Consider the following 57,671-nt stretch of genomic DNA (forward strand, 5'->3'; position numbering starts at 1 on the left):
CTTAGATAATTGGACTCCCCAACCCTAAGTCCTACAATAGTAGGGTTCAAAATAATTTGGAGATTCAAATGAACAAGACGATTGTTGGCGTTGATTTAGCTAAAAAAGTGATCCAAGTTTGTATTTATACAAACAGAAAAGTGCACTCAAATACAGAGATGACACCGAAGGCGTTTACTTATTGGTTAGTAAATTCAAGGCCTGCCACAATCGTGTTTGAAGCTTGTGGTACTTCGAATTATTGGAAGCAACTCGCCTCTTCTCATGGGCATGATGCTCGTTTAATCTCATCGAGATTAGTTGCTGTGGTCAGACAAAATCAGAAAACTGACAAAAATGATGCTTTGGCGATAGTACAAGCATCACTGTTACCTGATGTGAACTTTATTCAAGGTAAAACAGCCGAACAGCAGCAACTACAATCGATTGTCCGCTTACGAGAACTAAGCATAAGACAAAAAACCGCTTCTAAAAACCAATTGATTGCTTTGTTATCTGAATTAAATATTCAAGTCTCCAACAGAAATGGGGGGTTAAGAGCAACAATTGATGAAACCCTAGAAGACGCAGATAATGGTTTTTCACCTTCGTTTCGTCAGGCAATATCTACTGCCTGGGATCAATATTTATCGCTGGTTGAATCGATTGATATTTACGACAACTGCCTTGAAGAATCTTTGAATTATCATCCTGAATGTAAGAAGTTACTTAAAATTGAGGGCATCGGTATCCTTAATGCTGTTAACTTATATATCGCGCTCGGGTGTGCTGACATTGGAGCTTTTAGTAAAGGGAAAGCAGCCGCAGCCTGCATAGGGCTCACACCAATACAACATTCAAGTGGGGGGAGAGCTAAAATCGGTTCGATAGGAAGAGGTTTTAAAAATACTCTGTTTCGAAGCCAATTGATTACTGGTGCGATGTCGATCGTAAGCAAGGTTGCCAATCGCCCACCGAAAACAAAAAAAGAAGAGTGGCTAAAAAATTTAATTGAACGTAGAGGTAAGAAGTGTGCTGCGGTAGCGTTGGCAAATAAAAATGTCAGAACAGCATTTGCTATTTTAACTCAAGGTACAGAATATAAAGCTGAACCGTTAGTATCTTAGTAAATTGTCTTAACAGTAAAATGCATAAATTGGATGAAAATCAGTTAGTCAAAGCAGCGGGCATCTGAGAGTCTTGAACTCGTAGCTTAGATTTGCTACTAACTCGCGTAAATATCGTAGAGCCTGAGTTAGCTACTCTTGTTGAGCTCGTACATAAGTGCGCATTTATTTCTGATTTACTGACGATTACTGTTGACAATGGGGAGTCCACATAAGATACCCACTATAGTGCGGAGAGTACGGCGACCACGAAAAAGTACTGTCCAACCTCTTTCCAACTCTCATTGCCTTTTGGCCACAGCGTATTAACCACTTCCGCTGCTTCATCATATAACGCACCTTGAATGGATTCACATACGTTCATCATACTGACTACCTAGCACTTACCCGAATTGTGGTTTTCAGGAGGAACGTCCTCTCACGATTCTTTCCCCACTCAGCCCAACGGCCAAGTTTCGTTACATTGTCCGAGCCGCTGCTTTATTCAGGCTCGTAGGTTCATCTGGTGATACAGATGGTTCACTCGTTAAGCGGTGAACAACGCTTCATACGACCTCAGGTCGCACAGACAAGTCTAAGTTGTAATCGTTGGAGCCGACTTTACTTGCATAACCTTGGATCTCAATTGATGCGCTTTTGTAAGTTTCTAAAAATTCCGCCATGGTGCTGATTTGATCCGAGAATATTGGGTTAACTTCGTACGAGTCGTTTGCAAAAAGGATTTTCAACTGTCTGACTTCTTGCGAACGAATAGTTTCCCCGCAGCCAGCGTTATCCACTTGAGAACCTTCGGGTGTACCAGGGCAGGTATCTCGTGCGTTTACCACACCATCTTTGTCATCGTCTTGCAGGTCAGAAATTTGCTCCGCTTCAGGTGTCTCGATGTAGTCTTCTTCCTGCTGACTCGAACAGGCAAATAAAGTCATCGATAATACGGGAAGTAGTAAGTAAGTTATTTTCATCATTAATACTCCACGGCCGTTGTCCACTCTTCTGGAATGTCGACCAGTAGAGCATTCAATAAAGAACCTGTTGCGTTCATTACACGGTATTTAGCGTACTGCTCAGAGTAATGTGCATCGAGATAATCTTTACGGGCTTCAAATAGTTCGTTCTCGGTGTTGAGTAGATCAAGCAGAGTACGTTTACCTATTCGATATTGTTTTTCATAAGCGATAACGGTCTCCGAAGCTGAATCAACGTGATCAGATAAGAAGTTCTTTTGTTGCAGTGTTAGATCTAAGGCACTCCATGAAAGACGAAGGCCTTCCTCAACTTGGCGATAAGCACGATCTCTCAGGTCTTTCGCTTTGTTCAGTTGGTAAGCGGCGGCTTCAGAATTAGCGCTGTCTGTTCCACCGTTGTACAAGTTGTATCGCATTCTCAGCATTGCCAGTGTTTCTTGGCTCGAACCTTCATCGCCCCCCGCATCATCACGCCATGATTGAGATGCTTCAATAGAGAATGTCGGGTAGTTAACACCTTTTGATTGTTTGTATTGGAAATGCGCTGAATCGACATCTGCAGCAGCGACTTTGATGACTGGGTGTTTGTCTAGAGCATCAACAAGGGCATCGGTTAATGATAAAGGAATCATAGAAATATCGGCTCTTGGGTAAACCAAGCCTAGTGGTTCTTGACCGACTACTCTTCGAAATTGAGTATGGGTATCAATTAGGTTGTTCTGTGCGGCTAATAAATTGCCGTGAGCTTTTGCAATCCTAGCTTCTACCTGAGATACATCTGCGGTTGAGCCTATGCCTGACACAGCGCGCTTTTTGATGTCTTTATAAATTTTCTTGTGGATAGCAAGGTTACTTTCCGAAAGGGCTAAAACTTCAGTGGCTTTTACTGCGTCTAAATAGATCTGGGTGACCTCTAGCGCTTTGTCTTCGGCATCCGCTAACAGTTGTAAGAGAACCGATTCTGCTTCTGCGGCGGTACGATCAATGTCGTTTAGAGTTGATGAACCATCCTATAACAGTTGAGTCAGGGAGATTGTAGCTTCCTTTCTTGTAAGGTCTGTATCTGGGCCGTTGTTCGGTGCAGGGTTTATGCCTTCGTAACCAATACCCGCATCAAGGTCGATACTCGGTCTATAAGCTCCACCAGCGGCGTCATTTCGTTTTTGTACACTCACAAAATCATTAAAGATACTTTTTATCTCAGGGTTGGTAGCCAAGGTGATGGCAACAGCCTGTTCTAAAGTTTGAGCTGAGAGTGGAGTTGCAGCGACTAAGCAACACATGATGGATAATTTAAACAGTCTCAAAGTAGGTCTCCTTCTACTTTTAATGTCCCCGCCGTTTCCCAACTTGCGTTTAACTGCTTAATTGAAAAAGGGTATTAAACGAAGCTTAGGACATATGTGCAGAAAAGCTAAGTTTGTTGGGCTTATTTTGAATGTAAGTCGCTATCGTTATTGATTAATTTATCAGTAGTGGGAGTTTGAAAGTTTTGCCTCAGTTAATTGTGGGTTGGAACGAGGTGACTACTCAAATAGGTGAAGATATGGTGTGGACTTGTTTTAATTGTCGATGTGACGACAAGAACGTGCCAAAGGTGTTAGCTCGACTTTTAGACGTTTAAATGCACTCAATCAGGTGAAGCTTGGTGAGATCCCGCGAAGCTACAGGTGTGATATTGAGGGAGTCCAGGGGGGGAGATATGCTGTTTATATAAGCTTGGGGTTATTGAGTGTGAAGTTTGCCAGATAACCAGTGTCGGCTTATGGGTAGATGACACTGTTTAGGTCAACTAACGTTAGTGTACTTGCAGCATCTATTGTGGTTATTTTCGAACGTTAAAAGCAAAGCAAAAAAAAGCCCAAACCAACACGGTTTGGGCGGATACAAGTATAGGAGTTAATAAGGAAAATGCAGTAATTAAGAAAGCAGGGGAGAGACAAGTTTGACGGCCTGTTAAACTTCTAAATACTCTGTTTTCTACTTAATTTATGACCCGCCATTTCTATTTCAGTTCCCAGAAAATTCATTAATTTTTCCTTTTTTGTAAACATGCATCGATTCAATCGGTTAGTGAATAAAGTAATTAACTGGTACGACCAATTTGTGAAAATGTGATGTTGCTTGCTTGTTAAATAAATGTACTAAGCGTATATTTCAAACAGTTGTTTAATACGAGTGATTGAAATGGCACCAAGAAGTACAACCAAAGACAAAATCTTAGATGTGGCTGAAGGCTTATTTGCTGAGCACGGTTTTAATGACACCTCTTTACGCACCATTACGGGTAAAGCCAATGTCAATCTTGCTTCAGTGAACTACCACTTTGGCGATAAGAAGACTCTGGTTCGTGCCGTATTAAATCGATACTTAGAAGCATTTATGCCTGCACTGCAAGACGCTTTAGTGAACTTAAACTTGAACGAAACGTATTCTATGAGTGACGTGTTTGAGTCTTTAAGACAGCCGCTAAGAGCACTGAATGATGTAAGGCCAAATGGTACGAGTCGATTTATGTTACTCATCGGTCGAGGTTATACGGATGTGCAAGGTCACTTGCGTTGGTTCATTACAACTCGCTACAGCGAAGTACTGACTCTGTTTACCAGCTCAGTAATGAAAGCCAACCCGAACCTCACTCAAGAACAGTTATTTTGGCGATTACACTTCACCCTAGGGACTTGTGTATTCACCATGGCATCTAGCCAAGCTCTAATAGAAATTGCAGAGAATGACTATGACAGAAAGATAGATGCGAAGGCAGTGGTCGATATTCTCATTCCATTTTTGGCCGCTGGCATGTCAGCAAAAGAATAAAACAATAAAAAGCAAAATATTCACAAACAATATAGTGAACAAAAGGATCTGAACTATGAGCTCTCTAAGACAAAAATGGGTAAGTGACCCAGCTTTTAAACTCTTTAAAAAAGTACTACCACCACTATCTAGCACCGAGAAAGAAGCGATGGAAGCGGGTAGCGTGTGGTGGGACGGAGAGCTGTTTTCTGGTAAACCAGATTTCACGAAGCTTCACCAGTACCCAAAACCTCAGCTGACAGCAGAAGAGCAATCGTTCATGGATAATGAACTTGAAACTTTGCTCGCTATGCTTGATGACCACAAAATTGTAAAAGAAGATCGAGACCTTCCTGAAGAGGTGTGGAACTTCTTACGCAAAGAGCGTTTCTTCTCGCTAATTATCGCGAAAGGGTACGGTGGTCGTGAATTTTCGGCGCACGCCAACTCTACAATCGTAACTAAGATAGCAACGCGTAGTATCAGTACTGCGGTTTCGGTAATGGTTCCAAACTCTCTTGGCCCTGGTGAGCTACTGTCTCACTACGGTACTCAAGATCAAAAAGACTACTGGCTACCACGTCTTGCTGACGGTACAGATATCCCATGTTTCGCATTAACAGGCCCTGAAGCGGGTTCTGATGCGGGTGGTATCCCTGATGTCGGGACTGTGTGTATGGGCATGCACGAAGGTAAAGAGACACTAGGCATCAAGCTTAATTGGAACAAGCGTTACATTACGCTAGCACCAGTGGCGACAGTACTTGGTCTGGCTTTCAAACTTCACGATCCAGAAAAGCTATTGGGTGACAAAGAAGACATCGGTATCACCTGTGCGCTTATCCCGGCAGACCACGAAGGTGTTGTGATTGGTGAGCGCCATGATCCACTTGGTCTTGCGTTTATGAATGGTCCAACACGCGGTCACGATGTATTTATTCCTATGGAATGGTTAATCGGTGGCGCAGATTACGCAGGTAAAGGCTGGCGTATGCTGGTGGAATGTCTGTCTGCAGGTCGTGGTATCTCATTACCAGCACTTGGCACGGCGATGGGCCACCTAACGGCGAAAACGACCGGTGCATACGCTTATGTTCGTAAGCAGTTCGGTATGTCGATTGGTAAGTTTGAAGGTGTTGCGGAGAGCTTAGGTCGTATTGGTGGTTTAACGTATCTATTAGAAGCGACTCGCACACTGACAACCACTTCACTTGATATGAAAGAGAAGCCGGGTATCGTAACGGCTATCGCCAAATACCACATGACAGAAATGGCACGTACTATTCTGAATGACTCAATGGATATCCATTCAGGTCGTGCAATTCAAGATGGCCCAATGAACTACTTGGCTGCGCCTTACCTAGGTATTCCAGTTGCTATCACAGTAGAAGGTGCGAACATCCTAACTCGTAACCTGATGATCTTCGGTCAAGGTGCGACACGTTGTCACCCATACGTATTGAGCGAAATGGAAGCGGCAGCGAACCCAGACGAGAAGCAAGGTGCAAAAGACTTTGATAGCTTGTTGTTCAAGCACATCTCACACGCAACTAAAAACACGTTTGGCGCATTTGGTGCAGCACTGACAGGCTCTAAGTTCATTAAAGCCGACATGAGCGGTCCAACTAAGCCTTACTACCAAGACCTGACTCGTTTGAGCCGTGCGCTTGCAGTCAGTGCGGATTTCGCAATGCTGACGCTAGGTGGTGAACTGAAACGTAAAGAGCTTATCTCTGCGCGTTTGGGTGATGGTCTAAGTTACCTATACATGGCTTCTGCTGCACTTAAGAAGTATGAAGACGAAGGTCGCCAACAAGCTGACCTAGACTACGTACACTACGCGGTTCAACATTGTTTCCACAATGCGGCTAAATCACTACAAGAAGCGTACCGTAACTTTCCGAACAAGATGGTGGGTAAAGTACTTAAAGGTCTAGTATTCCCTGTAGGTAACCACTTCGAAAAACCGAGTGATAACCTAACAGTTCAACTAGCAGAAAGCTTGATGACTCCGGGTGCACACCGTGAACGTCTGACTCACCTTTGCTACATCGGCAAGGAAGAGGATGATAGTGTTGGCCTTATGGAGAACGCTTTCAATGCGATGTACAGCATCAAGCCTCTGGAGCGTAAGATCTTCCAAGCAGTGAAAGAAGGCAAAGTGGCTCGTAAAGGCTTGCTGGCAGATAAACTGGCTCAAGCACTTGCTGCTGATGTTCTGACGCAAGAAGAAGTCGACCAAATTGTTGCTGCTGATAAACTTCGTTACACAGCGATTCAAGTTGACCACTTCAGTCATGACTTTAGTGAAACTTTGACGCGAAAAGAGTTAAAACCTAAGCTAAATAGCGTTGCTTAGATAACGAAATGATAAAAGGTACCTAATAAGGTGCCTTTTTTGTTTTTGTCGTATAAGTCTCAATAGAAGCGTTAACAAATGGCGACTTAGTCAGCAAATATTAGTTGAGTGCTCCAACCACTGGTATTTTCACCACATTTTTACAGAAATTAGATGCCATTTGCGCACGAAACTCTTATCCTTAACCTGATTTTTTAAGGAAGTTGAATATGATCATCAAACCTCGAATTCGCGGATTCATCTGTACTACAACACATCCAGTCGGTTGTGAAGCTAATGTAAAAGAACAAATTGCTTACACAAAAGCTCAAGGCCCAATCGCAAACGCACCTAAACGTGTACTAGTTGTTGGCTCTTCAAGTGGCTACGGCTTGTCTTCACGTATTGCGGCAGCATTTGGTGGCGGCGCTTCTACTATCGGTGTTTTCTTCGAGAAAGCCGGTACTGAGAAAAAAACTGGCACAGCTGGTTTCTACAACTCAGCAGCGTTCGACAAGCTAGCTAAAGAAGAAGGCCTGTATTCAAAAAGCCTTAACGGCGATGCTTTCTCTAACGAAGCAAAACAGAAAACAATTGACCTGATCAAAGAAGACCTAGGTCAGATCGATATGGTTGTGTACTCACTGGCGTCTCCAGTGCGTAAAATGCCAGAGACTGGCGAAGTAATTCGTTCAGCTCTTAAGCCTATCGGCGAAACGTACACATCTACAGCGGTAGATACAAACAAAGATGCGATCATCGAAGCAAGTGTTGAGCCTGCTACTGAAGAAGAGATCAAAGACACTGTTACTGTAATGGGCGGTGAAGATTGGGAACTTTGGATCAACGCACTTTCTGAAGCGGGTGTTCTAGCTGACGGTTGTAAGACTGTTGCTTACAGCTACATCGGTACTGAACTAACGTGGCCAATCTACTGGGATGGCGCACTAGGTAAAGCTAAGATGGATCTAGATCGTGCAGCATCAGCGCTAAACGAAAAACTAGGCCAAACTGGCGGTACTGCAAACGTTGCTGTTCTTAAATCTGTTGTGACTCAAGCAAGTTCTGCGATTCCTGTTATGCCTCTTTACATCGCTATGGTGTTCAAGAAGATGCGTGAAGAAGGTATTCACGAAGGTTGTATGGAACAGATCTTCCGTATGTTCAGCCAACGTCTATACAAAGAAGATGGCAGCGCAGCAGAAGTTGATGAAGTGAACCGTCTACGTCTAGACGACCTAGAGCTTCGTGACGACATTCAAGAGCATTGTCGTAACCTATGGCCTCAAATCACAACTGAAAACCTGAAAGAACTGACTGACTACGTAGAGTACAAAGAAGAGTTCTTGAAGCTGTTCGGTTTCGGTGTTGAAGGCGTTGATTACGAAGCTGACGTTAACCCAGCTGTTGAATTTGATGTAGCTGACATCTAATTCAAACAATCGAATAAAACGAAATAGGCGCTCACTGAGCGCCTATTTTTTTGTTTTAAAAGTAGATATGGAAAAGTAAAAGCAGATACGGGATTCGAGTGGCGAGATTCGAAGAGGTTTAAGAGCAGATACGAGTATCGGGATGCGAAGAGATTTAAGAGCAAGCGGAAGAGAAGAACTAACAAAAAATGCACTAATCCAAAGATGAATTAGTGCATTCGAAATATCTAAGCTTGGTTGCTTTAAAGCCGCAGCTACTAGCTAATTATGATGATGAAGGTGCCTGCTAAGGTCATCAATATATTGGCAATCGCGTACGTACCCGCGTAACCAAGAGCAGGGATAGTTGAGCGAGCGTGGTCATTTACGATGTCCATCGCCGGAGCACAGGTTCGCGCGCCAATGATGGCACCAAATAGTAGAGCTCGGTTCATCTTCAATATGTAAGCACCGACTAAGTAAGCGAAGAATACCGGCAGAACACTCACTACTAGAGCAATACCGATGACCTGAGGGCCTACTTGCGTTAAGTGTTCAAACATCTTACCACCGGCGCTCAAGCCGATACCGACCATGAAGAACATCAAACCTAAGTCTTTGACCATGTTCAACGCCCCCTGAGGCACATAACCGAAAGTAGGGTGGTTCGCCCTTAAGAAGCCAAGCATGATGCCTGATAGAAGCAGCCCGACCGCATTACCTAAGCCAAATGAAACCTGACCGAATGTCATGGTGATCAAACCAAACAAAATGCCCAGAATGAAGAAGCTACAGAAGGCCATCAAGTCGGCCATTTGACTGTGGATTGAGATGAAACCAATTTTCTCAGCTAGACCGTGAACGCGACTCTTTTCACCGCTGACCTGCAGTACATCACCTTTAGAAAGCACGATGTTTAAGTCCATCGGCATTTCAATTTGAGCACGTACTACGCGGTTAAGGAAACAACCGTATTCAGACAGGTTTAAGTCTGACAGGCGTTTACCTGCGATGCTGTCACTTTTAACGACGATCTCTTCTTCCACGATACGTAGGTCGAGAAGGTTACGGTCGAAAACCTCTTTACCATTACGGAAGCTTGGGTCGAGACGCGCGTGGCTATCAGGGAAACCAACCAATGCAATTTCATCACCTTCTTGCAGGATTGCATCACCATCAGGGTGGGCAAGAATACCGTTACGACGAATACGCTCGATGTAACAGCCCGTTTGGCGATAAATACCCAGTTCACGCAGGTTCTTACCGTCAGTCCAAGATATAAGCTCTTGTCCTACACGGTAAGCTCGTATGATTGGAAGGTAAACCTTACGTTGCCCTGAAGCACCTAAGCCACGCTCTTGGGCGATTTGCTCAGCTGAATCGTGTAGGTTAACTTTCTGAAGCTTTGGAATAAGGCGAGCAAACATAATCATGCTGATTAAGCCAACTAAGTAAGCCATCGCATAACCAACTGATAGGTTTTCGATGATCAGGCCTATATCCATGTTTCTTGGTAATTCTGCAAGCCCAGAATTCAGAGCATCTTGAGCACCTACTAATATCGGCGTTGCTGTTAAGGCCCCCGCCATCATGCCTGCGGATAAACCAAAGCCCAGCCCGAGGTAATGGCTGCTGAAATACGTTAAAGCAATTGCGGTAGAGAGCACCACAAGGCTCAGAATGAGATAGTGCTTACCGTCTCTAAAGAAGATACCAAAGAAGTTTGGTCCTGCTTCAATACCCACACAGTAGATGAAAAGCATGAAGCCAATCGTGAGCGCATCAGCGTTAAACGAAAAACCAAGATGTCCCATGATAAGGGAAGTAATCAGAACACCGATTGAATTGCCAAGTTGGAGGCTACCGAAACGAATTTTACCAATGGCTAATCCAATCGATAAAACAACAAAGATGAGGAGAATGGGGTTTTGTTCTAACAGAAAAACAACGTCGATATTCACAGTGGTCGCTCAATAATTGGCGTGAAACACAGGGTAAGTTTGAGAGGTGAATTGTATCTAAATATAAATAAAATATAAGCGATATTTTGCTATTTTACTTGATTTTGACTTTATTATTATTCCGTACGAAAACTGGTCATAAAAAAGCCCGCTACAGTGAGCGGGCTTGATATAAATCGTACAGTCTAACGTTTAAATTGGTTAGCTGTTTTAGGCTTTAGCCTTGGATCTCGTAAGAGAAGTCTTAGCTTAGTCGAAAAGACCTAGGTTTTCTTTTGCGTATGCTTCAAATTCTGTGCAGCCGCCGATGTGGTCTTGATCGATGAAAATTTGTGGCACTGTATCTACTGGTTTACCAACAGTCTTCTCTAGGTCAGCTTTGCTGATGCCTTCAGCGTGGATGTCAACGTAACGGTAGTTGAAGTCATCGCGTTTAGCTTTAAGAGTTTCAGCATGCTCTTTTGCACGAACACAGAATGGGCAAGCAGGGCGACCAAAAATAACTACAAACATTTAATTTCTCCTAAATACGGGATGAGGCTCGTTAACTCTATTATGTTAACTATTCTTTAGTGAATGCCACTCAAAATTTCTTAAAACCAACTATGCCTCAATGCTATGGGGAAATAAAGATGGAATTGCCTCTTAATACGATAGCTTTTACCTATCAGCGCAAATATTCACCATAAATAGAAAGGGGCTCGCAAACTGCCTGTCACCATCGTTGAGTACCCACAAATTGAGAGTGTGAATTACCCCTAAAAATACGACTTTAATCCATCTTTAACGCCACAAGTTGCACCTCGTCAAAAAAAGCGCCTACAGAACGAGGCATCTTAATAGTGATGCACGATACAAAGGCTAAATTCCAATAACCAAGAGTTCGCAGTTTTGTTTGGTCATAGGCGCAGGAGGCACCATGTTTCAATTTATGACACCTACAAAGATCATCTTTGGTGATGGAGCACTTCAGGCTTCATTGTCCCTCTTTAATCAATACGGCTACAGCGTGTTATTGGTTACTGGCAACACTTTAGAACGCACTTCACTGGTCACCGATTACCTCGATGCGCAAAACATGCGTTATCAACACATTGCCGTTTCCGGTGAACCCAATATCAAAATGGTCGAAGAGGCTGCCACGTCTGCTCGGCGATTTAAACCCGATATGGTGATGGCAATGGGTGGCGGCAGTGCAATTGATATGGGAAAAGCGTTAGCTGCTGTTTTACCTAACCAAGGTAATTTATACGACTATGTGGAAGTCGTCGGTCGGAATGTACCACTCAAGGCTAAACCACTGCCGTTCATTGCGATTCCTACAACGGCGAGTACGGGCGCTGAGGTCACAAGAAATGCGGTGCTTAAGTCTGGACAAGATCAAGTCAAGATAAGCCTTAGAAGTCCAGACATGCTAGCTGACGTCGCGATTGTCGACCCGACCTTAACGTACGGCACCAACTTGTATTTATCAGGACGTGGAGCCATGGATGCCTTTACGCATCTAATGGAAGCATATGTGTGTGGTGAGCCTAATTCGCTCACCGATATGATCTGTGAGGAAGGGCTAAGCAAACTAAGTGGTTCTGTGGTTAAAGCGTGCGTTTATGATGAACCTCAAGCTCGTTCTGATCTTGCCTTCGCTTCTATGTTGGGTGGAATAGCGATAACCAATGCCAAGCTTGGAGCTGCGCATGGATTAGCCTCTGCGTTAGGTGGCAAGATATCCGCACCACACAGTGTTATAACAGCGCGCTTAGCGCCATTTGTGATGATGGAGAACATCGCTGTTGCGAGAGAACAGCAGAGAGGTGACATATTAGCTCGCTATCAACGAATTGCTCAAATTGTTACAGGGAGCTCTGAGGCGAAAGAGGAAGACGCGATTTCTTGGTTATCTGAAGTGTTGGACACGCTAAAGCTTCCAAGCTTACTGGAGTTTGGTGTCTGCGAAGCTCAGTTTGATGAGGTGTCTAGTGACGCGCTTAAGTCTGTTGCTATAAAGGGAAATCCTTTACCGTTGAATCAACAGAGGCTTGTGCATATCCTTCAGCAGGTTTGTGAGGAGTGTGACTGTGGAGGTGAATACCATGAGACAGCTTCGATGAGTCAAGATGCTCAACGTGCCCCAGAACAGGTTACGGAGTCGAGTTTTACCATTATCAACTCTTATGCGTCTGAAAATAATGTAGTAGAGAAAGGTAATAGCTGGACGATCTAATAACAGAAAGTAGAAAGCACACATAACGAGAAAGCTAAGCTAACTCGGGACAAATAAAAACGGAGCACTAGGCTCCGTTTTTTAATTCAACTTGTTCTCAGGTCATGTATTAGCAGACTAGAACTGAGAGTATTTCTCGTAACGTGAATCACGAAGTGACTCTTTCACACGCTTTAGGTTCTCTCTGAAACCAGAACCACGACGAAGCGTGAAGCCTGTCGCTAAGACGTCGATCACCGTCATCTGAACAACGCGGCTTGCCATTGGCATGTAAACGTCAGTGTCTTCTGGAACATCCAGCGAAATAGACAGCGAGCTTGCTTTGTCTAGCGGTGAATCTTTTGCTGTGATAGCAATGACGGTCGCGCCGTTTTCACGAGCAAGGTTCGCAATCTCAACTTGGCTTTTAGTACGGCCAGTGTGAGAGATAAGAACAATAACATCGTTATCACTGCAGTTAATGCAGCTCATTCGTTGCATCACAATGTCTTCAAAACACGTGATAGGGATATTAAAACGAATAAACTTGTTTTGAGCGTCTTTCGCTACGGCAGAAGAAGCTCCCAATCCAAAAAACGAAATGCGTTTTGCTTGAGTCAGCAAGTCAACCGCACGGTTTACTTGCATCGCGTCTAGGCTGTTTTTAGCAACATCCAGACAAGCCATAGTCGATTCGAAAATCTTATGTGTGTAAGCATCTGGGCCATCGTCTTCTTCAACATTACGGTTCACGTAAGGTGTACCGTTCGCCAAGCTTTGAGCTAGGTGAAGTTTAAAGTCAGGAAAGCCCTTAGTGTCTAAACGACGACAGAAACGGTTAACTGTAGGCTCACTTACGTCAGCCATTTTAGCTAAGGTAGCAATGCTAGAATGAATTGCAGTTTGAGGGGAAGCCATGATTACTTCGGCTACCTTACGCTCAGACTTGCTGAAATTTTCCAGGTTTTTTTGTATTTTTTCTAATGTATTCATAGTGTTCACAAGGGTATAGAGAACAACTTGCTAGTTAATATCTTTTACCAGGGGGTATGGCTGAAACAAACATAAGAAAATACAAAACCAAACTTATATTCGGTATTGTAAATTCTACTGCATCAAAGAGATATCAAGCTAACTAGCACCATAGAGTCAGTATAAACCCAACATACTATTCACTAATACAAAAACACGGCATCAATGCTTAAGAATATGACAAACCTCAACAAAATTTTAGAAAACTACAGAATTGGAAGAGGGTTTGAGCAAAAAGAATGCAAATTGAGTATGAACTGACAGCTAAGTTACATCAAAAAGAAAGAAATTTTCAATTTGATGCAACTAAAATTGAATGGCTAGGCGTTGATTAGCTTAACCAATTTGGTGATTTTACTCATCAAGTTGGGTGCTAGTTTAGAGATTTCACGCTGTTCTTCAAGCACTGAAGAGAGAATATCGTTGCCCGTCAGTGGGTTTGCTAATACTACACGGAAAACGATGATTGGCTGATGCGCCCATATTTCGGGGTTTAAGCGGGTTCGCGATACGAAAGACTTGCCCGTTTCACGTTGCTTCTTCTGAATAAACTTGGTCAGTTCATTCAGTAACTCATTCAGTTCAACACGCTCTGGTGCTTTAGCCTTGAGTAGTGCTGCTTTGACTGATTCAGGCACATAGCGATAGGTCAGTAGGCAAAGCTCAGGCTCTGAAACCAGTTCGAAGTCGTTTTGATCTTTAATCAGGTCAGCAAAGTAGCGCGCTTTGTTGATGCTTTGGTCGATCAGTAGCTCATAGCCAGGACGGCTGATGATATGCATCGAAGCATAAACGAGCATCGCCATACCAGAACGAGAGCCTTCTAGAGTGTGGCTACCTAGGTCTTTCGAACCCTTACGCAATATGTATTGAGCGTGATGTTCAATCGCTGTCATCGCGTCTGGCTTCTTAAACAAAACCATACCCGCACCCATAGGGATGTAGAGCTGTTTATGTGCATCTATCGTGACAGAATCCGCTAACTCAATACCATCAAGTAAATGACGATGATTATTCGACATCAACGTTGCGCCGCCCCAAGCGGCATCAACATGGAAATGACAATCGGATTCGGCACAGACTTCTGCAATGTCTCTTAGAGGGTCGATATTACCAGTTTCGGTTGTACCAGCCACACCAATGACAGCGAAAGGCTTTATCTTATTCTGCTTGAGCTGTTCAATCTTGAGTCTTAGATCGTCTGTACAAATGCGGTTGTCGTTATCCGTTTTAACAGACACTAGACCTTCTTGACCAATACCAAGGACATCCGCTGCTTTTTTCAGAGAGTAGTGACCACGTTCAGAAACCAAGATAGCAAGGCCTTCGTAGCCGTAGTGCTTCATGGCTTTAAATAAGCCTTCTTTTTCCACACCTTTGAACGAACCTTGTGCTTTTAGTGCATTGTTACGAGCAACCCAAAGCGCAGTAATATTCGCGATGGTACCGCCAGAACAAAACGCTCCTAAAGAGTGGTTGGCACTGTGCATCCAGCGAGAATAAAACTGGTCGCTATCCTGATAAATCAGGCGATGTAACATACCCAGAACTTGACGTTCTAGGGGAGTGAAAGCTTTTGAGGTCTCGATTTTTACTAGATTCTGATTGAGCGCAATCATGATTTTTGACAGCGGCATCAGGAAATAGGGTAGCGCAGACGTCATGTGACCAATAAAACTTGGCGACGACGTATGTACAGAATGAGATACAAGAGAATCGAGGAGATGCTCAGTATGTTCAGAAACAAACTCAGGCTGCTCTGGGATATGAGCATTTGAAAAATCTTTCTCAATTTCACGCAGCGGCTTTTCTTCAGCCACAATATGTTCACGTAAGAATTGATTCAGGTTTCGTGAAAGTTTGTCTTCGATTTGAGTGAGTGTTGAGTCCGGGCCTTCTGGTACTGTAAAGATACGTAGAAGACTGTCGAAGCTAACATCTGCTGTTTTTTGTTCCGTAACCATAGCAAGCGAGTTATTTTTCTTATATTGACGCGAGCGGGACAATTTAAACGAAAACGGGAACAATGTCCCGTCTTAATTATGAAATCCAACTTCCCACAAAAGCATAGTAAATCAAGGGTTATTTACACTTGATCGCTTCAAGTTTAGCTATCGACTGGTTGTAACGCTGTAGTGCAGTGTCGATTTGCTTAGGGTGGCTAAGCAGCTCAGCAAACGCTGAACGTAGCTCGTAGTTTTGAGCGTGAGGTGTTGATTGACGGTCGTCGAACGTCTGTTTCGCAATTTTTCCAAGCTCATCATCGCGTGTTGATAGCGTCTTAATATCGTGCTGTTCTAGTTGTAACCAACCTTCAACAGACTGAGCTGTCGCAACTTTGCTTGGATCATTCACTAAGTAGTAGTTTACCGCCGCGCGGTTGAGTTCAAAATGGTGTTTACGGCCTTCTAGGAACCACTCACTGACTTCTTCGAGCTCTGGATATTGCTCAGAGGTTAACGCAGCAAGATCAGCATACCAATTCAAAGAAGCGTCGATGTACGCATCGTATTTTGTTGCTTGGCACTGGTTTGTTTCAGACATTGAATCTGCTGCAAAAGAGAAAGTAGAAGTTGAAGCTAGCAGTAATGCGACGCAAAGGCGTTTCATAGTGGTTCCTTTTGTAAGTTTATTCTTTTTATTTCGGTAACTGTATCGGTATCTTGGGCTTTGGTATTCAGAGATGCATTCTAATCTAAAACAATCGCTATTCCTGCGATCTAGTTAGCAAGAGATACAAAGAACAACATCATAATAGGGACGAGAAGACTCAATATAAACCCGCTGACGATGGCGATAGGGACACATCGAACTCCCCCTGTTGTTTGAATCACAGGCAAAGTGAAGTCCATCGCGGTGGCACCTGCATAACCAATAGAAGTACACGGATAACTGCGAATCAGCACCGGGATCAGTACTAGGGCTACCAACTCTCTCAGTAGTTCGAGCATGAACGAAGCACCACCATAAACAGGGCCAAAAGCGTCACCGATTAGAATGCCTGCGAGGGAATACCAACCGAAGCCGGATGACATCGCCAAGGCTTTGAAGAGGGGAATATCAAGTAAGTAAGCGGCAATTACACCACCGATCATTGAGGTCACAATAATCGTAAGAGCGATCACCATACCGTGTTTGTTCAGTAAGATTTGTCTAAGGGTCAATCCGCTATTACGCAGTTGAATGCCAATAAAGAACAGAAGAACGAATAGGATCCATTCACTTGCCGTATCGACCCAATCGAGCCCGATTGGGAGAACCAAGCCTGCAACGAGGCCAGAACCGACCACCAGAATCAACTTTGCCGATTCCATCGCCATTGAAGACAGGGGGAGCTTTTTCTGGCTGCTGTCAGTTTTAAGCGGCAGTAATTTATCGATTGCTGGCAGCGTCATTAGGTTGCATACGCTTAAACAGACAAAGAAAGTGACAGTATAAAGAAGGATTGTCTGTAGATTACTGCCTAAATTATCGAGCGCGGCTAGGCTCAGCCCCATAAGCGAGAGGATTACGTAGATCAGCCTAGACGTCGAGCGGTTAATGAACTCTAACGTCTGGGTGTTTGATATAGAAAAAAGATACCCCACGACGAGTGGCGCAAATATAAAGATCATCCCTGTAAACATGCTTTCCCTTTTACATTCACTTACTATTACAACTACTTAGCAATTTTACGGTGACTTAGAAGCCGCTAGCGTTGATAACGTCGCTTAGCTTTGCATTAAAATCATTTTTACTCAAGTTGCTTAATTTATAAAGAACTTCGGCACCCGTGACATTAAGCTCCACTTCATGCTCATCGATGTTTTCATCCTTGTTTCTAAACATCAAAAGGTGATTGGCAATTCGTGCAATATCAAGGTAAGACACTTCGCGCTCTTCTTGCTGATTGATGGTGTTACTACACACATCAATGAAGTCACTGTCGAATCCCCAACGTCTAAGAACCAGCTTACTGGTTGCAGAGCATTGGCCTTGGAATATTTGCAGAGCGATGTCGTGGTCTAGGTAGTTGCCATTTTCAAGGTAGAGGTGGTACTCACTCACTAAGCAGAACAAACCAATATCGGCTAATAGTCCGACGAGTAGAGATTTCTCATGCTCTAGGTAGCGATATTCGATAGGGGACAGTTCTTTGAAGCTATTAGTGACCAGTACCATCGTTGCGCCAAGTTCTTTTGAGATAGAAGCGCTTTGAACCAAAACTTGGTTACATTCGTGGTTTAGATTCACAGAATGCTTAAGTTGTTCGATAGCTTGGGCAGTAACGATGTCTCTTACTCTCAATATCCCTAAGCGAGATACCGCCGTCATAATGTCGACACAGGTGATATTTCGTCTGTTGAATACCACAGAGTTAGCGACGCGAATCACGATAGCGGTTAGGCCCGGGTCTTCGAGTAAGCACTCAGCAACTTCGGCAATGCCGGTCGTTTCTTGGGTACATAATTTTTGAATTTTTAAGACGACTTCAGGGATAGGAGGAAGGGTTATTTTTCCCGCTGAGATAGAATGGCCAACAAGTTGGGCAAACTCTGATTCTAGACCCTTTAAGAGAAGAGCCTTATTTTGTGGTAGCCAGAAAAACGATAAATGATTCATATAAAAAGTAAAAAATGTATGTGGAGCTATTTTACAAGCCGTGATGCTGTGAGGCAATACTCATCGGGCCTCATAACCCTAGAAAACTTGAACCGATGTATCAGCGATCGTCAAAAATCATTCATATTTTGATGTTTTACTGTGATGTCAATCATGAAAAACCAGAATACTCAATTGATTGATGTGAACTAAGTCCAGACTTATTTTTCTTTTCGAAGTATCATTTATTTAAAGGTGAAAAACGAAATCATAATATTCACCTAAACAATAAAAAATAGATTTAACATTTTTCGCATAAAAAAGCTGCTTGTCTGGTGATCAACCTAATCGGGGTAATTTGATTAAGGATCAACGGATATGACCGAGACAGCATTTATTAATTACGTGAATCAATTTGGTGAGCATCAAAAACGTTCTATGTTTGGAGGTATTGGCCTCTTTCAAAATGACGCTATGTTCGCTTTGTTGAGTGAAGGTTGTTTATTCATTAGAGGTGGAAAGTCATTAGATAAGAAACTGACGGATCTTGATTGTGAAAAGTATCGTCATGTAAAAAAACAGACAACAGCAACCGTAAATTACTACGATATTACTGATCTGTTTACATGCGAACACCCTGAATTGGATAGCATTATTCGTACTTCAATCGATAATTCAATTCAACAACGTAGCTTCAAAAAATCATCAGCTAGCCGTAGATTGAGAGATCTTCCAAACATGCAACTTACATTAGAGCGCATGGTGAAAAAAGCGGGTGTTGATGATGTTTCAATGTTTATGCAGTTAGGCGCACCTGAAGTATTTAACAAGGTTCGCGAAGCGTACGGCAATGATGTTGACCTAAAATTACTTTGGAAATTTGCGGGCGCAATTGATGGTATCCACTGGAAACTATTGCAAGAACCACGCAAGCAGCAATTATTGAAGAGCTGCCACTAAAGAAGTCATCCCTCTATGCTTAAGATTACTATTAATAAATAAAAACCGAGGAATGTCCTCGGTTTTTTTGTTTGTCTTAGTCGCATTTCTTAAAAGATTAAGTATTAAAAGACTAAGTGCTCATTGGGAGCTGTCTCGCTAAGTATTAGTACTTGAAACGAGCAGTGAACATAAGTTGGTCACCGTAGAAGTCGTTGATACGAGCTTCAGCACCTAGAGAGAATAGCTCTGTAGAGTGGAAACGAGCGTAAACAGAACCTGTCCAATCATCGTTGTCATCGATTGAAACGTAACCACCTTTACCACCCACTTCTAGTTGTGGACCAAGCCATTGGCGAACACCAACGTTGATTTCCATACCGATATCAGTAGAGCTTGAGTTTTCAGGCTGAACGATACGCGCTAGCATTTCACCAGTTAGGTCAGCCCAGTTGTTTAATGGAGCGTGGAAACCAAGACCTACAGCTGAGTCGTAATCGCCTTCAAATTCTGAATCGATACGTGCTATAGCGTGAGCATTCGGGTGAATTGACTTACTGAACGCGCCACCAAATGTTACTGGGCTAGCACCGATACGTGCTTCAAAGTAATCGTAGTTAAAGTTACTCATTACTTGTGGTTGTTCATCAACAGCTAGTGCTGGGCTAGAAGCCAATAGCATAGCGGTAGTAAGTAGAATTTTGCGCATAACGACCGTAAACCTTTAATTAGTGTTAATTCCTTTGGTTTGAGAAAAATCAGGCAAACCATAAACATTGAGACAGTTTAATCTAACTCACGGAAAAGTAATCCATAAAAATGCGAATCATTTGTCAATTAGCCAAAAAATGAACAAATTATGTATCACTCTGTAACTGAGATCTCATGTTTTCGGGCGATTCAGCTGAAATTAAGCGTTATTCGCCAAAACTAGTCCGTTTATTCGCCATCGCTGTAAGGATGCGTTCGGTATCTAGAATAGAAGTCCAGTTTAATAAATGCTTGTCATTGGCAATCACAAAGTCGGTGAGCTGTTTCGTAATCGTGTCTCTGAGTTGGTCGCCTCGCCAAGGCTTAGAGATATAGAAATCAAGCGCAGCATTATTGATAGCGGTTACGGTGTCTTCAAGTCCGGCTTGGCCGGTGAGCAGCAACTTGCGTGTTGGCTGCGTTGAATCGTGTTGGTTGAGATCGATGAGAAAATCGATACCCGTTTTGTCAGGCATGATGTGGTCACACAAGATTAAGGCGAGTTTAATACCATCTTGTCCCATTTCTTTAATCACTTGTTTAGCTTCATCGACCGATTCGGCTCCTTCAACAATAAAGTTTTCTTCAAATGGCGCTAAGTCTTGAAGGACACTGTTGAGAACTTCAGGTTCATCATCGACACATAAAATTAGGTACTTATTCATGAGGTGCTCCTTCTTGTTTGAACGGAAGCCACACTTGCATGTGAGTATGGCTGCCTACCTCAGACTCCACCAAAATAAACCCTTGATGAGCCGAAACGATTTGTTGAGAAATGGATAACCCAATCCCTAAACCAAAGTTGCCTTCTTTTTTGGTGGTGAAGTTTGGATTGAAAATGGTGTGGATGTCTTCTTTGGCGATGCCGTGGCCAGTGTCTGATATTTGCACCACTAAAAAAGTGTCGTCTCCCTCTATTTGTTGAGAGGTGGTGATAGAGACTGTTCCTCGCTCTGAAAGCGCATCCAGTGCATTAGAGATAAGGTTCGTCCACACTTGTTGTAACGCGAGCGACTGGCACAATAAAGGTGGCAAATCGGTGTCATAGTGTTTTTCGAGTTGGTGATGCTTCAATCTGTTTTCAAAGATCACTAAGGTGTCTTCAAGTCCTTCGTGAATATCAGCGTAGTGACGCACTTCATCATCTTCTCGGGCGTAGCTTTTTAGGCTTTTCACCATATCGGCAATGCGTTTACTGCACACTTGAATCGAGCGAATAGAGTTTCCTACATAGTGGTAATGCTCTAAGTCGTTGAGTAGTTCTTTGCCCGCAATAGGGGAGTCTTTTAAGGTATCTAAAACCTTAGAATCTTGACTCAGGTTTAGCCTCACCGCTTTTTTGGCTAGCGTACGATCGTCGATAGTCGATGTAAGGTGTTTAACGAGCTGTCTCTCTTGTGCCGTGGATAGAGGCTTAGCCAGCTTTGAGTGTGCCAATACTTCAGTTCCTTTATTCGATTCTGGGAGTGATGAGTTTTCGAGTATCTGGTCGAGATGTTCAGACAAGGTTTCAATACTTCGTAAGATCGCTGCAATAGGGTTGTTCAACTCATGAGCAACACCGGCTACAAGCTGCCCCAACATCGCCATCTTCTCTTTCTCAATCAATTGTTGATGTGCAGACTCTAACGATTCAAGTGTTTGTTGCAGCTTGATCTTATTGGTGATGCTGCGTTGCAAACGGCGATTGAAGTGGCGTAGCAGCAGGTTAGTAAATAGCGGCAGCAGGGTATCGTTGGAATGCATAACCTGAGCAAAGCTATCTTTATCAAGCTTAATCACTCGTGTCTGGGTTAGGGTGATCGCAGTAGAGAACGAAGGTTCACCCGTCACGAATGACATCCCTCCGACAATGTTGCCCTTAGAGTGACGCACAACTTCGCGTTGTTGCCCCAGTTCATCTTTTTTATAGAGAGCGGCTTCACCTTCAATAATTAACCAAAGAAAGCGATTATCTTCGCCCTCAACCGTCAGCAGATGCTCTGGTGAATAATCACGAATGGCCTTGGTTTTGTCGTCTTTTGAAAAGACATCCTGCAGAGCACTGACGACACGCTCAGCAAGGGCATTGTCAGAAAGCTGGTGGTAATCATGAATGAAGCCAGATTGGAACGAATGAATCTTTTGCTCGATGTGTGCTCTCAATAAACGCTGTTGATCCAACGCATCACTGTAAGACAGCAGGTTTTCTGGGTCGTACTCGATAACAAAAGAAGTCAGCTCTTTCTGTGCAGACTTGAAGAGAACCTGATCTTGAACCGGTTTGGTTAGGCAGTGGTTGAGTCTACCTTCGTTCACCGCGGTTAGGATGGATTGGATATCTGATGAGGCGCTCACCAATATCGTTCTTGCGGTATTACTGTGGGGCAGTTGTTCCAGTTCAATCAGAAATTGCACACCATTGAACTCAGAATGATGGTGAGAGATCACCAAGGCGACGGTTTGGTGATTGTCGTGGATATCTTCTAATGCGTGATGCGCGTCTTCTAAGTTCTCGGCAGTATAAATGTCGAATACATAAGACAGCGGAGCCAGTTCGGAGCGTATTCTTTCTATGCTAACCGGATTATTGTCCAAACAAATAACAGCGTATTGATTCACGGCTCAACCTTAGTAGTAGCGACGCTTCTAGCCTACCAAGAAGCGCTTGGTAAGGATGAGAGCTAGCCGTTAATTTGTTGAGGGAATTGAAGTATCGAGCAATAGACTGATTTAACTCAATGTTTCTTGTTTGCTACTGATGGGTTAGACTAAAAAAAACAGACTAGTGTAGAAAGAGAACTCATGGAACAGTTAAGAAAAATTGGCGCAATCGGCGGAGCAATCTCATTGGCACTTTGTTGGCCGCTAGCGGTTGGGCAAATTGGACAGAACGCGATTACTGATGGTGTTGCAAAGCTTAACAATTCAAGCATTCAAGCTGAGATCGTGGAATATGATAGAGGTTACCTTTCTTCTAATGTAACCACTCGTGTGACTGTGATGGATGAGAACTTGAAAGAGCAACTCGCGCTCGATGGCTTACCTAGTGAGTTTGTCATTAATAGTGCGGTTAGCCATGGTTTGGTTAGCTTAAACGCGATTTCGACGTTTGAGAATACTGACATTCTGCCTCTTACTCTGACTACCAGCACTGAGTTAAACGGCAACACTGATTTCAACTTCGAGTTAAGCCAGTTCAATCATCAAGGTTCGGATGAAAATGGTACCTCGGTATCTATCACGAAGTCGAATCTATCTGGCCATGCCACTGTATTAGGGCAGGTTGATTACGAGCTTTCTATCCCATCGGTTCAAATTGATTTTGAAACGGGTGAAGAGGTGACTCTATCTAACCTAAAAGGTGTTGGTTCAGGCCAGCAAGCGAAAGGCTACTGGTTAGGTACACAGAACTTTACTATTGATAGCTTTTTGATTTCAGATTCTGCTATGCAGCCATTCATGACCATCGAAAACTCTAAGTACGATTTTGAGTCGCATCTAGATGAAGCGACTAAACGCTTGAGCAGCAGTCTTAAGCTGGATGTCGCAAACATCGAGACCAATGAAGGCCAGTTGAACAATCTAAATGTCGACTTTGAAATGTCGAAACTGGACAGTCAGTCGTTTGAGAAAATCTTTGAAATTTACCAGGCGAATCCTGTTTTGACGCAAGAAGACGTGGCTGAGATCATTCCGTTCATCGACGTACTGTTTGCTAAAGGCTTCGACCTTTCAATGAACAATATGTCGCTAGAACTAGGTAAGGGTCAGTTTGAATCTAAATGGTTGGTGAGCGTACCGGAAGGCACAGAAAACATCAGCAGCAACCCTTCAATGATTGTTCCTGCATTAACCGGTAATGTTCAATCTAGCTTCTCAAATGAGCTCGTTGAAGAATACCCATTCATCCGTGAAGGTATCGACGAATTGATCGTGATGGAAATGATCAAGCAAACAGAAAGTGGTTATGAAATCACGGCTGACCTAAAGAATGGAAATCTAGTGTTTGAAAATGGACAAGAAATTCCATTAATTGCACTACTTATGCCGGCTTTTGTTCAATAAAAAGAGTCGGGCTTAATACTGATAGGGCGATCTAACGGGTTAAGTTAAACATTTTGTACGGTACGAAACAAAAGAGGTCTTAAGACCTCTTTTGTTGTTTTTATGTTGGGTAAAACATGGTATTACTTGCATAGTTATTATTTAGCAGGAGCAATCATCCCCATGGAACTTACATTAGATAACGTATTCAACTTTAGTGCTGGCCCAGCGGCACTGCCTAAACCGGTAATGAAACAAGCACAAGCGGACTTCATTGATTGGAATGGTTTAGGCACTTCCGTTATGGAAATCAGCCATCGCAGCAAAGAGTTTATTCAAGTTGCCGATGAGTCTGAGCAAGACCTACGTGATCTTCTGAACATCCCAGACAACTATAAAGTTCTTTTCTGTCAGGGGGGGGCTCGTGCTCAATTCGCTGCTGTTCCTCTAAACCTTCTTGGTGACGCGACGAAAGCGACTTACATTGATGCGGGTTACTGGGCTGAAAGTGCAGTGACTGAAGCAAGTAAGTACTGTGAAATCGATGTATTCAATGCCAAGACATCAATTGATGGTAAAGCGGCTGTTGTTCCAGCTAAAGATTGGAAAATCGACCCTGAAGCGGCATACGTGCACTTTTGTCCAAATGAAACCATCGATGGCATCGAAATCAGTGAGCTTCCTCAAACCGATAAGCCTATCGTTGCCGACATGTCATCTAACATCTTATCTCGCCAGATTGATGTCTCTCAGTACGGTGTTATCTACGCGGGCGCTCAAAAGAACATTGGTCCTGCTGGTATCTGCATTGCTATCGTACGTGATGATCTACTAGAACTTGCAAACGACGTGTTGCCGAGCATTCTTAACTACAAAGTACTTGCTGAAAAAGACTCAATGTTCAATACACCACCAACGTACGCTTGGTACCTATCAGGCCTTGTATTCAAGTGGCTGAAAGCTCAAGGTGGCGTTGAAGCGATGGAGCTTGTGAACAAAGAGAAAGCGGCGTTGCTATATAATGCGATTGATAGTTCTGCTTTCTACAAAAACGACGTTCATACAGCAAACCGTTCAAGAATGAATGTGCCATTCCAATTAGCGAAACCAGAGCTAGATGCTAAGTTTTTAGAGTTGGCTGATGCTGCTGGTCTGAAATCGTTAAAAGGTCACCGAGCGGTGGGTGGAATGAGAGCTTCACTTTACAATGCGATGTCTCTGGAAGGCGTTCAGGCGCTAGTTAGCTTCATGAAAGACTTCGAAGAGAAATACGCTTAATAAGCGAGTTCGATGTTTACCAATGAAAAGAGGAGCTAAGGCTCCTCTTTTTTTTTCCCATAGAAGGTGAAAATATAGAGACCTAATTACCTTCTTCGACCATTAAAACGAAACTGTTGTGGCGTTACATCAAAAGACGCCTTGAAGGCTTTAATGTAAGACGAGTCGTTTTGATAACCGACTTGGTAAGCAATACTTTGGATTGAGAACTCTTCATCCAACAAAGACAACGAGTAAATCAGGCGGATTTGTTGTCGCCATAACTGAAATGACGTGTTGAACTCTTTTGAGAATAAGCGCGATAAGGTTCGCTCTGATGCACCGACTTTCTCTCCCCATTCCTTCAACGAAAAGTCCAACGTTGGTGCCTCTGTCAGCGCTTCAAAGATAAGCTTCAATCGTCGGTCTTCGGGTAGCAACAATTGATAGGTCTGAACGTTGTCTTTCATGATCTGATCGTGTCGTGCAATACCGAGAGCAATCGCGATACCTCTTCATCACTCACTAATCCTTCGCACTGTCTGCGAATTTCCTGCAATAACTCATTCAAAAACGGCGTCAGGGTAATGGTTCGTACTTGAGGCTCATACTTAATACCAAAGGCTGGATTAAGGTAAATACCGACAAACGTCGTATGGCTCAATGCGATAGACTCATGTTGAACCCCTGCAGGCACAAACAAAGCAGAAGTATGGGGCACAAGATGTTGGTAGTGCTCGGTTTTCGTTTGCAATAGGCCTTTGAGTGGGAAGATCACTTGATGCCACGTATGTTTGTGCATTGCATCGACGTAGCCCTTGGGCATATCGATGGTCTTCACTAACGCAGGTGAATTAGGATTGGCGACCATCATCTCATTTGAGGTGATGATTCCGGAGTGAGAATCTATTTGGCGGGCTGGCATGGTTAAGTGTCTTTATGTCCCTATTCTGACGTGGTGGGACTAGGCTATCATGCCCGGCAGAGTGAATGAAGTAGAGAGGGCACGCGTATGCGATATCAAGTTGAAATATCGAAAGAAAACCAACTACTATTCAAAGTTGATATTGAAGGCATTAACCAAAGCAAGTGCGAAATATCGCTCGAAACCGTGTTAACTAAGTTTCCGAAAACTGAAGGTTATCAGCGTCATGTATTGGTTTCCGACAGCGAAACACGTTACTTAAAAAGCACAGAACACACCATGGAAGTACTGGCGGCGATTCCAGTATTTGAATCACTGGGCGAGCAATAAGTTGGCTTTAGCTTGTATAACAAAGCAAATAAGTTTCAGGTAAGAAGGAAGAGATATGAAGAAGTTAGGCGTAGTAAATAGTGTATTGGTTGGCAAAACCGTTACTTTTGCGCACGGTGCAAACAGTGCCATTGATAAGCAGGTTTTGTCGGAGCGCCAGCACGCCACAGAGCTGGGTTTTACCAATGATGAACAAGGTGATCCTCGCTTTCATGGCGGCATTCAAAAAGCTCTTCATATCTACCCGAGCGAGCACTACCCAGTTTGGCAGCAAGAACTGGGCGACAAAGACATCTTCCAATCTGCAGGCGCATTTGGCGAGAACCTAAGCTCAATCGGTATTACAGAACAATCCATTTGCTTGAAAGATAAGGTTCGTATTGGATCAACTCTATTGGAAGTCTCACAGGGGCGCATGCCTTGTTGGAAGCTCAATGTACGATTCGATCAAAACGATATGGCAAGAAGACTGCAAGACACACTTCGAACTGGCTGGTACTTCCGAGTCTTGGAAGAAGGCGAAATTGGCGCAGGTGACGAGATTATCCTATGTGAAAGACCTTACCCAGATTGGTCGCTCGCTCGCATCATGGGCTCGGTATTTACGGGCAGCCTTGATAGAGAAGAGTTAAGTCAGATTGCTGACCTTCCGTTAGTCGAATCTTGGGGGGCGCTCGTTGCACGACGTCTTGAAACGGACGAAGTTGAAGATTGGGAGATGCGTTTAGTTGGTCCTACAGCAGCATCATAAGCCTTGATGACAAAAAGCAATAAAGCCCACTAATGGAAGTTAGTGGGCTTTATGTTTATACGTTCAGTTTAACGTCAGTCTTAATTGGAAATTAGAGCCAGAAGTTCTTCAAAGGCATCTCAGAGTCAAAGTGATGAGAGATCTGCGCTTGGAGTAGCTCTGCGGTCGCTATGGCATCGGTTAGCGCGTGGTGTGGCGTGTAGTCGGGCAGGTGATATCGACGACGGCTCTGCCCCAATCTCACTGAAGCAGGCTTCTTACCTTTTAGCTTATTCCACAAGCCGCCAGCCAGTTTGTTCTGGATTTGAGATTCAATCTCGAGCGTATCGAGGACTGGAAACTCAATCCCTTCACCGAGTCGCACCTTCAATGCATTATCCAAGAAGTCACGTTCGATACGACGATAGTGAACCACTGGGATATGTCCTGCCATTGATTCTAAGATCTCGCCTAGCACTTCGCTAAGATCTGGCGCATCAATGATGTCATTGTGAGTGATGCCATGAATCACAACAGACTCTTCTTCCAACTTCTGTTTTGGTCTTAGCGTCCAGTGTTTGGCTTGTCGCAAGTAGATGCGATTGAGCGTAAAGGGCACTAAACCAATGGTAATGATGCCGTCTTTGTTTGGGTTTAACCCCGTGGTTTCAAAGTCGACAGCCAAGAAGGTCACTTCTGAAAGTGGCGTATCAGGCGCAGGAAGAGGTTGGCTATAAAAGTGCTTTAAGCGGTCGTCTCGCGCGCGTTCGAGTTTCTGAGCAAACTTAAATGGCCAATCGACCGCAGGTGATCTGAATAGTTTGTTCATAAGCCCTACTTAAACTTATTGCTAGCTTGATAACGGAACTTAAGGAAGTTTTGCGCATTACTTAAAATTTGGAATGCGTCCTTTAGATTGCGTCGTTCGAAGTCAGATAAGTTCTCTGGTTCAATGTTGTTATCAGGCTCGATATTGTTATCAACATCGTGCGCTTGGTGACGAATACGAACCAAAGAGATGAACTCCATGGCGTCTTTCAAATCCTGCGCTCTGCCTTTAGGCAAAATACCGGCATCGATAATATCGTCCAAACGTTCAAATGAGTTTTTCGAACGAGAAGCTACCGCTAAAGAGTGAACACGAATCAAGTCTGCGAGTGGTGCGGTGCCACGACGTTTCAGGTTGATTGAGTTGTTATGACGGCCATCTTTCTCCATTACGAAATCTTTGAAGAAGCCCAGAGGCGGTGTGCGGTTGAGCGCGTTACGAGCAAGACACGCCAAGAAGCGATTGTTCTTACGTGCACGTCGAACAATAAAGCTATTCAATTGCTCAGCCCATTTCAAGCGTCCATACACACCATCTAAATCAAAGAAGATAGAGGCGTTCAGCAGTGCTTTCGGGTTTGGATCATCAATCCAATCGGCAAAGCACTCTTCCCATTGTCGACGTGTCATGCGCCAAGTAGGGTTTGTCGCCATGATGTCACCAGTACAGTAAACATAACCACACTGGTCTAAGCCGTCACAAATGAACTTTGAAAGTTCTTCAAAGTACTTGCCGTGCTTTTTCTCGTCGTAGGTGTCATCAAGAATGATGGCGTTATCTTGGTCTGTGACCAGCAACTGTTCGTCACGTCCCATAGAACCAAGAGCAAGGAAACAATACGGAATTGGCGCTTTACCGAGTTTCTCTTCACCTAGTTCGATAATACGTTGTTTAAAGCTGCGTCCGATTACCGACATTGCAGTACCCACCATGTGGGCATTGGCATCTTCATTAACCAAACGTACAAAGCTGTCTTTCACTTGTTCGGAAAGCACTTTCAGGTCTTCGATACTTTGTTGCTGGAAGATGCTGCTTACCAATAACAGCGAGTTCTGAGACTCGTAACGTACGATATCGGTCGCTTCGATAATACCAATCGGCTTCTTATCTTTTAGTACTGGTAGGTGATGCACGTTGTAGCGAAGCATGGTCATCATAGCTTCGTATACATAGGCATTATGGTCGAGTGAGATAACCTCTGGTGTCATTACGCTAGAGACTTCATCCGATGGATCGAGACCTTCAGCAAGTACACGCGTACATAAATCACGATCGGTAATAATACCGATAACGGGTGTCGAATCGTCCTCTTCGTCTTCAACGATATCTGGGTCGATAATCAGTAGGGAAGAGACGTTATCTTCGGCCATCATGGTGGCAGCTTGCTGAATCGTACGCGTTTTCTCGATCATCGGAGCTTCACTGGTGAGCAGTGTTTTAACCTTGGATGTCGTTAGATCGTTGGCGTCGTTGCTGTCTAAGTTAGCCTGACGCAGTCGCGCGTTATCTTCTACTTCGACAAAGTCAGCGAATGAATCATAGTTGTCGTAGAGTTCTTGGAAAATAGGCTCAGGGATACAGTAGAGCAGGGTGTCTTCTGTTGCCTTAACAGGGAAGCGAACTTTGTTGTTGGTGAGTAGTCCCATTTGGCCGAATAAGTGGCCTTCATCTAAACGGTTATAGAGCTCACCTTTACGACGATAAACTTCCACTTCGCCGCTTCGAACAATGTAAAGATCATTAATCTGGTCACCAAAGTGAATGATAGGCGTATCTTGGCGGTAATAAGAAATTTCCACGCTACTGGTCACTTTCACCAACATCTCCTCAGGGAGTTCAGTGAAAGGGGGGTATTGTGCCAGAAAGTTTTGAATCTCTAATAACTCAGCATCCATAATGATCATCCATTAGTTTGTATGATTTCATGGTACAACATTTGATAATATTTTGCCGTCACAAATCAATCTGTGAGCTAAAACCTTTTTAAAGTCTTATGGATAGACTAACCTTTCAATTAATGGAGTGACAGTTGAAGGATGATAGGAATGTCGAAGTGGAAGCTTAGTTTGGTATCTGCAGTTTTTATGTTTTCTCCAAGTTTGTGGGCGGCCACTGACGTTGTGGATATTCTTGATTATGACCATATATACGCCACTGCTCATTCGGGCAGTTTGAATGAAGACGCTGGTGGTAATAATAACGCTTCGTCGTATGGATTAGGTGTCAGTTACGCCATGACGGATGATTGGTTGTTGCTAGGAGACTATAGCGCACGCTTCATCCACCCACATGACACCACAACTCGAATTGATACCCTAATGCCGGGTGTGGGTTACCGCTACAGCATTAAGAAAGATCTAGATGTGGTAGCTTACTATCTACTTGGTGTAACTAAGGGTGAAGTTGAAGATAACGATACTAACCGAACTGAATCTTCAGACACGGAGTTTATTCAAGGGATCAAAGCTGAACTCAACTATGGTTTTGCGAAACGTTGGATTGCTAACGGCAGTGTGCAAGTGAACCGAAGTGACCTGTTTGATGAAGAAATTTACCACGTGGGTTTACGTTATCTCGTGACCAACAAGTTTGCGATTGGTGGCTCTTATCAGCACAGAGATGGCGAAGGTAAGATTCGCAGTGAGCGCACTAACGAGCTAGGTGTAGAGTTCTTTCTAGAGTACTAACCAGTAACGCAGAGGCTAAGCGTTAGTACGCAGAGACTAAGCGTTAATAACGCAAAGACTAGTCTTAACCGCTCATATACAAAGAAGACAGACACAAAAAAGCCAGCTTAGTCGCTGGCTTTTGCATATCTATAGGCCTACAAATACAGGTTTCGTTTTACGATTAAAGAACCGCAGCAAGACCTTTACATAGAGGACCCATGTTTGACTTAGTCATGCCAGCAACACTGATACGGCCAGAACCAACAATGTAGATAGCGAATTCATCTTTCAGGCGAGTTACTTGCTCTTTGCTTAAACCAGAGAACGAGAACATGCCGTTTTGGCGCTCGATGAATGTGAAGTCTGCGTCTACACCTTCAGATTTCAGTGTCGTTACAAACAGTTCACGCATCTCTTGGATACGGTCGCGCATTTCAGCTACTTCTGCTTCCCATTCAGCACGTAGATCAGCATCACCAAGGATGTGAGTAACGACAGCACTGCCGTGCGCTGGTGGGTTAGAGTAGATAGAGCGGATGATGCTCTTAACTTGAGAGAATGCTGTTGTTGCTACGTCTGCAGATTCAGCAACCAGAGTGAATGCACCCACACGCTCGTTGTACAAGCCGAAGTTCTTAGAGAACGAGCTAGCAACAAGAATTTCTTTGTTGTATTGAGCAAAAATACGTAGGCCAGCTGCGTCTTCTTCAACACCTTTTGCAAAACCTTGGTAAGCAAAATCGAATAGAGGTAGCAGTTTCTTCTCAGCAACTAGCTTAGCCAGTACTTCCCACTCGTCAGTTGTTGGGTCGATACCTGTTGGGTTATGACAGCAGCCGTGAAGAAGAACGATATCGCCTTCAGAAGCTTTCTCTAGGTCAGCAACCATGCCTGCGAAGTCTTTGTCTTTTGTTTCAGCGTTGTAGTAGCTGTATTGAGCTGTTTCGATACCGGCAGCAGCGAAAACGCCGTTATGGTTAGCCCAAGTTGGGTTACTGATCCAGATTTTCACGTCACCCAGTTGGCGCTTGATGAATTCACCCGCTACGCGAAGTGCACCTGTACCACCTGGAGCTTGTGCTGTTTTAGCGCGTTGAGATGTTACGATCTCTGCATCTGAACCGAAAAGCAGTTTCTGAACCGCTAGACCGTATTCAGCGGTACCTTCAATCGTTAAGTAAGATTTGGTTTTTTCGTTTTCAAGAAGTGCAGCTTCTGCTTTCTTTACTGTTTTAAGTACTGGCGTTTGACCATCTTCATTTTTGTAGATGCCAACACCAAGGTTAATTTTCTCTTCACGAGAGTCTTTTTTAAATTCTTCAGTAAGGCCGAGAATAGGATCGGCGGGAGCTGCTAACACTTTTTCAAACATAATCTTCATCCATGTCAATTGAGAGGGGATAGTATCTATGGGTAGTTATACCTGTATGGAATTTTTAAGACAATACGAAGTGAACAGAAAGAACAAAAAAAATCCATTTCAATCAGATTAATTGACTAAAGAGGGTATTTGATAACAAAACACCCTACGGATTAACCTATAGGGTGTAAGAAGTTAGTGCTTTTTGAAAGGATTATGCAGGCTGTGTAATGAAGCTTTCTCGCTCAAGTTCACTCACTACATTTTTTCTATCTTTATAGGTGGCAGCGATCTTAACAAACTGATGCTCAACGGCTAAGAAAGCTTGTACGACTTGAGGATCAAAATGAGAACCATTGCCTTCCAAAATGATTTGCTTGGCTTGCTCATGAGTAAAGGCTGGCTTGTAGACACGTTTTGAAATCAATGCATCATAAACATCCGCTAAAGCCATTAAACGACCCGAGATTGGAATATCTTCACCGGCCAATTGGTTTGGATAACCGCTGCCGTTCCATTTCTCGTGGTGAGTCAGAGATATCTCTTTCGCAACCCTTAAGAAAGAGCTACTTCCTAATTGTTTTTCTGCAATAGACAAGGCTTCAGCACCGATAGCCGGGTGACCTTTCATTATCTCAAACTCTTCGTCGGTCAATTTGCCCGGTTTCAGTAGGACACTGTCAGGAACACCGACTTTACCTACATCATGCAGCGGAGCCGATTTGTAGAGAAGCTCGATGTAGTTTGGTGTTAATAACGTCGCGTGTGCTTCAGACTTGCTTAGCTCTTGTGCGAGCACCTTGACGTATTCTTGGGTTCTCAGAATGTGAGCACCGGTTTCATTGTCTCGAGATTCTGCCAACGCAGACAAGCTTACGATCGCAACATCACGGGTAGTTTTGACTTCGTTTTGTGCTGTTTCGAGGCTATCAAGCATGGTATTGGTCATTGATGCCATTGAGCCAAGCTCGTTATAGCCGAAAATAGGTAGACGCACGCCAGATTCACCTAGGGTTACTTTATTTAATGCGCACTCTTGGCTAAGGAGAATACGCTTAACGAGCCTGCTCCATAGCGCCATGATGGTTATCGCGTATCCGCCAAGTACTACAGCCAAATAGATGAACTCTTTGATCACGCTGATCTTGCCAGAGCCATCCAATAGTCGCTCTGGGTTGTTCTCTAACCAGAAGGTGTCTTTGACCGCAACCATCGTTAACATTGTGGTAAGGGTGATAAGAAGCACGATGACCAAACCAATCATCTGTTTAACTAAAGAGCTTCGCTCGCCAATCAGTTGAAAATCAAACTCTCCAGACGCTTCCATTTTATCCATTTGAGTCAACTTGGCGTTCAGTTGGAGAATGGTTCCAGTAAAGAAGCCAAACAGGGTCATACCGAATAGCACCTTCAAATTACTATCGATGGTGAAGTCGTAGCTTAGGTTGTAGTAAAGCGCGAAAGGGACACTCGCAGCAAAAAAGAGCAAAGTGTCGAGCTGTGCGAATCGACCTTGTTCAACTAATGCGTGTTTCGCTAATAGGAAATGGCGAGTTAGCCAAACCAAGACAAAAACGATACTGACTTGAGTGAAAATTTCCAAAGTTGTTAGGGTTTCAAGCATAGGGCATACCCGACTGCCGTAGGTGCCAAAAAGCACGCCAGCGACAACGTATAACTGGGTAGTTAGCGATTGATTATAGTTTGAAGTATCCATCGATAAGCCTTGGTTCAGTTCTTTTTAGGTTCACGTAATTAACACCGGTTTCTCAGGTTTTTTGCCCGATTTAAGAAACTCTTTTTGTTTTACGTAAGTCTGATATTGATTCACGAGCTTGGGGTTGCGAGTTGTATGTATAGCCAATGTGAATAAGACCGAGAATTCTATCGATAGCTTTCGTTGATTGATACAAGAAAGTGGATTGCGTGAGTGATTTGTTAACTGGATGGAGGTTATTGCAGCGTTACTATGAAGATACATGAATAGCCTCAATGAGGTTCGAGGCTATTCAGTCGATATATTTGAGCAAAGTCGCGAGTAATTGAGGTCGCTACTTACTTTAAATCAAATTACTTTTTCAGATTGATTTCAGCTTCAATAGAGCTGGTTTCAATGTCGGGGTGAGACGCAAGCTTGTCTGCTGCCCATTGGTTCAGGTGCTTCAAGATAGCAGATACCGCGTGTTTCTCGTTTGGTGCTTGGTCTTGATCTACATCGATTTTTTGCTTTGGATGTGAGCCCGTCGCATCTTCAGCAATATGTAGCCAGTCTGGGTGCCAGTAATATGGCTGGCCACTTGGTGTTGTCCAACTATGAACACCGTTTGACTCTCCTTTATAACTTAACTGGTCTGCTTCTATTTTTTTCATTGTTATCTCGCATGTTTTTTGGGTTACATCAAATTATAGAGGCGTAGAACGAACTTGGCTCCCGCCTTGGTTACAAACTTAGCAAAGCTTACAAAGTTATCTGTGAACTGATTCACACTATTATAGAAATTAGGCTCATTCATATGGATAGCAGCAATAGTTATTAACGTTAGTGATAAAATCTCCGGCTTATTAGAATTTCTCTAGGTAGTACAATTAGATGGCGCGTTATGAAGAGCTTGCAAAGGATATTCGAACTCAGATCGCTAACAACACGTGGCGATCCGGTGAGAAGATCCCTTCGGTACGCATGAGTTGTCGCAATTACAACGTCAGTAATAGTACTGTTCTACAGGCTTATCAATTGCTCGAAAGCGAAGGGTGGATCATCGCTAAGCCTCAATCGGGGTATTTTGTTGCGCCTAAAGTCGATGGGGTTGAGCATCAATTAGCACCAGTTCGCGAAAAGAAAGCCATCAATGATCGTTTGTTTGATTTCTTAAAATCCAGCTCGGCCGAAGGTGTGATCCCTTTTGGTTCTGCCTTTCCAGACCCAGACTTGTTCCCTTTACCGACTTTAACTCGAAATCTTGCGAGTGCCGGACGAAAAATGACCGGTGCCAGTGTCATCAATAATCTACCACCGGGCAGTGAGTCACTTAGAAGACAAATCGCTCAGCGCTATTTGCAGCAAGGTATTACGGTAAATCATCAAGACATCGTGATTACGTCTGGTGCAATGGAAGCACTTAACTTGAGCCTTCAAACTGTAACCAAGCCGGGTGACTACGTTGTGATAGAGTCTCCTGCATTCTATGGCGCGTTACAGGCGGTAGAAAGGTTAGGGCTTAACCCGATTGAAGTCGATGTTTGCCCAATCAATGGATTGAATATTGAACAGTTTGAAAATGCCCTAAAAAACCAAGACGTGAAAGCGTGCTGGTTGATGACGACTTTTCAAAATCCAACAGGAACGAGCCTATCTGAAGAGGTAAAGCGCCGCGTTGTAGAGATTACTGAACAATACAAAACTTATATTATCGAAGATGATGTTTACGGCGACCTTTATTTCGAAGGGTATAAACCTAAACCGTTAAAAGCCTTTGATAAGACAGACTCAGTGTTGCTATGCGGCTCTTACTCTAAGAGCTTATGTCCTGGCTATCGTGTTGGTTGGGTAGTGAGTTCTCGTTTTAATGATGCCATTCAAAAGCTTCAGCTTCTTTCTACCTTATCGAGCAGTGCTCCTGTTCAGCTTGGGGTCGCACACTTTCTCACTCATGAAAGCTACGATAATCACCTTCGTAAATTGCGTAAAAACCTCTTGGTCAGGAAAGAAAAGTTTATTAGCGCTATCAAGCAATACTTCCCCCAATCTATCGAGATTGAAGAGCCTGCTGGTGGTTACTTCGTGTGGGTACGTTTCTCTCCTCACTTCGATAGCCAACAATTCCATCAATTAGCGATTGCTCAAGGTATTAGTGTTGCATCTGGCGATTTATTTAGTGAGCAGGGCAGAGTAGACAACGCGATTCGATTGAACTTCTCTTATGAACTCACAGCAGAGAAAGAGCAAGCGCTGATCCTACTTGGCAAACTCGCGCATCAACTGATGCACTCTTAAAACAGATTCTCTAACGGCTTATCTCATTTAACTGTGAGAGAGTAAAAGTCGAAGTTGTTCATAAAACCTTAAGTCACTCATAAAAAAGACAATGATTGCAACTGTACGGATTGTTTCCGGCGTAACTGTACGCCTAATTGACCAGATAGTTGTGGTTCAATAACGATAGACCAAATATTGGAGATACCGTTATGTTGAAAATGACTATGGGTAACGAAGTTAAGTTGATTATCGTTGCTATTGTGTGTGCACTTCTGTTAATCCTCGGCCACGTATTACTGGCAAAAGCATTCGCTGATATGGCTTGGGCAGAATACACCACTGCCGCAATCCCATTCGTTATGATGGCAATCTGCGGTCTCGCGATAAAATACGCTATCGACCAAGATGTCGACTAGCCTTTGAATCATTAGTTTCAGCTGGTGGTACGTAGAAGTATCCGTCACCTCATCTTATTCCGAATATAAAAAAACCTCCGCAAATGCGGAGGTTTTTATTTGTTCTTAACTTTTAAATTCGACTAAGGTTCGAATTAGAAGTTCGCAGAGCGTGGTGTACGTGGGAACGGGATAACGTCACGAACGTTGCCCATACCTGTTACGTAAGATACTAGACGCTCAAAGCCAAGACCGAAGCCAGCGTGAGGCACTGTGCCGTATTTACGTAGGTCGCGGTACCAGCTCATGTGCTCAGGGTCGATACCCATACCAATCATGCGCTCGTCTAGAATGTCTAGTCGCTCTTCACGTTGTGCACCACCGATGATTTCACCGATGCCTGGTGCAAGTACGTCCATTGCTGCAACTGTTTTGCCGTCGTCGTTTAAGCGCATGTAGAAAGCTTTAATGTCTTTCGGGTAGTTCTTAACGATAACAGGCGCTTTAAAGTGCTCTTCAGCTAGGTAACGCTCATGCTCAGAAGACATGTCGATGCCCCACTCAACGTCGAATTCAAATTTCTTACCAGAATCTAGTAGGATTTGGATTGCGTCAGTGTAGTCAACTTGTGCGAAATCAGCGTCTACGAATTGCTCTAGACGAGTGATTGCTTGCTTGTCGATGCGAGAAGCGAAGAACTCAAGATCGTCGCGGCGCTCTTCAAGAACAGCCGCGAAAACGTACTTAAGCATGTCTTCAGCCAGTTTCGCTACATCGTCAAGGTCTGCAAACGCAACTTCAGGCTCAACCATCCAGAACTCAGCTAGGTGGCGGCTTGTGTTTGAGTTTTCAGCACGGAACGTAGGACCGAACGTGTAAACCTTGCTTAGTGCACAAGCGTAAGCTTCAGCATTAAGTTGGCCAGATACTGTAAGGAAAGTTTCTTTACCGAAGAAATCTTCGTTGAAGTCAACTTTGCCTTCGTCAGTGCGAGGTAGGTTTTCCATGTCTAGCGTAGATACACGGAACATTTCACCAGCGCCTTCTGCATCAGATGCAGTGATAAGCGGAGCTGAAGTCCAGAAGAAACCTTGCTCGTGGTAGAAACGGTGAATCGCTTGAGATAAACAGTTACGTACACGTGCTACTGCGCCGATCACGTTTGTACGTGGGCGTAGGTGAGCAACCTCACGAAGGTATTCGATAGAGTGACGTGTCTTAGCCATTGGGTAAGTGTCAGCGTCTTCAACCCAGCCTACAACTTTAACGTCAGTTGCTGCTAGTTCGAAGTCTTGACCTTTCGCAGGAGACTCAACAATCTTACCTGTTACTTCAACAGAGCAGCCAGTAGTTAGCTTTAATACTTCGTCTTCGTAATTATTAAGATTATTAGGAACCACGGCCTGAATCGGGTCGAAACAAGAGCCGTCATAAATGGCAAGGAAAGAGATTCCAGCTTTGGAATCACGACGTGAACGGATCCAGCCGCGAACAGTTACTTCACTGTCTACTGCTAGCTTGCCGCCAAGTACGTCTGTTACAGGCGCGTAAGTCATGTTGATTTCATTCTCCATTGAGGGACAAATTCAACTCAAAGTCTCTAGCATTGCAGCAAATAAACCGTTATTTGAACAATAATTAGCCGAAACATTGAGTTGTATAAACTTTTTAAATCGATTGAACATATTACCTGTCATACAGACAGCTTCAACCTTTATTCTTGCTCGGCGAAAGAAATATTTTGTCTATCGAGGATAAAAGCCAATAAGGGCTGATTTTTTGCTCTATTTTCTACTTTGTCACACCAAAAATTGTCTCTTTAGTCTCAATTGAATACTAATTTTTACGGTTTCCAGTGTTGGCGAGCGTGAATTGATTAATCAGTGACTCGAGATGATCAGACAGCTCTTCTAAATCGTTACTGATCCCGCGTGTTTCTCCTGCCGACTGCGAGGTATCATTGGCATGAGAAGTAATGGTTTCGACTTTGTGTTGAACATCTTTGGTCGCGAGTGTTGTGGATTGTGTTTGCTGTTGAATATTTTGAGCATGAGCGAGCACTTGTTTCATCTCTTCGACCACTCCGTTCATATCGTGAGACAGAGCATCAATATCTGTTGAGCTTTGATGAGCTTGCGCACAAACACGGTCAGCAGAAGTCAGAGACTCCTCGCTGCCTTGTTGGAATTGGCGAATGATCGATTCAATATTACCCGTAGCTTCAGCCGTTCGTGAGGCGAGGTTGCGAACTTCATCGGCAACGACAGCAAAACCTCGACCTTGCTCTCCTGCTCGTGCCGCTTCGATCGCAGCATTGAGCGCCAATAAATTGGTTTGTTCAGCAATGCCACGAATAACACTCAATATAGAGGACACTTCGCCCGTTTGTTCATTGAGCGTGAGTATTTTGTGTTTCACCTCTTCAATACTGGTCACCAAGTTTTTAATTTCGCTGCTCGCACCGTGTGCTTGATTGGCACTCTTACACGCGACATCGGCGGTGTGATTGATCAACTCGGATGCTGTTGACGTTGCTTGCTCTACGTTAACTTGTTGCGCTTGTATCCCTTCCACATTGTGTTGAACTTCAGCGGTTTCGTTCTGTTGATCGCTGGCGGCTTGTTCTGTGATTTGGGCAACACTGGTCAACTGATTGGCAGAAGCATTGAGCTTATGCGAGGTGTCTTGTACTTTGATTAAGCTGTCTGAAACCGTCCCCATAAAAGAGTTTATAGAACTCGCTAAAGTACCTATTTCATCGTTACTTTGTTCAGGTAGTCGAGTGGATAGATTTTTATCTTTGCTGACTTGTGTCATGAAGTTTGAAGTCTGCTGGAGAGGGCGAACAATAATTTTACGAATTAATCCCATCGTCAGTACAAAACCAACGAAGGAAATCACCGCCATAATGCCAATCGCGGCCATGGTTTGAGTGTTAATCAATGAATTGACATGGTTTAGGTTGTATTCAAGGCGTATTGCGCCAAGGACTTCACCTTCAGGTGCCATATGGCAAGCGACACAATTGGTTCCACGGTAGTTTTCACTCGACTTCATCGGTAGGGCGATAACCAAGCCTTTACCCCATTCGGCAGAGAAAGGCTCAATAATGGTTTCACCTGCCAGTGCCCGTTTATCAATATCATCAACCGGTTTCTGATTCTCGTTACCCGGCCCGTAGAGCTTACTGACTGCATCAGCACGTAGTACTCGTACGTTTTCAATCCCTTCTTGAGCTAATGCTTTTTGACGTAACGTTTCTTTTTGCGCCATCGTGCCGGTGAGCATCATCATATTGAGGCTATCGAAATAGTTGCTGGCTTTATCATGAAGTTGTTCACTCAATACTGAGTTAACCAGTTGTTTTTGTTGTGAGTATTGAAAATACGTCGATATTACGAGCAGGAATGTGAATACGATGGCAAGAGCCACTAGGATTTTGACGGTGATTGTTGAGCGCATAGGGTAGTCGGTTTTTATTATTTATAATGACGCGCATACTTTAACGGGAAGAACATCTACTCCCTATGGGGTATAACGAATTGTGTGACCACACTCCGGTTGTGGTTATGTTTCTGTGATGTAGCGAGTTTGTGACCGTGTTCTTTAGGGTTTGAACGGGAGTCTATCTTTCCAATTTAAAGTGCATGAAAGGCACAGAAAAGTAGATGATTTAAATAAACATGTTCAGCGGGCTATCTTTATACTGGCCAGCGTCAATATTAAAATCCACCAGCCAAAACAGGTGGATTTTTACTTTCAGTTGTCTATTGAGAGTTAGCTGACGGTTGAAAGGGGAATGGCGTCAGAGATTGATTTCTCTAATCTGATGGCGATAAATTTCGAGGTAGGGGTAAAGGTTCGTTCACCATAGCTGTCTAAAGGAACCAGAGGGTTGGTTTCAGGATAGTAAGCCGCCGCCTGACCCTGTGGAACGTCATAAGCCACCAAGGTAAACCCTTTCACTTTTCTCGTCACACCATCTTCCCAAAGCGACACCATATCGACCTTGTCACCCGGGTTAAAACCGAGCTTCAATATATCAGTTTCATTGATAAACAAAACTTCGCGCATACCAAAGACACCTCGGTAACGATCATTCAAGCCATATAACGTGGTGTTGTATTGGTCATGGGAACGCATGGTTTGCAAGATCAGGTCGGGTTTATTATCACCCTGCAACACCGCTTCATTAATCAGTTGTTTTGGCAGTTCGTTGGAACCAAATTGCGCTTTGCCGCTGAGGGTGTTCCACTGACGATTTGCGGCCGGATTGACTAAATGAAACCCACCCGGATTTTCCAGTTTCTGATTGAAGTCAGTAAAGCCCGGAATCGTATCTGCAATGAGATCTCGAATATGCCCATAATCTTGAATGACCCAATTCCAATCGATTGGATGGCTGCCCAGTGTGGCATTGGCTATACCCGCGACAATGGCTGGTTCAGAACGTAAATGCTCTGATCGAGGTTCGAGCTGTCCGTAAGAGATGTGAACCATGCTGAAGGTATCTTCGACGGTGATGCCTTGCGGCCCATTAGCTTGTGTATCGATTTCCGTACGTCCCAAACATGGCAGAATCAGGGCATCTTGACCGGTAACAAGGTGAGAGCGATTGAGTTTGGTTGAGATATGAACGGTTAGGTCACAATTTTTCATCGCCAGATGCGTGCGAGGAGTATCGGGTGTGGCTTGCGCAAAATTACCACCTAAACCAATAAAGACTTTAGAGCGTTTTTCTTCCATCGCTTTAATCGCTTGTATGGTGTTGTGGCCTACATCACGTGGGACATTGAAGTTAAAGCGGCGTTCTATGCTATCAAGCAATTGGTCTGAGGGTTTTTCATCGATACCCATCGTACGATCGCCTTGGACATTACTATGTCCCCGAACAGGTGATAGCCCAGCACCCGGCTTACCGACGTTGCCGCGCAACAATTGCACATTGGCTACTTCTTTGATGGTTTGTACTGAATGACGATGTTGTGTTAGCCCCATAGCCCAACACATGATCACTTTTTCTGAACGACGGTACATGTCAGCGACCATTTCTATTTCGCTTAAAGCTAACCCCGATTGTTCAGCGATATGTTCCCATGTCGTCGCATCAACTTCTGCTAAGTATTCTTCAATACCTGTGGTGTGTTCGCTGATGAATTGACGATCAAATATGGCCTTTCCTTCGGTTGCGAGCGCATCTCGTTCCCATTGCAGCAAATATTTAGCCATTCCACGAAAGACCGCCATATCGCCACCTAATGCAGGTCTTAAATAAGCGGTATTGGTTGGCTTTGAACCATTGCTTAACATTTCAACCGGAACTTGAGGATTTTGGAAGCGTTCAAGTCCACGTTCTTTCAATGGATTGAAACAGATCACCTGCGCACCGCGTTTTACCGCTTCACGCAATGGTTCAAGCATGCGGGGGTGGTTCGTGCCTGGGTTTTGCCCGAGCACAAAGATCGCGTCTGCTTTTTCAAAGTCGTCAAAAATCACGGTTCCTTTACCTACACCTACCGTATCTTTCATGCCAATTGCACTGGCTTCGTGGCACATGTTTGAACAGTCTGGGAAATTATTTGTTCCAAACGCACGGACGAAGAGTTGGTATAAGAACGCCGCTTCATTACTGGCTCGACCCGAGGTGTAAAATTCAGCTTGATGTGGTGAGTCGAGTTGCTTCAAATGCTTGGCGACCAGCGAAAATGCTTCGTCCCACGCGATAGGAATGTAGTGGTCGGATGCAGCGTCGTACTTCATCGGATGGGTTATTCGGCCTTGGTATTCCAGCCAGTAATCTGTTTGTGATGACAAGGACGTTACGCTGTGTTCAGCGAAAAAATCAGGATCCACAAATCGATTTGTGGCTTCCCAGTTCACGGCTTTTGCACCGTTCTCACAGAAGTTCACTTTACTGCCTTGTGGGGATTCACCCCATGCGCATCCCGGGCAATCAAAACCACCGTTTTGATTCGTTTTAAGCATTGTTCGAATGTTTTTGATGGCGTTTTCGCTGCCCCACCAACTCTTAGTGACGGCTTTTAACGCCCCCCAACCACCAGCAGGACCTTTATATTTTTTTATCTGTTCTTTTTGGCTCACAACTGCACTCCTCACACGTGGGAACGGCAGTAAACAAGGGAACCGGTAAAAACAGGCGCGTTATAAAAATAAGGCGGGAGTAAAACGGTTTTGATTATTTGATGTCGATACCTGTTTACTGCTTTGAATATTCAGAAATAGACTGGCTGATATTTTGCCATGATCTAAATCAAAGGTTATGTCGTTAATGGGCTGTGCGTCCAATTGATATTGCCGACTAAGTGATAAATAGAATCTATCATGGAGAGTAAATATTGAAAGTATCGCTTTTGTCACAGTGATAAATAGACTTGTTACAGTGATAAATAGAATTTATTAGCCAGTGCGATGTGAGTTCTATTTTATGAGAGATTCGTCGAGCGGCCTTGGTATAGCTGATTCTCCCGTGATAGCTCTTTTCAATCACAGAGAACAGCGAATGTACGACGAACGCGAAGACGACGCTTCATTTCAAGGTTTTACTAATCATTCATGGATATAAAACAACTTAAGTATTTAATCGCTTTAGATCAAACGAAACACTTTGGTCAGGCTGCGACACTTTGCCATATTACTCAGCCTACGTTGTCGATGAGGATAAGGCGTTTAGAAGAAGAGTTAGACCTCGAATTGATTTCAAGAAGTCAACGTTTTGAAGGGTTTACAGAAGCGGGCGAACGTATATTGGCTTGGGCAAAGACAGTTTTAGCGGCTCATGATGGTTTACAAGCTGAAGCGGCTAACTGCCGTGGTCAACTGGTCGGCTCGCTAAGAGTTGGCATGGTGCCTTTAGCCAGCCAAAACCCGATGCAGTTAATTAAGCCGTTAGCAGAAAAATTCCCTGAACTTCGTTTTCAAATTTTGTCGATGACATCAGAGCAGATCATAGACCAGCTCAATCGTAACCAACTTGATTTAGGTATGTGCTACACCGACCAGATCAATACGGCTTATTTTGACGTGATAGAAATGAACTCGACGGATTTAGGCATTCTGTATGACAACCGATTTTTTGATTTTGCTGAGTCGGAAGTCTTATGGGAATCACTGAATAGCATTCCTTTGGGGCTTTTGTCTAAAGGCATGCATTATCGTCATTCGATTGATCTGAGTTTCGGCAGTAAAGGCTTAGTTCCGCAGACTTTGATTGAAAGTAACTCTACGTTTCACTTGATCCAAGCCGTTACCAGTGGCTTGTGCTGTGCTGTTATGCCGCTTAACTCTGGATTGGAAGAGCTCAATGAACAACTGCGTATCGTACCGATAGAAAAAGCAGTGGTGCATTCGCCTCTGGGTCTACTTAAGCGAAAACAAGAACCTTATTCGGCACTCACTGATCAGTGTTTTGCTGAAGCAAAACATTTGTTTAATCAGTGATATTTGTTTAGTCAGTGGCGTTTTCAGTCTGAGTCGATATCGTCAAGCTGACCGTCTTTCCGGGTGATTTTATGAGATGTATAACTCAATCCTATATTGAACTGCCTGATTTTAATCAAGCGCCTCCACAGCCCAAGGCCATGAGCTATCGCGAGCTTACGGGCTATAGCATGGTGGTGGATGCACCTCTGGCAAACGAATCTGCATTGGCGATCAGTTATAACGGGATCAGTCAGGCGGTTATGATGGTGACGCCAGGCCACATGGAAGACTTTGTGCGCGGTTTTAGTTTAAGCACCGGTATCATAAAAAGATTCAGTGAAATTCGTGATATTGAGATTGGTGCTAATGGTGAATCTCATTTTGCGCAAGTAGAAATCTCCAATCGCGCTTTTTGGGAAATGAAAACTCAGCGACGTAACTTAGCTGGAAGCACAGGTTGTGGTTTATGCGGTGTTGAGGCGCTTGAACAAGCACTTCCGGATTTGGTTCCATTGCCATCGTCATTACCACCCAGTCCACTGGTTTTTGAGGGGTTGAGAGAGCGAATTGCCAAACATCAAAAAGCAGCCAAAATATCTGGTGCTTTACATGCCGCTTTGTTTGCGAACTCGAAAGGTGAAGTTTCACTTTGTCGTGAAGACATCGGCCGCCACAACGCACTGGATAAACTCATAGGAGCGATGGCCATGAATGAGATCAACCCTAAGTCGGGGTTCGCCATTATGACGAGTCGTTGCAGTTTAGAGCTTATCCATAAAGCCGTGCGTGCTGAAATCGCAACCTTGGTTTGTTTGTCGGCTCCGACCTCATTGACGGTCGAATGGGCAAGACGTAATCGCTTAAATCTGATTCACTTACCAAACAGCAGTCCACCTCGTTTATATAGTCCTGCGCCTTAATGTAATGTTTTCGTTTGGATAAAAAGAGAGACCATGTTTTCTCTCTTTGGTTTTTATTAATAATGATTATAGTTTTATGCAGTTTGGTGGTTAATTTATGATCAAACAGCTTTTTTGTTCAATTTAATAGCAGAAATTGTGGCTATAGCGTTGTGTTTCGAGGCTCATTCGATAAGATAAAAAGATCTCTAATGCTAGGGGTAGGGCAGCAACGGATACGCTGCTTCAAATACTATGGAATGTGACTCAATTATTGGACACATACATGAAATTCAAGATTACATCGCCGATTATTGAACCTACGGAAGGTTCACCACATCAGTTAACGCTCACTCACGCTTCTCGTTTTACCTCTTTTAAGACAAGCTCCCCTTTGAACGCCCTGTTCGACAACGTCTCTGCACGCTTCTTTACTGCTTATCGCTCCTATTGTTATTCGTTTTATAACTTTATTTCTATCTGAACTCCTTTGTCATCCGCTTGATGTATGAAGACTCACACCTATAAAAACTAAACAAATAAGTTAAAAATAATGAATATTAAAATGATGGGTAGCTCCCTAATTATCGCTGGTACCGCTCTCGGTGCTGGTATGCTTGCGATCCCAATGGTATTAGCTCAATTCGGATTGCTTTACGGCACACTGCTGATGGTTCTGATTTGTTTCGGTACCACTTACGCAGCACTATTACTTCTAGAAGCGACCATCAAAGCTGGTGGCGGTCTAGGGTTGAACTCTATTGCTCGAAAAACTCTGGGCAAAAAAGGGCAGTTGATTATCAACGGCCTACTTTACGCGTTATTGATTTGCCTTTTAATGGCTTACATTCTGGGCGCGGGTGATTTACTGAGCAAGTTACTGTCTAACTTTGGCGTTGTGTTCACCGCGACCACGAGCCAAATCGTGTTTACCTTACTTGCAGGTGCCGTCGTCGCGAGTGGCACCGGTGTCATTGATAAACTGAACCGTGCATTGTTCTTTGTGATGCTTGCGAGCCTGTTTGTCACTATGGCCTTTTTAGCGCCGAACATGACTCAAGATAACCTTATGCAGGTGACCAGTCATGATCACGTCGATCTAATCAAAACCAGTGCAATCCTGTTTACTAGCTTTGGCTTTATGGTTGTGATTCCAACCTTGGTTTCTTATAACCACGAAGCGACAGACAAACAGCTGCGTAATATGGTGATTGTTGGTTCTTTGATCCCACTAGTGTGTTACCTGTGTTGGTTGTTTGCGGTAGTAGGTAACTTGAGTGAAGAGCAATTCAGAAGCTTCAAGAATGTCTCAGATTTGATGGCGGCGTTTGAGGCACAGTCTCCTTGGGTAGGCAATGTTCTTTCTACCTTCACAGGTTTGGCACTGTTAACTTCTTTCTTTGGTGTGGCGATGGCGCTGTTCAACCAGAATAGAGACATGTTCAACCAAAACACTGCGGTTACTTACTGCATTAGCTTCATCCTACCGCTGGCTGGTTCACTGCTTGCTGCAGATAAGTTCTTACAAGTGTTGAACTATGCAGGCATCATCTTAGTGTTCTTGGCTGTGTTTGTTCCTCTGGTGATGGTTTATAAACAACGCTTGATGAAAGTTGCTGATGATAGATACCGCACAGAAGGTGGTAATGCAATGATGGCATTCTCATTGCTATTTGGTTGCTTCTTGCTTATCTCACAAGTGATTTAGCAAAACAATTTAGTGGTTGAATAATTAGGGCGTGTTGACCTTTCGTGGCTAAATTTTGTTCGAGATAAAAGCGTTTTAATCGCGGCGAGGGGGAAGTAGCCTAGTCACTCTAAGCAAATCCACCTTAGCAAAGAGTAAAACGCTTTTAGCCGAACCCTTCGGGCAGCGTTTGCTGGCCATTTCTACTACGTTATCGGCTTCTCATGTAGGCTAGCTACACATCGAAGCCTCTGCCTTGTATAAATACCCAGCAACTCGCTGCAAAAATCAGCTCGAAAGATCAACACGCCCTAGTCACCAAGTTTCAGCTACGAAAGCTTCAGATACAAAAAAAGGAACGCATTGGCGTTCCTTTTTATTATCTGCTCGTTATCAAGCAGACTGAGTTAAGTGTTGGCTTGTTAACTGATGCTGGCCAATAAATTAATACGGACTAGCAAGCCAATATTAACTAACAAACGAATGTTAATTAACAAACAACCTTAACTGCCAAACCACCTTGAGAAGTCTCACGGTATTTAGCGTTCATGTCTTTACCTGTTTCTAGCATTGTTTCGATAACTTTATCTAGAGAAACAGTAGGAGCAGAAGAGCGACGAAGTGCCATACGAGTTGAGTTGATTGCTTTCACTGCAGCAATACCGTTACGCTCGATACATGGAACTTGTACTTGGCCTGCAACCGGGTCACACGTTAGACCTAGGTTATGCTCCATGCCGATTTCTGCAGCCATACACACTTGCTCAGGACTACCACCCATAAGCTCAGCAAGACCAGCAGCAGCCATAGAACATGCCACACCAACTTCACCCTGACAGCCAACTTCAGCGCCAGAGATAGAAGCGTTACGCTTGTAAAGACCACCGATCGCGCCAGAAGCTGCGAAGTAACGGATGTAGTCTTTCTCTGTCACTGTTTGGATGAACTTATCGTAGTACGCCAATACAGCAGGGATGATGCCACACGCACCGTTTGTTGGTGCCGTTACTACACGACCGCCCGCTGCGTTTTCTTCGTTTACTGCGAAAGCAAACATGTTCACCCAGTCAACAACCGTCATTGGATCGTTAGTTGTTTTTTCTGAAGTAATCAGCTGTTGGCGAAGTGCTGCTGCACGACGAGGTACACGCAGTGGACCAGGCAAGATACCTTCAGTATTCATACCGCGATCCATACACTCACGCATCGTTCTCCAGATGTTAGCGAAGTAAGTACGAGACTCTTCGTCTGAGTGGAACGCTGCTTGGTTTTTCATAACCAGTGTACTGATAGAAAGACCGCTTTCTTTACACTGATTAACCAGCTCTTCAGCTGTTGTGAATTCGTAAGGTGCTTTAATTGGGTTTTCTTCTTCTTTGCCGAAGTTCTCTTCATCAACGATGAAACCGCCACCAATTGAGTAGTACGTTTTTGAGTATGCTACTTCGTCATCAACCCAAGCATGAATGCTCATGCCATTTTCATGCAATGAAAGGTTCGAAGTATGGAAGTTCATTCCGCCATCTTTAGGGAACGAAACAGTATGACAGTGCATACCAACAGGTAGACGTTCAGTTTCTTCTACTCGAGCAATAAAGCCCGCGATAGAGTCGATATCTACTTTCTCAGGAGTATTGCCAGCAAGACCCATGATGATAGCGATATCTGTGTGGTGACCTTTCCCTGTCAGTGATAGTGATCCATATACGTCCACGGTGATTTTAGTGATGTCGCGCAATTTTCCCATTGAACGTAGGTCATCAATAAATTCTTTACCCGCTTTCATTGGTCCAACTGTGTGTGAGCTCGATGGACCAACACCGATTTTATAGATATCAAATACACTAATCATAGCGATTACCTCAAAAAGAGAGCCTCCCAAGGGGAGTAGGGAGGCTCATTTATTATCATTATATTTTGTGTTTAATCTCGCGATATAAGATGAAGCTCATCTTATAAAAAGGGCTTTAGATTAAAGAGCGCCGTAGATTACAGAACTAATAGCCGCTAGACCACATAAAGCTGTAAAGATTTGCACAGGTGCTGATGTTTTGTACTTAGCCATTGCTGGTACTTTCTGCATCGCGAATACAGGCATTAGGAACAGGATAGCTGCAATCATTGGAGCACCCATTGTTTCAATCATACCTAGGATGCTTGGGTTAACTACCGCAACAATCCAAGTTGTAACAACGATGAACGCTAGAGATGCTTTCTCAATCGTGCTGATTGAAGAACCAGAGCGAGACTTGATTAGACCAACAAGACCTTCATGAGCACCTAGGAAGTGACCGAAGTAGCTAGAAGTAATCGCTGCGAACGCTACTAGAGGACCCATGTAAGAGATAAGTGGAGACTCGTGAACGTTAGCTAGGTAAGAAAGTACAGAGATGTTTTGTGCTTGCGCTGTTGCTAGTTGCTCTGGAGATAGAGAAAGTACTACAGAGAATACGAAGAACATTACAAAACCCATCAGCATCATTGCTGCGCCGCCAGTGATTGCGTCAGTTTTCTTAACTGCGTCATCACCGTATACACGACGTTGCTCTTTAGAGAACTGTGAAATGATTGGGCTGTGGTTGAAAGAGAACACGATGATTGGAATCGCAAGCCAGATAATAGAAGGCATTGCTGACCATTCTGGGCTTGTTTCCATCATTGAAGTGTTCCAATCAGGAACTAGGTAGAAAGACAATGCTAGTAGGATGAATACTAGTGGGTAAACCATCGCTGAAGTTGCTTTAAGCATCAGCTCTTTACCGAATACAACACCTGCTGTCATAGCAAGGATAAGTGCACCAGAAAGAAGAGGACGAGGAATAGATTCCATGCCCATTTGGTTTACTAGGAAAGAATCAACCGTGTTGGTGATACCAACGCCGTAGATAAGAACGATTGGGTAGATAGCGAAAAAGTAAGCAAAAGTAATAAGGTTTGCGCCGGTCTTACCGAAGTGTTCTTCAACTGTATCTGTAATGTCTGCTTCAGGGTTCTGAGAAGACAGTACGAAACGAGCTAGAGATTTGTGTGCGAACCAAGTCATTGGCGCCGCGATTAGAGCTAGGATAACTAATGGCCAAAAACCACCCGCACCAGCTTTGATTGGAAGAAATAGTACGCCAGCACCAACTGCTGTACCGAATAGTGATAAACACCAGGTAAAATCTTTATAGTTAAACTTGCTTGAATCTTTAACGGCATTTGCCGAAGAAGTTGTTGTGTTCATGTTAAATTACTCATTTTTTGGGAACAGGAAATAAGTTGGGGCTAATTCTGCAGAATTTTCTTCTGCAAAAAATAGATCTAAATCATGTAATGAAACGGCGTGTCACATGATATGCGAAAAACGGATTTTTGATCACGAAATTGGCGTGCTACAGGTGATTTATGTTCATGCTAGCTATTAGTTTTTATTATGCGAAAGGAGGGGTTGTTCAGATTTATACCAGGAAAACGTTTGCGTAAAATTGCATTAATAAATCTGTTCCATAGAAAGGCTGATTTTTGTTAACAGAGATTAAACAAAACGTAGTTGCTATGTAATTCGTTGCACTACATGCTGCTGCAACGAATGGATGATTTGTGCTGTGACGCCCCATATAAGGTGCTCTTCGAAGGGCATGGCAAAAACACGGTGTTTGATTTTCTTAAAGTTGACGGTGTGGCTATGAAGCTTGGCTTGGTCCAAAACATAGGTGGCAGGAACCTCAAAAATAGAGGCAACTTCGTTCTGATCAATAACCGCTTTGTAATCAGGATCGACCATTGCAATAATCGGTGTCACAGAAAATTTACTAATGGTACTCAATGCTGGTAATTGCCCAACAATTTTAACCTGATCCGATCGAATTCCTACTTCTTCGTGCAGTTCTCTTAATGCAGTAAATTGCATAGAAGGGTCCGATTGTTCATGTTTTCCTCCAGGAAAGCTGATTTGGCCAGGGTGGTGCTTAAGATGTGCTGCTCTTTTAGTAAAAATGACATGTAAACCGTCTTCTCTTTCAACCAAACCGACCACTACTGCCGCTTTGCGTAGTTGTTCCCCACTAATATGAGAAATACGCCCTACAGATTCAGGGTGGTAGCCAACTGTTGGGTTAAGTTGGAACTGTTGAAGGAAGTTATCTCGGTTCATATCATGCCAATATATTGATTATTTTACTTTTAAGTATAGGCACAACAGCGAGTTGAAAGCCAATTTCGCGGCTCAGCTCGTTTGGCGTAGGCCTTTGTACCTGATCTGTTTGCTTCACCCTTTTTCAGGTTCCGATAGATAGCATCGCCAATCAATAGAGAAGCTCTATGTGCTTTATCTTAAATTGTCAGGTTTTTGCTATATTCAATATGGGTATATGAGCCAGTAAGCGTTACCCATGTCATAAAATTGAGTGGTGAAACGTAGTTTTTGTCTTTAAGAGTTTGATAACACTCACTTAGTGGCTCATTCTAAAAAGAAATAGAAGAAAAGGTATGAGATGAAAGGAATCATATTCACTGAATTTCTAGAGCTTGTTGAAGATAAGTTTGGTTTGGAACTTTTGGAAGAAGTTTTAGAAATGTCTGAAGACGAAGGGATCTATACATCGGTTGGAAGTTACGACCATAAAGATCTCGTGAAACTCATTATTAACCTAAGTAAGAAAACCGATATCGATGCTGGGAGTTTGCAACGCGTATTTGGGCAGTCAGTGTTTAAGAACTTACTCGCCTCTTTACCTAATAAAGCGAGCCTTGCTCATATCAATACCACCTTTCAATTTATTCAGCACGTAGAGCGCTACATTCACGTTGAAGTAAAGAAGCTCTATCCAGATGCTGAACCACCTGAATTCAGCTTTATTACGACAACAGAAGCTCAACTCGTTTTTGATTACAAAAGCGCTAGGTGTATGTCGCATGTGTGCCTAGGGCTAATAGAAGGGTGTGCTGAACATCATGGTGAGTCTATTTTGGTAGAGATGACGCCACAGAATGATGATCAAAGTGTGGTTAGATTCAATTTAAAAGTAGAAAAGTAATATGAGCTTGGTATCTGCTGTAGAGAAGAAGCTTAAACGTCAAATAGCGGCACGAAAAGCGGCTGAAGCTTTGTTAGAACAAAAGAGCCTTGAACTGTTTGAGGCTAACCAACAGCTTGAACTCGCACTTCGTCAGTTAGAAAAACGTTCGAACGCGAATATTCGTCGCATTGAGTTTCAAGAACAAATCGACAATTTGTTGATTGATTTTGGGCGCGCGTTTCTCAGGAGTGATTTGGATGATGTTATGTTGTCGGAATTAACGACTAACGTAACCAACAGCTATTTGATTGAATCCAGTCGCCTGATACTCCCTCCCAAGTTCATTCCTCAGCTTCTTACATACGATTATGGTGACGAAACTGTCGGTGAACTTGACCAAAATATTCAGGAGCCTCAATGGCAAGGTGACTTGTTGACGGTGCCTCTTGAAGTGGAGAAGGTGATCGTTGGTGCGTTGATCGTTAAGGTTCGGTTACTCGATCAAGACTATGAGTTTATTGAGAGTCAGCTCTTGCTAGTAACGGATCTGATTTGCAGCGCACTCAGTCATCAATTAGCGATTAATCGAAATATTGAGTCGCGACAACGAGCGGAAGAATCCGAAAGGGCGACGCGCGATTTCCTTGCGATGATCAACCATGAACTAAGAACTCCGCTTAACGGCTTACTAGGCAGTGCTGAGTTGATCAGTGATACCGAGCTGAACTGTTCTCAGCGCGAGATAGTGAACAACCTAAGTCAATCTGGTGAATTTCTAAGAACCATAATTAATGACCTACTGGATTACAGTAAAATTAATGTGGGGATGCTGGAGCTTATTCCTAAGAAATTCGCGCTACACGATTTGAGAAATACGATTGAAAGTATCTTCATTAACCGAGCGATTGAGAAACAGCTTAAATTCAAGATCAGTATTGCGCCAGACGTACCGACTCATTTCAACGGTGATTTAGAACGTATCACTCAACTATTCGTAAACTTAATTGGCAATGCAATCAAATTTACAGAACACGGGCATGTCAAAGTCGATATTAAGTGGGAAAACAACCAGTTTGTTTTCTCTGTGGAAGATACCGGTGTCGGTATAACCGAATCCGCCCATAAAACACTGTTTGAACCTTTTACCCAGGCTGACAATTCAAGTAGAAGAAACTACGAAGGTACAGGACTTGGTTTAGCGATTTGTCGTAAGCTGGTGGTGTTGATGAATGGTGATATTGGCGTTAATAGTGTCTTTGGTTCTGGTACTACGTTTACTGTCTCAGTTCCGCTTCAAGTTATCGATGTTCCAGTAGAGAGCGATTGCGTGGCTAAAAGCTTTGAATCAGAGGTCGAACTATCTTTACTTAAAGTTCTTGTGGTGGACGATATTAAGATGAACCAAATCATCATCCAACAGATGCTACGTAAATATGAGATAGAGCCGACCATCGCAGGTAATGGAGTCGAAGGACTGGAACTGGCCTCTGACAATGAATATGACATCGTGTTCATGGATTGTAGAATGCCAATTATGGATGGATTTGAAGCGACAGAGAAGCTAAGAAAGAAAGGGTATTCCAGGTCTATAGTTGCTCTCACTGCCGGAACGACACTTGAAGAACGTGAGCGTTGTATTCAGTGTGGAATGGATGACATTTTGAGTAAACCTTACACAGCTAGTGATCTTAAAGAGATGCTTAAGAAGTGGGGTGTTTCTACTGTGAAGGTCGCTTAAACAACGCTAATAAGGAGTGACTAATAATAATTCACTGCTTGATTTAGAAACTAAAAAACCGAAGTGATCTTGTGATCCTTCGGTTTTTTATGTCTAGCTTTCGTTGGTCGTTAAGCGGCGATACCGCCGATTAATGACGCTATGCTTTGCAATCTTCAAGTATCGGTAGAATTCTACTCAGCTTATCCAGTGTTTCTTGGTATTCAGAAGCACAATCACTATCAAACACCACACCGCCACCAGCCCATGCATAAAGCGTGTTTTTTTCAGCAACTAACGTACGAATGGTAATGCTGGTGTCCATTCTGCCATTTCGGCTGATGTAGCCAATACTGCCGCAATACGCTGAGCGTCGATGGGGTTCTAGCTCTTCAATGATCTGCATCGCGCGAACTTTTGGTGCACCGGTAATCGAGCCTCCAGGGAAACAAGCTCTCAGAAGGTCAGTTGCAGAATATTGTTCATCAAGATCCGCTCGTATCGTGCTTACTAAATGGTGCACGGCAGGGAAGCTCTCAATATCGAACAGCTTTGGTACATGAACCGTTCCCGGCTTCGCGACTCGACCAATGTCATTGCGAAGTAAGTCGACGATCATCAGGTTTTCTGCTTGATCTTTATCGGCGGTTACTAGGTCTTGTGCGTTAGTATCATCAATCACAGGGTCGTTAGAGCGAGGGCGCGTACCCTTGATAGGCTTGGTCTCAATGACATTGTCTTTAAGCTCTAAAAAACGTTCAGGTGACACACTGATAATTGCGCAGTCAGCCAAACGGATGAAACCAGAGAATGGAGCCGAGTTATACTGTTCTAACTTGTCATAGGCCAACCATTCATTGCCTTGGTATTGGGCATTGAAGCGCTGCGCCAAGTTAATCTGATAGCAATCGCCGGATAACAGGTACTCTTGAACACTATCGAATTTCGTTGCGTAGTTCTGTTCGCTCATGTTGGATTGCCACGGTGTGGTTAATCCAAAGGGCACATGTGTTCGGTTTGACCGAGCCACTTGTTGCATCAGCCAATCATGATGTTCATCGATATTGCTGCCGACAATACACGCCGTTTTTAATTGATGGTCAACGATCACAGCCCACTCATATAAACCGACCGCCATGTCTGGTGCTTCAATGTCACGTTTGGCTAGTGAAGGAAGCGTTTCGACTCTGCGCCCCAAATCATAACTAAAATAGCCTAAAGCGCCGCCTATGAAAGGCAGTTCAGGATACTCACTGGTTGCGGGTAGTAATTGCTGTTGATATTGGTCGAGTAGTTCGAAAGGGTCTGACTCTGAAACCTCGCACGTCTCATTAACATTGACGGTCGTTTTTGCTCCGATTGTCTCGAAGGTGGCGATGGGTTGAGCAACTAAAATATCGTATCGACTATCAACGTGGTTTTCTGAAGCGGAGCGTAATAGCATTGCCCACGGCAGGTTTTCAATATGGGAAAACAGCTGTTTAGCTAAAGTTGATTGATATTCAAGCGGCTTGATTTGGATAGAGCGAAATTCGTTGTTATTCATTTGTTTAATTTGTGACAAAGAGTTCGATCACTGCATAGCGTGTGAGAGGAAGCAAGAGTATCATAAATTGAAAATAAAATGGGTTCTTGATTAGAACGGTGCAAACCAAACGGTTTAGTTTAAAGCTATGCAAGAGATTGCTAAAGCAACTAAACACAGCTCAACATAATAAAAAGCTAAGCCAACTAGTCCGGTTAGACAAAAACAGTCACACCAAGAACCTACATGGAACCAGAACAATAAAGAGGCATGCAATGACGGTTATTCGTAAGCAAGATGTGATCAGCAGTGTCGCTGACGCACTTCAGTACATTTCTTATTATCACCCTTTAGACTTTGTCCAAGCCCTAGAAAAAGCGTACGAGAAAGAAGAGAGCCAGGCAGCAAAAGATGCGATCGCTCAGATTCTTATCAACTCGCGTATGTCTGCGGAAGGTCATCGTCCAATTTGTCAAGATACAGGTATTGTTACTTGTTTCGTGAACATCGGTATGGATGTTAGGTGGGAAACGGATCAGACAGTACAACAGATGGTTGATGAAGGCGTTCGTCAAGCTTACAACAATCCAGATAACCCATTGCGTGCATCTGTCTTAATGGACCCTGCAGGTAAGCGTATTAATACCAAAGACAACACACCAGCGGTTGTTCACATTAATATGGTTCCAGGTAATAAAGTTGAAATTCAAATCGCGGCGAAAGGCGGCGGTTCTGAGAACAAAACCAAGATGGTCATGCTCAACCCTTCTGATGACATTGCAGAATGGGTAGAGAAAACGCTGCCTACGATGGGTGCTGGTTGGTGTCCACCTGGCATGCTAGGTATAGGTATTGGCGGTACGGCTGAAAAAGCAGCGGTACTAGCGAAAGAATCTCTGATGGAACACATCGATATCCAAGATCTTATCGACAAAGGCCCAGAGAACGCAGAAGAAGAGCTTCGTTTAGACATATTCAACCGTGTAAATAAACTTGGTATTGGTGCACAAGGTCTTGGCGGTCTAACCACTGTGGTTGACGTGAAAATCAAAACAGCGCCAACGCACGCAGCCTCTAAGCCTGTTTGCTTGATCCCGAATTGTGCAGCAACGCGTCACGTTCACTTCACGTTAGACGGCAGCGGCCCTGCAGAACTAACACCACCTAAGTTAGAAGAGTGGCCAGATATTACTTGGGAAGCAGGCGCAAATACACGTCGTGTTAACCTAGATGAAATTACTAAAGAAGACGTTCAAGAGTGGAAGACTGGCGAAACGGTTCTTCTATCAGGCAAGATCTTAACCGGTCGTGATGCCGCTCATAAGCGCATTCAAGGCATGCTTGAAAGTGGTGAAGGTTTACCAGAAGGCGTCGACCTGAAAGGTAAGTTCATTTACTACGTTGGTCCTGTTGATGCTGTGGGTGATGAGGCGGTAGGTCCTGCTGGCCCAACAACGTCTACTCGTATGGATAAGTTCACCGACATGATGCTAGAAGAAACCGGCATTATGGGCATGATTGGTAAAGCAGAGCGCGGCCCTGCAACGGTTGAGTCAATCAAACAACATAAATCGGTTTACCTGATGGCGGTTGGTGGTGCTGCTTATTTAGTAGCGAAAGCAATTAAAAAAGCACGTGTGGTTGCGTTTGAAGATCTCGGCATGGAAGCGATCTACGAGTTTGAAGTTGAAGACATGCCGGTAACGGTCGCGGTTGACTCTAACGGCGTGAACGCACACCAGATCGGCCCTGATACGTGGAAAGTGAAAATTGCTGAAGCTGAAAAAGCATAATTTACCGAATCAAGAAATCGTAATCGACGTTAACTTCAGCGTTTGAATTGCAATTTTTGATAGATAGTTAAAGGCAAAAGTGCAGCATTATTTGCACTTTTGTCATATTATCAATGATATAGTGATAAACACATCGTTTGATATAAGAACATAGGAGAGAGGAATGCCTCGTTTTATTCAGATCCTACAGATTATCTTGGCAGTGGTGATTGGTGCTTTTGTTGGCTACGATCTGATCTTGAAAGGGATTAGTATCTTTGATAATAAATACGTGACAATTACTTGTGCGCTTTGGCTAATCGCAGAGATCGCACTGTTTGTTATCTACAAGTTGATTGAAGACGATTAAGAGTCGGATATCGCAGATAAATTCTAAAGCCCCTGATTATGAATGTAGTCAGGGGCTTTTATTCATCTAGCATTAAGAATGTGTATTGCATACTCACTACTAGTTAGCAAAAGAAAAAATAAAAGCACACATACTATCCCAACTGGGAAAGAACATAGGCTTGCCTCTCTATTATCATAATCAGCTAGCCTAACTATCACGGAGTCGTTCAAATGAAACACCTAACTCAAGAAATGAGTGACTTTATAAGCAGAGGAACGGATTCTCACATTCGAGTAGCGGTCACGGGGCTTTCTCGTGCGGGTAAGACAGCCTTCATTACTTCACTGGTTAATCAGCTTCTTCATACGTCTACCCACAAAAATCTGCCTCTACTTGCATCGGCGAGAGACGGAAGAATTATTGGCGCAAAGCGCATCCCGCAACACAACATGATGATCCCACGCTTCTCTTATGATGAGGCGATGGAATCTTTGAATGCGCAGCCACCAGAATGGCCAGTGCCGACGCGCGATGTCAGCGAGATTCGTCTAGCCATCAAATATAAGCCAGCTAAAGGCGCAAAGAAGTTGTTGAGTAAAAACAGCACCCTTTATCTCGATATTGTCGATTATCCAGGTGAGTGGCTACTTGATTTACCTTTGCTGGATATGGACTTTGATACTTGGAGCCAATCCCAATTCG

45 protein-coding genes and 3 pseudogenes (1 of these 48 running past the window's edge) are annotated in these 57,671 nt (G+C 43.7%); 22 read left to right on the forward strand and 26 right to left on the reverse strand.

The genetic code is table 11. The features are described from left to right. Positions 1-68: 68 nt before the first annotated feature. Complete coding sequence (locus ED652_RS05015; protein ID WP_122053726.1) at positions 69-1,106, forward strand: IS110 family transposase; 1,038 nt, start codon at positions 69-71, stop codon at positions 1,104-1,106. A gap of 223 nt (positions 1,107-1,329) precedes the next feature. On the opposite strand, the gene ED652_RS05020 is transcribed toward ED652_RS05015, so the two are convergent. From ED652_RS05020 to ED652_RS05030, 3 genes and pseudogenes are all read right to left on the reverse strand, one after another. Further along, positions 1,330-1,473 (reverse strand): hypothetical protein, encoded by a 144-nt coding sequence (locus ED652_RS05020; RefSeq protein ID WP_162497971.1) that lies wholly within the window; start codon positions 1,471-1,473, stop codon positions 1,330-1,332. 199 nt (positions 1,474-1,672) lie between these two features. Further along, positions 1,673-2,071, reverse strand: a pseudogene (locus ED652_RS05025) (OmpA family protein); the annotation flags it as partial. Further along, positions 2,071-3,378, reverse strand: a pseudogene (locus tag ED652_RS05030) (TolC family outer membrane protein). The pseudogenes ED652_RS05030 and ED652_RS05025, both read right to left, overlap by 1 nt. Positions 3,379-4,258: 880 nt before the next feature. On the opposite strand from ED652_RS05030, the gene ED652_RS05035 reads away from it, so the two are divergent. The 3 genes from ED652_RS05035 to fabV all read left to right on the forward strand — a co-directional run bounded on the left by ED652_RS05035 (position 4,259) and on the right by fabV (position 8,638). Then, positions 4,259-4,888: a TetR/AcrR family transcriptional regulator gene (locus ED652_RS05035; protein WP_029223634.1), complete on the forward strand. Its 630-nt coding sequence runs from the start codon at positions 4,259-4,261 to the stop codon at positions 4,886-4,888. Between the two features lie 55 nt (positions 4,889-4,943). After that, a complete protein-coding gene (locus ED652_RS05040; RefSeq protein WP_017111637.1) occupies positions 4,944-7,226 on the forward strand; it encodes an acyl-CoA dehydrogenase in 2,283 nt (760 codons plus the stop codon). Between the two features lie 209 nt (positions 7,227-7,435). Continuing rightward, positions 7,436-8,638: an enoyl-ACP reductase FabV gene (gene fabV / locus ED652_RS05045; RefSeq protein WP_029223635.1), complete on the forward strand. Its 1,203-nt coding sequence runs from the start codon at positions 7,436-7,438 to the stop codon at positions 8,636-8,638. 257 nt (positions 8,639-8,895) lie between these two features. On the opposite strand, the gene ED652_RS05050 is transcribed toward fabV, so the two are convergent. Both ED652_RS05050 and ED652_RS05055 read right to left on the reverse strand, forming a co-directional pair. After that, the gene (locus ED652_RS05050; protein ID WP_017111638.1) at positions 8,896-10,578 is read right to left on the reverse strand and encodes an aspartate:alanine antiporter; all 1,683 of its coding nucleotides are present in this window, start codon (positions 10,576-10,578) and stop codon (positions 8,896-8,898) included. A gap of 249 nt (positions 10,579-10,827) precedes the next feature. After that, entirely contained in the window at positions 10,828-11,091 is a 264-nt protein-coding gene (locus ED652_RS05055) for a GrxA family glutaredoxin (RefSeq protein ID WP_009847069.1), read from the reverse strand. A 406-nt stretch (positions 11,092-11,497) separates the two neighbouring features. On the opposite strand from ED652_RS05055, the gene ED652_RS05060 reads away from it, so the two are divergent. After that, positions 11,498-12,799: an iron-containing alcohol dehydrogenase gene (locus ED652_RS05060; protein WP_122053727.1), complete on the forward strand. Its 1,302-nt coding sequence runs from the start codon at positions 11,498-11,500 to the stop codon at positions 12,797-12,799. A gap of 117 nt (positions 12,800-12,916) precedes the next feature. Here ED652_RS05060 and ED652_RS05065 read toward each other — a convergent pair whose 3' ends face one another. The 5 genes from ED652_RS05065 to ED652_RS05085 form a co-directional block, all read right to left on the reverse strand. Then, the gene (locus ED652_RS05065) at positions 12,917-13,771 is read right to left on the reverse strand and encodes a MurR/RpiR family transcriptional regulator (protein ID WP_004734686.1); all 855 of its coding nucleotides are present in this window, start codon (positions 13,769-13,771) and stop codon (positions 12,917-12,919) included. A 359-nt stretch (positions 13,772-14,130) separates the two neighbouring features. After that, positions 14,131-15,774, reverse strand: coding sequence for a pyridoxal-dependent aspartate 1-decarboxylase PanP (gene panP / locus ED652_RS05070; protein ID WP_017101464.1), 1,644 nt, complete (start codon positions 15,772-15,774; stop codon positions 14,131-14,133). Positions 15,775-15,892: 118 nt separating this feature from the next. Then, entirely contained in the window at positions 15,893-16,420 is a 528-nt protein-coding gene (locus ED652_RS05075) for a hypothetical protein (protein ID WP_017111640.1), read from the reverse strand. A 110-nt stretch (positions 16,421-16,530) separates the two neighbouring features. Further along, positions 16,531-17,436 (reverse strand): lysine exporter LysO family protein, encoded by a 906-nt coding sequence (locus ED652_RS05080; RefSeq protein ID WP_122053728.1) that lies wholly within the window; start codon positions 17,434-17,436, stop codon positions 16,531-16,533. A 55-nt stretch (positions 17,437-17,491) separates the two neighbouring features. Further along, the gene (locus tag ED652_RS05085; RefSeq protein ID WP_017108222.1) at positions 17,492-18,412 is read right to left on the reverse strand and encodes an HDOD domain-containing protein; all 921 of its coding nucleotides are present in this window, start codon (positions 18,410-18,412) and stop codon (positions 17,492-17,494) included. A 357-nt stretch (positions 18,413-18,769) separates the two neighbouring features. Between ED652_RS05085 and ED652_RS05090 the strand changes: the two genes are divergently transcribed. Continuing rightward, positions 18,770-19,351, forward strand: coding sequence for a TfoX/Sxy family DNA transformation protein (locus ED652_RS05090; protein ID WP_017060401.1), 582 nt, complete (start codon positions 18,770-18,772; stop codon positions 19,349-19,351). 145 nt (positions 19,352-19,496) lie between these two features. On the opposite strand, the gene ED652_RS05095 is transcribed toward ED652_RS05090, so the two are convergent. From ED652_RS05095 to ED652_RS05105, 3 genes are all read right to left on the reverse strand, one after another. Then, a complete protein-coding gene (locus ED652_RS05095; RefSeq protein ID WP_017108221.1) occupies positions 19,497-20,039 on the reverse strand; it encodes a hypothetical protein in 543 nt (180 codons plus the stop codon). A 208-nt stretch (positions 20,040-20,247) separates the two neighbouring features. Further along, entirely contained in the window at positions 20,248-20,745 is a 498-nt protein-coding gene (locus ED652_RS05100) for a response regulator (RefSeq protein WP_102541385.1), read from the reverse strand. After that, entirely contained in the window at positions 20,738-22,681 is a 1,944-nt protein-coding gene (locus ED652_RS05105) for an ATP-binding protein (RefSeq protein ID WP_102541384.1), read from the reverse strand. Before ED652_RS05105 ends, ED652_RS05100 begins: the two co-directional genes overlap by 8 nt. A 183-nt stretch (positions 22,682-22,864) precedes the next feature. On the opposite strand from ED652_RS05105, the gene ED652_RS05110 reads away from it, so the two are divergent. Both ED652_RS05110 and serC read left to right on the forward strand, forming a co-directional pair. Continuing rightward, positions 22,865-24,127 carry a DUF945 family protein gene (locus tag ED652_RS05110; RefSeq protein ID WP_122053729.1) on the forward strand — a complete coding sequence of 421 codons (1,263 nt, stop codon included), beginning with the start codon at positions 22,865-22,867 and terminating at the stop codon, positions 24,125-24,127. Positions 24,128-24,289: 162 nt separating this feature from the next. After that, entirely contained in the window at positions 24,290-25,384 is a 1,095-nt protein-coding gene (serC, locus tag ED652_RS05115; protein ID WP_029226041.1) for a 3-phosphoserine/phosphohydroxythreonine transaminase, read from the forward strand. 86 nt (positions 25,385-25,470) lie between these two features. Here serC and ED652_RS05120 read toward each other — a convergent pair. After that, positions 25,471-26,288 (reverse strand): annotated as a pseudogene (locus ED652_RS05120) (helix-turn-helix domain-containing protein). An 87-nt stretch (positions 26,289-26,375) separates the two neighbouring features. Here ED652_RS05120 and ED652_RS05125 point away from each other — a divergent pair. Together ED652_RS05125 and ED652_RS05130 are read left to right on the forward strand one after the other, a co-directional pair. After that, the gene (locus tag ED652_RS05125; protein WP_102338777.1) at positions 26,376-26,618 is read left to right on the forward strand and encodes a hypothetical protein; all 243 of its coding nucleotides are present in this window, start codon (positions 26,376-26,378) and stop codon (positions 26,616-26,618) included. A gap of 55 nt (positions 26,619-26,673) precedes the next feature. Further along, a complete protein-coding gene (locus ED652_RS05130; protein ID WP_122053730.1) occupies positions 26,674-27,369 on the forward strand; it encodes an MOSC domain-containing protein in 696 nt (231 codons plus the stop codon). A gap of 91 nt (positions 27,370-27,460) precedes the next feature. Here the strand turns inward: ED652_RS05130 and ED652_RS05135 are convergent, their stop codons facing one another. Both ED652_RS05135 and ED652_RS05140 read right to left on the reverse strand, forming a co-directional pair. After that, positions 27,461-28,177, reverse strand: a complete 717-nt coding sequence (locus ED652_RS05135; RefSeq protein WP_122053731.1) for a 3'-5' exonuclease — start codon at positions 28,175-28,177, stop codon at positions 27,461-27,463. A 5-nt stretch (positions 28,178-28,182) separates the two neighbouring features. Next, positions 28,183-30,072, reverse strand: coding sequence for a DUF294 nucleotidyltransferase-like domain-containing protein (locus tag ED652_RS05140; RefSeq protein WP_102298875.1), 1,890 nt, complete (start codon positions 30,070-30,072; stop codon positions 28,183-28,185). A gap of 150 nt (positions 30,073-30,222) precedes the next feature. Here ED652_RS05140 and ED652_RS05145 point away from each other — a divergent pair, with 150 nt between their 5' ends. After that, the gene (locus tag ED652_RS05145; protein WP_122053732.1) at positions 30,223-30,864 is read left to right on the forward strand and encodes an outer membrane beta-barrel protein; all 642 of its coding nucleotides are present in this window, start codon (positions 30,223-30,225) and stop codon (positions 30,862-30,864) included. 163 nt (positions 30,865-31,027) lie between these two features. On the opposite strand, the gene ED652_RS05150 is transcribed toward ED652_RS05145, so the two are convergent. The 3 genes from ED652_RS05150 to ED652_RS05160 form a co-directional block, all read right to left on the reverse strand. Then, on the reverse strand, positions 31,028-32,218 hold the full coding sequence (locus ED652_RS05150; protein ID WP_122053733.1) for an amino acid aminotransferase: 1,191 nt from the start codon (positions 32,216-32,218) through the stop codon (positions 31,028-31,030). Positions 32,219-32,420: 202 nt separating this feature from the next. After that, positions 32,421-33,923 (reverse strand): HD-GYP domain-containing protein, encoded by a 1,503-nt coding sequence (locus ED652_RS05155; protein WP_122053734.1) that lies wholly within the window; start codon positions 33,921-33,923, stop codon positions 32,421-32,423. Positions 33,924-34,276: 353 nt separating this feature from the next. Continuing rightward, positions 34,277-34,576: a hypothetical protein gene (locus ED652_RS05160; protein WP_122053735.1), complete on the reverse strand. Its 300-nt coding sequence runs from the start codon at positions 34,574-34,576 to the stop codon at positions 34,277-34,279. A gap of 220 nt (positions 34,577-34,796) precedes the next feature. Between ED652_RS05160 and ED652_RS05165 the strand changes: the two genes are divergently transcribed. After that, a complete protein-coding gene (locus ED652_RS05165) occupies positions 34,797-36,200 on the forward strand; it encodes a PLP-dependent aminotransferase family protein (RefSeq protein ID WP_122053736.1) in 1,404 nt (467 codons plus the stop codon). Positions 36,201-36,391: 191 nt separating this feature from the next. Beyond that, entirely contained in the window at positions 36,392-36,598 is a 207-nt protein-coding gene (locus tag ED652_RS05170; RefSeq protein ID WP_004734707.1) for a hypothetical protein, read from the forward strand. 134 nt (positions 36,599-36,732) lie between these two features. Here ED652_RS05170 and asnS read toward each other — a convergent pair whose 3' ends face one another. The 3 genes from asnS to ED652_RS05185 all read right to left on the reverse strand — a co-directional run bounded on the left by asnS (position 36,733) and on the right by ED652_RS05185 (position 42,679). Continuing rightward, on the reverse strand, positions 36,733-38,133 hold the full coding sequence (gene asnS / locus ED652_RS05175; protein ID WP_065678729.1) for an asparagine--tRNA ligase: 1,401 nt from the start codon (positions 38,131-38,133) through the stop codon (positions 36,733-36,735). A 280-nt stretch (positions 38,134-38,413) separates the two neighbouring features. Further along, complete coding sequence (locus ED652_RS05180) at positions 38,414-40,039, reverse strand: methyl-accepting chemotaxis protein (protein WP_122053737.1); 1,626 nt, start codon at positions 40,037-40,039, stop codon at positions 38,414-38,416. Positions 40,040-40,354: 315 nt separating this feature from the next. After that, on the reverse strand, positions 40,355-42,679 hold the full coding sequence (locus tag ED652_RS05185) for an FdhF/YdeP family oxidoreductase (protein ID WP_122053738.1): 2,325 nt from the start codon (positions 42,677-42,679) through the stop codon (positions 40,355-40,357). 471 nt (positions 42,680-43,150) lie between these two features. On the opposite strand from ED652_RS05185, the gene ED652_RS05190 reads away from it, so the two are divergent. The 4 genes from ED652_RS05190 to ED652_RS05200 all read left to right on the forward strand — a co-directional run bounded on the left by ED652_RS05190 (position 43,151) and on the right by ED652_RS05200 (position 46,624). Then, complete coding sequence (locus ED652_RS05190; protein ID WP_122053739.1) at positions 43,151-44,035, forward strand: LysR family transcriptional regulator; 885 nt, start codon at positions 43,151-43,153, stop codon at positions 44,033-44,035. A gap of 71 nt (positions 44,036-44,106) precedes the next feature. Beyond that, positions 44,107-44,937 (forward strand): formate dehydrogenase accessory sulfurtransferase FdhD, encoded by an 831-nt coding sequence (gene fdhD, locus ED652_RS05195; RefSeq protein ID WP_122053740.1) that lies wholly within the window; start codon positions 44,107-44,109, stop codon positions 44,935-44,937. Positions 44,938-45,202: 265 nt separating this feature from the next. Next, positions 45,203-45,400: a hypothetical protein gene (locus ED652_RS23695; RefSeq protein ID WP_143691566.1), complete on the forward strand. Its 198-nt coding sequence runs from the start codon at positions 45,203-45,205 to the stop codon at positions 45,398-45,400. An 81-nt stretch (positions 45,401-45,481) separates the two neighbouring features. Beyond that, complete coding sequence (locus ED652_RS05200) at positions 45,482-46,624, forward strand: amino acid permease (RefSeq protein WP_122053741.1); 1,143 nt, start codon at positions 45,482-45,484, stop codon at positions 46,622-46,624. A 469-nt stretch (positions 46,625-47,093) separates the two neighbouring features. Here ED652_RS05200 and ED652_RS05210 read toward each other — a convergent pair whose 3' ends face one another. From ED652_RS05210 to ED652_RS05220, 3 genes are all read right to left on the reverse strand, one after another. Then, the gene (locus ED652_RS05210; RefSeq protein WP_017109686.1) at positions 47,094-48,455 is read right to left on the reverse strand and encodes an L-serine ammonia-lyase; all 1,362 of its coding nucleotides are present in this window, start codon (positions 48,453-48,455) and stop codon (positions 47,094-47,096) included. 120 nt (positions 48,456-48,575) lie between these two features. After that, positions 48,576-49,829 carry an aromatic amino acid transport family protein gene (locus ED652_RS05215; protein WP_122053742.1) on the reverse strand — a complete coding sequence of 418 codons (1,254 nt, stop codon included), beginning with the start codon at positions 49,827-49,829 and terminating at the stop codon, positions 48,576-48,578. Between the two features lie 309 nt (positions 49,830-50,138). Continuing rightward, positions 50,139-50,738 carry a CoA pyrophosphatase gene (locus ED652_RS05220; RefSeq protein ID WP_122053743.1) on the reverse strand — a complete coding sequence of 200 codons (600 nt, stop codon included), beginning with the start codon at positions 50,736-50,738 and terminating at the stop codon, positions 50,139-50,141. 340 nt (positions 50,739-51,078) lie between these two features. Between ED652_RS05220 and ED652_RS05225 the strand changes: the two genes are divergently transcribed. Together ED652_RS05225 and ED652_RS05230 are read left to right on the forward strand one after the other, a co-directional pair. Further along, positions 51,079-51,621, forward strand: a complete 543-nt coding sequence (locus ED652_RS05225; protein WP_122053744.1) for a heme NO-binding domain-containing protein — start codon at positions 51,079-51,081, stop codon at positions 51,619-51,621. A gap of 1 nt (position 51,622) precedes the next feature. Next, a complete protein-coding gene (locus tag ED652_RS05230) occupies positions 51,623-53,341 on the forward strand; it encodes an ATP-binding protein (RefSeq protein WP_122053745.1) in 1,719 nt (572 codons plus the stop codon). 139 nt (positions 53,342-53,480) lie between these two features. On the opposite strand, the gene pabB is transcribed toward ED652_RS05230, so the two are convergent. Next, entirely contained in the window at positions 53,481-54,866 is a 1,386-nt protein-coding gene (gene pabB, locus ED652_RS05235; protein WP_122053746.1) for an aminodeoxychorismate synthase component I, read from the reverse strand. A gap of 254 nt (positions 54,867-55,120) precedes the next feature. Between pabB and ED652_RS05240 the strand changes: the two genes are divergently transcribed. From ED652_RS05240 to ED652_RS05250, 3 genes are all read left to right on the forward strand, one after another. After that, a complete protein-coding gene (locus ED652_RS05240; protein ID WP_010441395.1) occupies positions 55,121-56,638 on the forward strand; it encodes a fumarate hydratase in 1,518 nt (505 codons plus the stop codon). A gap of 163 nt (positions 56,639-56,801) precedes the next feature. Further along, on the forward strand, positions 56,802-56,987 hold the full coding sequence (locus ED652_RS05245) for a hypothetical protein (protein WP_004734731.1): 186 nt from the start codon (positions 56,802-56,804) through the stop codon (positions 56,985-56,987). A gap of 212 nt (positions 56,988-57,199) precedes the next feature. Next, positions 57,200-57,671 carry the 5' portion of a YcjX family protein gene (locus ED652_RS05250; RefSeq protein WP_122053747.1) on the forward strand. The gene runs 902 nt beyond the window's last position, so 472 of the gene's 1,374 nt are visible here — the first part of the coding sequence; its start codon is at positions 57,200-57,202; its stop codon lies off the right edge, out of view.

Source organism: Vibrio sp. Evd11, assembly GCF_900382755.1.
Lineage (GTDB): Bacteria > Pseudomonadota > Gammaproteobacteria > Enterobacterales > Vibrionaceae > Vibrio > Vibrio lentus.

Excerpts from the sequence above, each read along its gene's own strand:
- ED652_RS05015 (WP_122053726.1), top strand. The coding sequence starts at position 69 with ATGAACAAGACGATTGTTGGCGTTGATTTAGCTAAAAAAGTGATCCAA.
- ED652_RS05020 (WP_162497971.1), bottom strand. The coding sequence starts at position 1,473 with ATGATGAACGTATGTGAATCCATTCAAGGTGCGTTATATGATGAAGCA.
- ED652_RS05035 (WP_029223634.1), top strand. The coding sequence starts at position 4,259 with ATGGCACCAAGAAGTACAACCAAAGACAAAATCTTAGATGTGGCTGAA.
- ED652_RS05040 (WP_017111637.1), top strand. The coding sequence starts at position 4,944 with ATGAGCTCTCTAAGACAAAAATGGGTAAGTGACCCAGCTTTTAAACTC.
- fabV (WP_029223635.1), top strand. The coding sequence starts at position 7,436 with ATGATCATCAAACCTCGAATTCGCGGATTCATCTGTACTACAACACAT.
- ED652_RS05055 (WP_009847069.1), bottom strand. The coding sequence starts at position 11,091 with ATGTTTGTAGTTATTTTTGGTCGCCCTGCTTGCCCATTCTGTGTTCGT.
- ED652_RS05060 (WP_122053727.1), top strand. The coding sequence starts at position 11,498 with ATGTTTCAATTTATGACACCTACAAAGATCATCTTTGGTGATGGAGCA.
- ED652_RS05065 (WP_004734686.1), bottom strand. The coding sequence starts at position 13,771 with ATGAATACATTAGAAAAAATACAAAAAAACCTGGAAAATTTCAGCAAG.
- panP (WP_017101464.1), bottom strand. The coding sequence starts at position 15,774 with ATGGTTACGGAACAAAAAACAGCAGATGTTAGCTTCGACAGTCTTCTA.
- ED652_RS05075 (WP_017111640.1), bottom strand. The coding sequence starts at position 16,420 with ATGAAACGCCTTTGCGTCGCATTACTGCTAGCTTCAACTTCTACTTTC.
- ED652_RS05080 (WP_122053728.1), bottom strand. The coding sequence starts at position 17,436 with ATGTTTACAGGGATGATCTTTATATTTGCGCCACTCGTCGTGGGGTAT.
- ED652_RS05085 (WP_017108222.1), bottom strand. The coding sequence starts at position 18,412 with ATGAATCATTTATCGTTTTTCTGGCTACCACAAAATAAGGCTCTTCTC.
- ED652_RS05090 (WP_017060401.1), top strand. The coding sequence starts at position 18,770 with ATGACCGAGACAGCATTTATTAATTACGTGAATCAATTTGGTGAGCAT.
- ED652_RS05095 (WP_017108221.1), bottom strand. The coding sequence starts at position 20,039 with ATGCGCAAAATTCTACTTACTACCGCTATGCTATTGGCTTCTAGCCCA.
- ED652_RS05100 (WP_102541385.1), bottom strand. The coding sequence starts at position 20,745 with ATGAATAAGTACCTAATTTTATGTGTCGATGATGAACCTGAAGTTCTC.
- ED652_RS05110 (WP_122053729.1), top strand. The coding sequence starts at position 22,865 with ATGGAACAGTTAAGAAAAATTGGCGCAATCGGCGGAGCAATCTCATTG.
- serC (WP_029226041.1), top strand. The coding sequence starts at position 24,290 with ATGGAACTTACATTAGATAACGTATTCAACTTTAGTGCTGGCCCAGCG.
- ED652_RS05125 (WP_102338777.1), top strand. The coding sequence starts at position 26,376 with ATGCGATATCAAGTTGAAATATCGAAAGAAAACCAACTACTATTCAAA.
- ED652_RS05130 (WP_122053730.1), top strand. The coding sequence starts at position 26,674 with ATGAAGAAGTTAGGCGTAGTAAATAGTGTATTGGTTGGCAAAACCGTT.
- ED652_RS05135 (WP_122053731.1), bottom strand. The coding sequence starts at position 28,177 with ATGAACAAACTATTCAGATCACCTGCGGTCGATTGGCCATTTAAGTTT.
- ED652_RS05140 (WP_102298875.1), bottom strand. The coding sequence starts at position 30,072 with ATGGATGCTGAGTTATTAGAGATTCAAAACTTTCTGGCACAATACCCC.
- ED652_RS05145 (WP_122053732.1), top strand. The coding sequence starts at position 30,223 with ATGTCGAAGTGGAAGCTTAGTTTGGTATCTGCAGTTTTTATGTTTTCT.
- ED652_RS05150 (WP_122053733.1), bottom strand. The coding sequence starts at position 32,218 with ATGTTTGAAAAAGTGTTAGCAGCTCCCGCCGATCCTATTCTCGGCCTT.
- ED652_RS05155 (WP_122053734.1), bottom strand. The coding sequence starts at position 33,923 with ATGGATACTTCAAACTATAATCAATCGCTAACTACCCAGTTATACGTT.
- ED652_RS05160 (WP_122053735.1), bottom strand. The coding sequence starts at position 34,576 with ATGAAAAAAATAGAAGCAGACCAGTTAAGTTATAAAGGAGAGTCAAAC.
- ED652_RS05165 (WP_122053736.1), top strand. The coding sequence starts at position 34,797 with ATGGCGCGTTATGAAGAGCTTGCAAAGGATATTCGAACTCAGATCGCT.
- ED652_RS05170 (WP_004734707.1), top strand. The coding sequence starts at position 36,392 with ATGTTGAAAATGACTATGGGTAACGAAGTTAAGTTGATTATCGTTGCT.
- asnS (WP_065678729.1), bottom strand. The coding sequence starts at position 38,133 with ATGACTTACGCGCCTGTAACAGACGTACTTGGCGGCAAGCTAGCAGTA.
- ED652_RS05180 (WP_122053737.1), bottom strand. The coding sequence starts at position 40,039 with ATGCGCTCAACAATCACCGTCAAAATCCTAGTGGCTCTTGCCATCGTA.
- ED652_RS05190 (WP_122053739.1), top strand. The coding sequence starts at position 43,151 with ATGGATATAAAACAACTTAAGTATTTAATCGCTTTAGATCAAACGAAA.
- fdhD (WP_122053740.1), top strand. The coding sequence starts at position 44,107 with ATGAGATGTATAACTCAATCCTATATTGAACTGCCTGATTTTAATCAA.
- ED652_RS23695 (WP_143691566.1), top strand. The coding sequence starts at position 45,203 with ATGAAATTCAAGATTACATCGCCGATTATTGAACCTACGGAAGGTTCA.
- ED652_RS05200 (WP_122053741.1), top strand. The coding sequence starts at position 45,482 with ATGATGGGTAGCTCCCTAATTATCGCTGGTACCGCTCTCGGTGCTGGT.
- ED652_RS05210 (WP_017109686.1), bottom strand. The coding sequence starts at position 48,455 with ATGATTAGTGTATTTGATATCTATAAAATCGGTGTTGGTCCATCGAGC.
- ED652_RS05215 (WP_122053742.1), bottom strand. The coding sequence starts at position 49,829 with ATGAACACAACAACTTCTTCGGCAAATGCCGTTAAAGATTCAAGCAAG.
- ED652_RS05220 (WP_122053743.1), bottom strand. The coding sequence starts at position 50,738 with ATGAACCGAGATAACTTCCTTCAACAGTTCCAACTTAACCCAACAGTT.
- ED652_RS05225 (WP_122053744.1), top strand. The coding sequence starts at position 51,079 with ATGAAAGGAATCATATTCACTGAATTTCTAGAGCTTGTTGAAGATAAG.
- ED652_RS05230 (WP_122053745.1), top strand. The coding sequence starts at position 51,623 with ATGAGCTTGGTATCTGCTGTAGAGAAGAAGCTTAAACGTCAAATAGCG.
- pabB (WP_122053746.1), bottom strand. The coding sequence starts at position 54,866 with ATGAATAACAACGAATTTCGCTCTATCCAAATCAAGCCGCTTGAATAT.
- ED652_RS05240 (WP_010441395.1), top strand. The coding sequence starts at position 55,121 with ATGACGGTTATTCGTAAGCAAGATGTGATCAGCAGTGTCGCTGACGCA.
- ED652_RS05245 (WP_004734731.1), top strand. The coding sequence starts at position 56,802 with ATGCCTCGTTTTATTCAGATCCTACAGATTATCTTGGCAGTGGTGATT.